Here is a 57,671-nt window from a genome sequence, read left to right as displayed (position 1 = left end):
CCGCAAGAGAACCAGCAACAGATCGCACGCTTTCTTTCTGTGACCCCTGATGCGACGCTTATACCTTTGCATGATGCAGACACACAAACACAACCAGGCTTGCAGCTATTACCCGGATTGAGCGATGGGTTTTACTACGCAAAGTTGACAAAACAATAATAGAAAATCGACCTAACCAATATGAAAATCATCATCTTAGGCGCCGGCCAAGTCGGCGGGACACTGGCAGAAAACCTCGTCGGTGAAGAAAATGAAATTACCGTTGTCGACATCGATGGCGAGCGCTTAAGAGAGCTGCAAGACAAATACGATTTACAGGGAGTCACTGGCCACAGTGCTCACCCTGAGATCTTACGTCAAGCAGGTGCTGAAGACGCCGACATGATAATCGCCGTAACCAGCTCAGATGAAGTCAATATGATTGCGTGTCAGGTTGCCTATAGTATTTTCAATACGCCGACCAAAATTGCGCGGATCCGCTCTGAGCAGTACTTAAAGTACAAAGAGAAGCTGTTTCATAATGACGACCTACCGGTCGACCATTACATCGCACCGGAGCAGCTTGTAACGCAATATATCCGCAGGCTAATAGATTATCCAGGCGCTTTGCAGGTGCTGCAATTTGCCGAGGGTATGCTGTCACTCGTGGCGGTTAAGGCTTATTACGGCGGTTTACTCGTTGGCTATGCACTTTCTGCATTAAAAGAGCATATTCCAAACGTCGATACCCGCGTTGCCGCTATTTATCGTCAAGGCAAAGCCATCAAACCACTCGGCACCACCATAATTGAAGCCGATGATGAAGTTTTCTTTATCGCCGCAACCAAGCATATTCGCGCGGTCATGAACGAGCTACAAAAGCTCGAACGCTCTTACAAGAAAATTATGATTGCAGGTGGCGGTAACATAGGTGCGGGACTGGCCAGCTCATTAGACAAGAACCATAGCGTTAAACTTATTGAACGCAATCAAGCTCGTGCCACACAATTGTCTGAAACGCTCGATAATACGGTGGTTTTTTGTGGCGATGCCTCAGACCAAGAACTGCTATCAGAAGAACATATAGAACAAGTAGACGTGTTCATCGCGGTGACGAACGACGACGAAGCCAACATTATGGCTGCGATGCTTGCAAAACGTATGGGTGTACAAAAGACTATGGCGCTTATTCAACGTGGTGCCTACGTCGATCTCGTGCAAGGTGGCGACATTGATATTGCTATCTCACCACAGCAAGCGACTATCTCAGCACTACTCACCCATGTTCGCCGTGGTGATATCGTTAACGTTTATTCATTGCGTAAAGGTGCAGCAGAGGCCATTGAAGCTGTCGCACATGGTGATGAAAACACTTCTAAAGTTGTCGGTCGTGCAATTCGAGATATTAAATTACCACCGGGCGCGACTATCGGTGCAATTGTCCGTGATGAAGATGTACTGATCGCACATGACGATACCATTATTCTCTCAGGTGACCATGTGATCATGTTCCTGATTGACAAAAAACAAATCGGTGTTGTGGAAAAACTCTTCCAAGTAAGCGCTTTATTCGTTTAAAGCGCCCTAGGTATCTTGTTGATCTTGAAAAATAGACAAATCGATTAGGTAATCTTTTAATACACTACGGATTATGTCCGGAGCTGAGGTTAAGTGAATACCTAAAGAGACGATTTTATCATGGCTCTTTATGCGCCGAATATCGCCCTCTAGCGTGATCTGATTCCCTTCTTTTCCTTCAATGAAAACCTCACATTTCAGCCCCTCTTCCATATGCTCGGCATCAATCGACGTTAAGTCTAGCTGTAAACCAGCAAGTGAAATGTCTTTTATTACCCCAACATCTCTACTGCCATGGCAGTGAAATTTTGCGGGGATTAAGGTTGGCACACGGTTTTGCGAGCGGAGTTTGTAGGTTTGTACTTTTTCGGGTAAATAAAGAAAAATAAGCCGCGCGGGATGGACTGAGACCGCTTTTATTTGCGATTTGAATGCAATGACTTGCCCATCGCCATTCTCGAGCAAAGCTCGGACGATAACCGAAGTCCCTTCCATCACAAAGTCCAGCGCCGCGCCTAATCGCTTAGGGTTGGGATGGTTAAGAATTAAAAACGCCCCTTGGAGCATACCGACGTATTCTGTTTTTACTCTTTTGCTATTTGCCGGTAAACAAATTTCTAAGTCAACAATACTTCCTGCGCTGATAGCGGTGAGCAAAGTATCCTGCCCAACCTCCTGAGTTTTTAACATGGATCCAACCCTTCCTGAGTTCACTCTACTACTTTTTTATTGTAGCAGTTTTAGCGGAAGGCTATTTAAAACTGAATTCAGATTAATTACAACTCTTCGACTACCAACAATACCTAAAAAGGGGTCAATTACTTTACTAAAAAGTGGCTTTTTAGCATTAATGCGCCATCTCTTAGGGTCATCATTCTGCTTTGTACTTCGAGTGAACTTTGTGGCAATGCGAGCTCTTCAGCTTCAATAAACAACATCATAGGTTCGCTATTGCGCTTAGCAACAAATAATATACCCGAGACATCACGCTTGAATAAACAGCCCACTCCCTCAGTCTCAAAATCATCGACAATTGCTGGTATCTGGCGCTTTTGCCAGAGCTCATTTTCTGAGATCACTTGAACAACGAAACGCGCACCGCTCTCACAGCCAACTTGATGAAATAAGTCATAACTCTGGGCACGACCTAATGTAAGCTGATTAAGCTGCAAGTAACCGACTTCATCGATTAAGCTATTCAACTGTATTACGCTTCGTTCTATAAGCTGCATACCTAAACCCTGCTCATGGCTAGCAGCAAATCCCTTTATCACTTTAAATCCTTTATCTGAAAAGCGTGTGGCAAGCAATATCGTCGCCTCCAAGTTAAATCGTTGTAAAAATACTGACACTTGAAAACCCCGAAAATCCGAGTTTTTGAAATTTTTATTAACTTCTTCTTTGCGAAGTTCAAAAATAAGATGACAACTTGTCACTAGAGTGGCAGAAACGAGGTAATGACACTGTCAGTTGTAGGCTCTCAGCAAAAGAGCCCACTACTTAAGCACAGTTACCCACGCCAGAAGGTAGGAGTAAATAAGACTAACAGTGTGAAGATCTCTAAGCGACCAAAGACCATTGCAAGCGTAAGGATCCACTTCGCGGTATCACTAATATCACCATAATGCGCCGCAACGTCTCCCAACCCTGGTCCCAAATTGTTTAGACAAGCCGCAGTTGCTGAAAATGCAGTAATGTTATCGAGTCCCGTCCCCAGCAATGCAATCATAATAATCACAAACACCAGTGCATAAGCCGAGAAGAACCCCCATACAGCCTCAACCACTTTATCTGGTAGTGCCTTTCGACCCAATTTTATCGAGTATATAGCACGCGGATGCACTAAACGATTAAGCTCACGGATCCCCTGTAAATAGAGCAAGAAGACACGTACAACCTTCATACCACCACCCGTAGAGCCAGCACAGCCTCCAATGAAGCTGGAGAAAATCAAGAGAATAGGTAAAAACAGCGGCCAGGTTGAGAAGCTATCGGTCGCAAAGCCCGCGGTAGTACTAATTGACACAGCCTGAAACATCGCTTGATCTAAGGTCTCATCACCCGTTTCATAGACATTGTTTGACGACAATACCGCAAAACAAATCACCACCAACGCTAACTGGATAAACAGAAAGACTTTAAACTCAGGATCTCGCAAATAGGCTTTAATATTGCGACTCGATACCGCAGCATAATGTAGCGAGAAGTTAATGGCAGCAATCAACAAGAAGACGACACAAATAACATTAATAAATGGATTATCGAAGTAACCCATAGAAGCATCATAGGTTGAGAAGCCGCCGATGGCTATCGTGGCAAACGCATGACAGATAGCATCAAACCAATTCATTCCTGCTATCCAGTAAGCCAGCGTACAAGCCGCCGTTAGAGATACATAGATATACCAAAGGTGCTTGGCGGTATCGGCAATACGCGGTGTCATTTTTGAGTCTTTAACTGGACCGGGTGTTTCGGCACGATATAACTGCATGCCACCAACCCCAAGCATAGGAAGAACGGCTACGGCCAATACGATGATCCCCATACCACCAAGCCACTGCAACTGCTGGCGATAGAATAATACCGCTTTGGGTAAATGTTCTATGCCCGTCAAGACCGTAGCCCCTGTAGTTGTCAGCCCAGAAAAAGCTTCAAACACGGCATCTGCTAGAGATAGATTCGGTTTATCTAAGAAAATGAGCGGCAATGACGCAAACGACCCCAGTACCAACCAGAATAAGACAACGATTAAGAAGCCTTCTCTGGCTTTAAGATCGCCGTTTTCCTTGCGGTTTGGGTAGTAGGCAAACAGACCCATTAGCACACTAAAAATGAAAGCTAAAACAAAAGGTACACCACCACCATCTTTGTATATCAAAGATACAATGGCTGGTGGCACCATAGTGATACTAAATAGAGCGACTAACTGCCCGAGTATTTTTATTATGGTACGAAATTGCATTTTGTACGCTGCGCTTTTTGTTATTTAACCAGAGGTTAATTAGTGAATGTAAAGAAGTAGAGCCTACTCCTTGAGTTGCTTAAATAATACAACACCATTGGTTAATTCATAAATAGCATCAATGATTTGTTGTGTTTCACGACTATCTACTGCTATTTTCCAGGTAATATTAGCAGCGTATTCTTTATCTAAATTTAGCACTGTAAACTGACTTTGTAATAGCTGCTCTATCACACCTTGAAGATGGTAATCACTGTGGCCAACAATAATAGAAGCAGGTACCTTTTTAGTCGTGCTTAGCTGTGCTAGCGCGTTATTAAGCGTACCACCATAGGCTCTGACCAATCCCCCAGTGCCGAGCTTAATACCACCGAAATAACGCGTCGTCACCGCAGTGATCTCACCAATCCCTGATCCCATCAGCACATTAAGCATTGGCTTACCAGCGGTCCCGTTAGGCTCACCATCATCAGAAAACCCTAACACATGGCTGCCACCTGGTGCCCCAGCGATGTGTGCCCAACAATTGTGTCTTGCATCGGGATACGTGTCATTAATCTGTTTAATAAACGCTTTAGCATCTTCGATGGTTGGCGTGTGGGCCAAATGCACGATAAACGTGCTTTTCTTAATTTCCTCATGATGACTCAGTGATCCACTCGGAATGAAATATTCAGACATAATGTTCCAAACTAAAAGGGAGCCAATCGGCCCCCAAATATACTTACTTTTAGCGCTAGAAGTCAGCTTACTCGAGGCCGAAATCTCGCGTCATATTTTCTAGTCTATCTTCATGCACAATGATGTTATCTTCAATACGGATACCACCGTAAGGCTTCAGTGCATCAACCTTATCCCAATTGATATACTGTTTGTTTTCTGTTTGCGCCAAGTTTTCCAACAATGAATCGATGAAGTATAACCCAGGCTCAATAGTGAACACCTGATTAGCCTCTATCTTACGAGTACAACGCAAGAACGGGTGACCTTCAGGTGGTGCTTGGTGCGTACCGGCTTCATCAGCCATGAATCCGCCCATATCGTGTACCTGTAAACCAATATGGTGACCGAGACCATGAGGGAAGAAAGTGGAAGAAATCCCCTTCTCGACGATGGCCTGAGCATCAAGCTTAACAATACCAAAGTCACTCAGCACTTGTGCCACGCGATTATGACAATCGATATGCAGCTCACCGTATAGTTTGCCCGGTTGTAATGCTTTACCCAACTCAATTTGGTGATCGTTCATGACTTTCACCAACTCGGCAAACTCACCCTGTTTAGCAAAATCATAAGTGCGGGTAATATCTGACGCATAACCGTTAAAGTTTGCACCGGCATCAATCAAAAATGACAAGTGCTTACTCGGCGCTTTACGCTCAAAATGGGTATAGTGCAAAATCGCACAATTTTCATTCAAGGCGACAATATTGCCATACGGTGTATCGTTTTCCATATGCTGAGTTGCATTAAGATAAGCTTGTTGAATTTCAAACTCGGAGCCACCAGCAAAGAAGGCATCGCGTGCCGCCATATGACCAAGCACACCAAGACGGCTCGCTTCACGTAAACATGCCATTTCATACTGAGTTTTATATGCACGATGATAATGCAAGAAGTTCATCACCGGCTCTGGATTCACTTGAGTAAAGCCAAGCGCTTGTGCAACCTCTAAATATTCACCGATATAGGCATAGTTTGCTTTGTCGTATGGCAGTAGCTGTTCAACCTGATCTGGCTTAACCAGCAGTTGAATATCAAAATACTCTGCCCAAAAATCTCTCGGCTCGTCAGGCACTTTATGCCAAAAATCAACCGGACGATAAAAAATGAGTTTCGGCTTGTCACTGCCATTGACCACAATCCAGCAATGCGGATTATCGATAACAGGCAACCAAGCTTTAAATTGCGGGTTAACTTTAAACGGATAGTACATATCATCAAGGAATTGACGCTTTGCTTGCCCCGAATGGATCACAAGTCCATCCAGTCCTTCTCGTTCTACTATCGTTCTTGTACGCTGTTGCAACGTGGCAATATGCTCTGCGTATAAATTTGCTAACTTATCCATGGTGTACCCATTTTCAAAAATTCACATACTATCGAGTCTATCATAGCTGCTACCTAAAAACGACGAACTGAGTCTAAGCACCAGCCATGTGCGGTTATTTCACAATTTTCATATCCAAGATACTTGCCAATATGTTGCCATCACGACCAAGACGGGTATGGTAAACCTGTCGATATGCCATCACATTTTTCACGTAGTCACGTGTTTCTCGATACGGGATCAGCTCAATCCAAAGTTCAGCAGGCATGGCCTCTGACGGCAGCCAACGCTTAATTCTATGATAACCCGCGTTGTACGATGCTGTCGCCAAAATTTCATTTCCGGCATTTTTACGCTTCAAATACTCTAAATAACTAGTCCCCAAACGAATGTTTGTGGCCGGATGATATAGGCGATTTTTTGCCACGCGCTTGCGGTTATTAACGTATTTGGCGGTGCTTGGCAGCAGCTGCATTAAACCGTGAGCATCCGCACTCGAGCGCGCATCCGGAGCGAAAGAGCTTTCCCGGCGAGCAATCGCAATGCTCCATGCGATATCGACTCGATTACGCTCACTATATTTAGTGAACAGATCTTTAAACGCCATCGGGAAACGTAAATCAACGTAATCCCAAGCTTTGATCTGTGCAAGAGTAAAAATAGTGCTGTCGTACCAATCAAACTCAGCGGCCAATATGGATGCTGCAAGCTTTTCCTCTTTGCTTGAGGTGTTAGTAAGGTAGTTCCACTCTCGGCGTGATTGAGTATACCTTTCCAGCTCGTATAAAGCCTTTGCTCGCTTAAAACCAGGCGCATGAGATACTCTTTCTACAATGCTGGGGTCAACATTTAACGGCTCTTCATTTAGTGAGACTGGTAATCCTAACCGGGCAGCAGCCAAAAAGCCGTAGTAATCACGCTCTTGTGCTAATTGCTGCCAAATCTCGTTAGCCTTCGCCAATTCGCTACGCTTCGCGAGGCTATATGCAAGCCAGTATTGTTGACCATTGCTAAGCTGCTCGTGACCCACGAATAAGGCCGAGATCCCTTCCCAATCTTGTTCTTTCAGCATGTTACTCATCAGCCACTGGAGTAGCTTTTTGTCCTGCAGCGATTTCGGCACTTTATTAAGCCAAAACCGTGCATCTTCATGGCCTTTAGACGCAAGCGCCAGAGCAAAACGATAAGCAACACTATCCTTTTGCTGTTGGGTAAAGGTAAACATATCCTGCATCTTCTGCCATGCACGCAGTGCTAAATCAGGATCACGCCAAACTAGGCGCCTTACACCATATACCGCAATTTCGGCTTCTTTTTCAGTACGTTTACCAAAACGATAAAGCCCCGCTGCGGAACTCGGATCTTGGCGAACCTTTTTATAAAGCTCGGCAAGATACGCCTCATTTTTTGGTAACAGCTTCTCAAGATAATCTAGCAGTGACGTTTGACCTGATTGCGCGGCACTGGAAATACGTTGCCAGACACGTTCAGGCGTTCTATACCCCGCCTTTTGCCATTGGCTAAAAAGGCCATCACAGGCTTTAGGCTGAGACTTTCCCACCGTCCAAATATCGGTTACCTGATCAAGAATGGCTTTTTTTGGAGCGCCTAAATCCAACTGATACGCTAAATACGTACACTTGAGTTCAATATCGCTGGTCTCACGATAAAACTCGATGAATCGTGCTTTCTTTTCATGACGCTTTAAATAATCGAGCCAAGCAGAGCGTACTGGCCATTCTAATGGGGTGTGTTCGTATACCGTTAAAAAGTGCTGAATTTCTTGCTGGTACTTGAGCTTAGGATGACGTTCATAAAACGCCTTTTCAACGTACGGCTTAAGTGGGTGATCGAGCTGCGCTGTTGCAGCTTTAAAATTACTATAATTACCAGACCAAGCGACACGCTCAGCCTCTTTAAATTCGTCGTGAGTGCTATCGGCTGCACAGAGCCAGCTCACCATACATAAGCTGCCTGCAGCTAAGCGGGGTAACCAATATGTCATGCAAACCCTTTTTTATCTGCCAAAAGAATACACACCTAAATTGAAATACAGCCAAATTATGCTTATCTAAAGATGGCGCTGAAGACCAAAATTCGGCTTGTCACTTGCGAGCGAGCTCATAAATGACACTAAATGCGAGGTGCGTAAAGCCACCATAGCAAACCGACTCAGGTATTTCAGTAAATGTGCGGTAAATTTTTCATTGCAATTTGCCGCCAAAGGATCCACACTGATTGAAATTACAACTCATCGTACCAGTGTAAAGCACGGGAGAACATGTATGTTAATCAAACGCGAGTCCTTTGTAGTTGATTTTTGCAAAGGCAATATCGCTGAGTTTAAGTTTTGCCTACCAGGCTCAGTAAACAAACTATCTCAGCAAGTACTAAAGGAAAGCCACGAAGCGCTTATCGAATTGAGCCAACGCGACGACATCGACGGCTTAATTTTTACCAGCGACAAAGACCACTTTATTGTCGGCGCTGATATTTTTGAATTCCTTCCGACTTTCCAACGCCCAGAAGAAGAACTTGTTGGTTGGATTAAAACCGCAACCGATGTCTTCGACGCAATAGAAGATTTACCTTTCCCTACACTATCTGCAGTAAATGGCCTCGCGCTTGGCGGTGGTTGCGAGTGGTTACTTGCCACGGATTACCGTATCGCAACCGACAACGCAAAAATAGGCCTACCAGAAGTTAAGCTTGGCATTATGCCAGGCTTTGGTGGTACCGTAAGACTTCCTCGCTTAATCGGCGCTGACAACGCAATGACGTGGATCACCACAGGTCAAGAAAATCGAGCGAATGACGCACTAAAAGTGGGTGCGGTTGACGGTGTAGTGCCTGCTGACAAACTCATGGCTGCCGCTATTCGTACCTTAGAGCAAGCCATTGCAGGTAAATTGGATTGGCGCGCGAAACGCCAAATCAAGCTTGACCCATTGAAGATGAATCGTGTTGAACAAGGCATGAGCTTTGGTATGGCTGAAGGCTTAGTCATGGCAAAAACCAAAGGTCATTACCCTGCACCAATGATGGCAGTACAAACGCTTAAAGCAGCAGCTAACCTTAGCCGCAGCGAAGCGATGGCACTCGAAAACCAAAACTTTGCTAAGCTTGCCAAAACGGCAGAAGCCGCAGCGCAAACCGGTATTTTCTTAGCGGATCAATACATCAAAACGGTTGCCAAGAAACAAGCGAAACAAAGTAAAACAGAGATCAAACAAGCTGCGGTACTTGGTGCTGGTATTATGGGTGGCGGTATCGCTTACCAATCAGCCTACAAAGGTACGCCAATTGTCATGAAAGACATCCAGCAAAGTGCCCTAGACCTTGGTATGGGTGAGGCTGCAAAGCTACTTGGCAAAAAAGTACAGCGCGGCCACATGTCGATGGACAAGATGATTGCCACTTTGGGTAAAATCAAAGCAACACTCAACGATAACGACCTACAAGGTTCAGACATCATCGTAGAAGCCGTTGTTGAAAACCCTAAAATCAAAAAAACGGTATTAGCGAGTTTAGAGTCGCAACTGCCAGAAGGTACCATCCTAACTTCAAACACGTCGACTATTCGCATTGATGAGTTAGCCACCGCACTTGAGAAGCCAGAAAACTTCTGTGGTATGCACTTCTTTAACCCAGTGCCAAAAATGCCATTGGTAGAAATCATTCGTGGTGAACAAACATCGGATGAAACCGTTGCCGCAGTGGTAGATTATGCCTTAAAGCTTGGCAAGTCTCCTATCGTTGTTAACGATTGCCCAGGTTTCTTCGTCAACCGTGTTCTATTCCCTTACTTTGCAGGCTTCAGCCAACTTGTTGTAGAAGGTGCTGACTTCGCAAAAGTAGATAAGGTTATGGAAAATGTCTTCGGCTGGCCAATGGGCCCTGCGTACCTACTAGACGTAGTGGGTATCGATACAGCAAACCACTGTACTGGCGTAATGGCTGATGGCTTCCCTACTCGCATGGCACGTAAAGACAAAGATCCTGTCGCAGTACTTGCGGGTGCCGAGCGCTTTGGTCAGAAAAACCAAAAAGGCTTCTATCAATACGCTCCAGATCGCAAAGGTCGTCTGAAGAAGAGTAAAGACGACAGCGCGCTTGAGTTGCTGAGCGGTATTTGTGACGCACCAACTGAATTTGATAAACAAACGATTATTGAGCGTTGTATGGTGCCAATGATCAATGAAGTGTTACTGTGTCTGCAAGAAAACATTGTTGCTTCACCGCAAGAAGCAGACATGGCACTGATCTATGGTATCGGCTTCCCTCCATTCAGAGGTGGTGCATTCCGCTATCTAGACCAAATCGGCCTCGCAAACTTTGTAGCAATGGCTGACAAGTACGCTCATCTTGGTGAAATTTATCAGGTTTCTGAGCAAACTAGACAGTGGGCAGATGAAGGTAAAGTGTTCTATCAAGTGGAGGGCCAGTAACATGGAAAACGCGGTAATCGTAGATTGTATTCGTACCCCAATGGGCCGTTCAAAAGGCGGTGTATTTAAGCATAAACGTGCCGAAGACCTCAGCGCGCACTTGATGAAAGGCCTACTTGAGCGTAACCCTCAAGTAGCACCAGACTCAATTGATGACATTTACTGGGGCTGTGTACAGCAAACTTTAGAGCAAGGCTTTAACGTTGGTCGTAACGCTGCACTCTTAGCTGGCATTCCTCACACCGTACCGGCTGTAACCGTAAACCGCCTATGTGGTTCGTCAATGCAAGCATTGCATGACGCAGCTCGCGCCATCATGACTGGTGCTGGTGACACTTACCTTATCGGTGGTGTTGAGCACATGGGTCACGTACCAATGACACATGGTAATGACTTTCACCCAGGCCTTGCGACGTCTGTAGCACAAGCTGCCGGTGTGATGGGGTTAACGGCTGAGTACTTAGCGCTAATGCACGGTATCAGTCGTGAGCAGCAAGATGAATTTGCCGTACGTTCACACCAGCGTGCACATGCCGCAACCCTTGAAGGGCGTTTTGCAAAAGAAATCCTGCCAATGGAAGGCCATGATGCCGATGGTACACCTGTACTTGTCGAGCATGACGAAGTTATCCGTCCAGAGACAAGCTTAGAAGGTCTAGGGCAGCTACGTCCTGTATTTAACCCTGCATCGGGTACGGTAACTGCAGGTACCTCTTCAGCGCTTTCTGACGGAGCTTCAGCTATGTTGGTCATGAGCGAGTCTAAAGCGAGAGAACTCGGTCTTCCAATTCGTGCTCGTGTTAAGTCAATGGCAGTCGCAGGTTGCGATCCTTCCATCATGGGTTATGGTCCAGTTCCAGCATCACAAAAAGCCTTGAAACAGGCGGGCATTACTATCGATGATATTGATGTTGCAGAACTAAACGAAGCCTTTGCAGCGCAATCACTACCAGTGCTAAAAGACCTAGGTCTACTAGACAAGGTAGATGAGAAAGTGAACCTCAACGGTGGTGCAATTGCACTCGGTCACCCACTGGGTTGCTCAGGCTCACGTATTAGCACAACGCTTATCAACCTAATGGAAGAGAAAGACGCGAAGTATGGTCTTGCAACTATGTGTATTGGTTTAGGCCAAGGCATTGCTACCGTATTCGAGCGCGTAGAGAACTAATTCCAACCAGCTGGTACTGGGCTTTTATAAGACAATACCAGCGCACAACTTCAACTTGGTGACCAAGGCAAAACGGCACAGCTGTTTTGCCTTTTTTATTACCTGCATTTACCTCACCTCAGGTTGGCTAATACCAATTATCTTAATTAAGTGGTCTATTTTGAGGCGAGAAAATCTTGTCGATAACACCGCTACCGCGTCCTGCTATCGCTGAGGTACCTACATCCATGTAGGCAAGGAAAATATTTTGCTATTTAGTTGTTCTAAATGAGAAATTTTTAACGCAGTTAGCGTCAGATTTGCTCCTTCAAATTGAGCAAGTATTAAGACTAATTGGTATCAGGCCTGAGTTATCCAAACTTGAGCTTACTTACAACATGCGGTTAAAATAGCAATTTCCGTAATTAGCAACGTAACTAACAATAACTAACAAGGCCACCCACTATGAGTTTTGATAATACCGACCATACCTTAGATGCAGTAGGCTTACGTTGTCCGGAGCCGGTAATGATGATTAGAGGCATGGTGAGACGGATGAACTTAGGTGAGACGTTGTTAGTTATCGCAGATGATCCATCAACGACAAGAGACATTCCGAGCTTCTGTGAATTTATGGATCACACTTTGGTAGCCAAAGCAGTGGCCGAATCTCCCTACAAGTATGTGATTAAGAAAGGTCAGTGATCTCCTCTTTAACACTCTGTTTGAGCTCGTGAGTCATAGACAATAAAAAAGCGGCAGATGCCGCTTTTTTAAGATTTTACAATCACCACCTTTGGTGAACGAGGATTACGATAATCTAAGCGGATTTCGTACCAGCCTTTTTTACTTGGCTTGAAGCTAAAGTAGTTATACACCGTGTTACAATCCGCGACCAGCGGTTGTCCTAGCGTTAACTGCCCTTCACTCTTATAGCCACAGTTGTAGCCTTCACTCCACTGCTCATCAGCAATTTTAAATTCATACACTTTACCCGGGCTCATGAATCTTGCTTTTGTTGCGTAGATCCCCGGTTGTGTTTCTTCTAGGCGATACTGAGGTTCGGCATCCCACAGAGTGAAGTCACCGCGTAGATACATTGTCTTATCCAACTCACCGGCAACAACCGCTGAAGTTGAAGTCGTTGGCAATTGAAAGTTACTACTACAAGCGGTAAGTGCTAATAGCGCAATCGCCATTGCCCCTTGTTTTTTAATCATAGCTAGACTGCCTTTTACTTGCTTTTACCAATCAGCAAAAAGCCAGCAGTTGCTGGCTTTTGTATCAGCAATTAATTTTGTAACACTGAAATATCTGCAGTATTAAGGAATAACTTACTTAATTGACCAAGTAGTGCTAAACGATTGGCCTTAACCGCTTCATCGTCCGCCATTACCATAACATTATCAAAGAAGTTATCTACTGCTTCACGTAAACTTGCTAAACGCGTCAGTGCAGTTTGATAATCACCTTCAGCGTAAACAGGTGCAAGCTCAGCAGTTAACGCAGCAACTTGTGCAGCCAATGTTTGTTCAGCTTTCTCTTGAAGGAGTGAGCTCTCCACCGCAGCTTCTGACGCGACGTTATTCTTCGCTAAAATGTTGTTTACACGCTTATTGGCAGCAGCTAACGCTTCAGCTTCCGCCAACGTTCTAAAGTGACTAACCGCTTTTACTCGGCGATCAAAATCAACTGGGCTCGTTGGACGTCTTGCAAGTACTGCTTGGATCACATCCACGCTGATACCTTCATCTTGGTACCAGGCACGGAAACGACCTAACATAAACTCAACCACTTCATCGGCAACATTTGCATTGCTTAGCTTATCACCGAATAACGTCATTGCTTTGGCAACGATATCCTGAATGTCTAATGGTAGTTCTTTTTCTACCATAATACGCAATGCGCCAATGGCAGCACGACGCAGTGCAAACGGGTCTTTATCGCCTTTTGGTGTTTGGCCGATACCAAAAATGCCAACCAAAGTATCAAACTTATCCGCAAGCGCCACAGCAAAACTGATTGGGTTAGACGGTAGATTATCACCAGCAAAACGCGGCATATATTGCTCATTTTGTGCTAGCGCGACTTCTTCCGCTTCGCCATCAATGCGCGCGTAATGCATACCCATCACGCCCTGAACGTCAGTAAATTCCATGACCATTTCAGTCATTAAATCGGTTTTACTTAGTAAACCCGCACGCTCTGCTAGTGCCTTATCAGCACCAAGCTGCTCCGCAATAAAACCAGCGAGTGCCGAGATACGCTCTGACTTGTCTTTTAGTGTGCCAAGCTGCTTCTGAAATAACACTGAATCAAGTGACTCAAGACGACTTTCCAGCGTTTTCTTCTTATCCGTTTCAAAGAAGAACTGAGCATCTGCCAGACGTGGGCGAACCACTTTCTCGTTACCCGAGATCACCACGCTCGGATCTTTACTTTCAATGTTAGAAACAAACAAGAACTTGTTGATCAAGTTGCCTTGCTTATCTAACAGTGGAAAGTATTTTTGGTCGTCTTTCATGGTGTAGATAAGTGCTTCATCAGGCACTTGCAAGAAAGCTTCTTCAAAAGAAGCAACTAAAGTTACTGGCCACTCGACTAGTGATGTAACCTCTTCAAGAAGATCTTCATCCATCGCTACTTGCGCGCCGAGCTTTTCAGCTTCAGCTTCAATTTGGCCACGAATTAACGCTTTACGTGCTTCGTAATCCGCAATAACGTATGCACCTTTTAGCACTGCATGACTATCATCAGCATGTTCAACACGAACACGCTCAGGGTGATGGAAGCGATGTCCTTGCAACTCATTGCTGATGGCTTTACCTAGCACTTCACCTTCAACTTGTTGACTACCCAGTAGTGCAGCCACAGTATGCACAGGACGGATAAATTGCGTCTTGTTCGCACCCCAGCGCATCGGCTTTGGAATAGGTAACTTAGCCAGTGCTTTGTTGATCACATCGCTTAGTAACGCTAAGGTCTGTTGCCCCTCTACTTTCGCTTTGTGTAGCAGCCAAGTGCCTTTATCAGTTTCTAAACGCTCAGCATCATTAATATCAATACCACAACCACGAGCCCAACCTAGCGCCGCTTTAGTCGCGTTACCATCGGCGTCAAATGCAGCCTGAATAGCTGGACCGCGCTTTTCAACCACTTTGTCGGCCTGTTGCGTTTGTAATGCTTTAACTTGAATACCTAAGCGACGAGGTGATGCATACCAGCTCACGCCTTCATGGCTAAGCTCTAATGCTTCAAGCTCTTGCCTAGTATTTTCTGCGAATGACTCAGCAAGGTTGCGTAACGCCTTTGGTGGTAGCTCTTCGGTACCAATTTCTACGAGTAAGTTTTCAGTCGACATTATTTATCCTTACAAAGCGGGAAGCCAAGTGCTTCACGTGCGTCATAGTAAGCCTGTGCACAGGCTTTTGATAAAGCACGAACTCTTAATATATAGCGCTGACGCTCAGTTACTGAGATAGCATGACGTGCGTCTAACAGGTTAAATGCATGAGATGCCTTCATTACCTGCTCATAAGCTGGTAAAGGAAGCCCTGCTTCGATTAGCTTTTCGCTTTCTTTTTCACACTGGTCAAACTGCTTAAATAATGCCTCTACATCCGCATATTCAAAGTTATATGTCGACTGTTCGATCTCGTTTTGCATGAACACGTCACCGTAAGTTACGCGCCCCATTGGACCATCAGTCCAAACGAGATCATAAATGCTATCTACACCCTGTATATACATCGCAAGGCGCTCTAAACCATAAGTAATTTCACCCGTTACCGGTGAGCATTCAATACCGCCAACTTGCTGGAAGTAAGTAAACTGAGTCACTTCCATGCCATTCAACCATACTTCCCAACCTAATCCCCAAGCACCTAGCGTTGGTGACTCCCAGTTGTCTTCAACAAAGCGCACTTCATGCGTTAATGTATCAATGCCCAACGCTTCTAAAGAGCCTAGGTAGAGCTCCTGAATATTTTCAGGCGATGGCTTCAATACAACTTGGAATTGGTAGTAATGCTGAAGACGGTTAGGGTTTTCACCATAGCGACCATCCGTCGGGCGGCGACAAGGCTGTACGTATGCGCTCGACATTGGCTCAGGACCAATGGACTTAAGGAAGGTCATCGGGTGGAATGTACCCGCACCAACTTCCATATCTAAAGGTTGAGCTACAACACAGCCTTGCTGCGCCCAGTAATCCTGTAAAGCCAGGATCAAACCTTGGAAGGTTTTGATATCGTATTTTTGCATAGTTGGCTTATTTTTATCTGGTACTTATCGTATGTAAACGCCTACAGTAATTTGGCGCTCACGCTAGATTCAATGATTGAAAATTATGCTCAGTATACCGCGAGCGCAGGAGGGTTTTAAGCTTTAAAGCATAAAAAAAGGAGGGAAAATCCCTCCTTTTTACTAGATGTTTGTGAGATCTCACAATTAGTGACAATAACACCCATGTGGATTAAGGTATTAGCAAGGATTGTGAGAAAATCTTCAAGAGGGAGTTTCTCATAATCCTTTGTAGTTTCCGCGAAAAGTCTCACATTTGAAGAGAGCTTAATAGCTAAATTGAAGTTGTTCTTTCAGAAACTCTTTAAAGCGTACTTGAATCATTTTACGCGCGTCCGTCAGGGTAGTTTCTGAAGGTTTAAAGAGTGTAAGTATACGCTCAAGCTCATCTATACATTGCTGATTAGTAAGATCGGGTCGAGCATTACGCATATACAAGATGTAAAATACTTTTTGCTCTATTTTTTGTAAAGTGTCAGTCGCTGAATCATACGATTTCTTGATTTCAAAGTAACTTTCTATAATTGTTGGAGATTCCGAAATATTGAAGTTTCTCTCGGAAAAAATATCATCGTAGTATTTTCCAAAAATATGTTGTTTTTGATTTGAAGATTTTTCAGGGTTACCTTGGATAGCAAACAGGATCTGACCAAACTGTTCCATGCTAATTTTATAACGGTAATCTTTTTGATCATCCATTCCCGTATCACCATTCTTTCGCGAATAAATAATATCGTGCTCATCTAACAATTGCTCTAACTGTATCTGCAAAGTACTTAAAGATTTTAGATCTACATTTGAGATGGAGTTTTGACTATTAGTATATTCAGCAATCTTATTAACAGCATCACTGTTCGATGCGTTAAATACGCGTACCAAAACTTCACTTTTGGATAAGTAATCAGTGATATTATCCTCATCCTGAGCATTGAAGTTATGCAAGGTTCTTAGTGTTTGGCCACCATTGAGTACCTGGAAATCATTTATGGATATTCTGATCTTTTTGTTCCCGTTTACTGGCTCAGCCTTTATATCCTTCGCAACTATCGTCATGCCATTGTTGTACATGAAAAACTTACTAGGTTCTTCTTTTAGCGATTTAGCTATCGCCTCGTTGTATTTAGACTTTTGGACAAATCCGCGAACATTGTCGAACAAAACACCATAGTCAATACGCTCTTTTGCCAAAACTTCTATATGTTCACAATTATAGTTATTACGCAACTCAGGAGTTTTACAAGTGATACGAATAATGTCAGCAGCATTGAGCCTTATAATATACGACTTAGATGTCGAGATAGTGTTTTCTGAATATGACATCAAGGCATCTGTATCAATTATTAGTTCTGCCGCAACTGGCGTGGGCCTAATAGACATCATAGCTTTTATTTGAGGCAAACAGACCGAGAGAACTTCCATATCATAAAAGTCTTTTAATTGCTGGATCGAGGTTTCATCTACGTTGATTGGAACAGGCTCATTACTCATCATGTAAAGCGACGTTTTCCATACATCGTTGGAGTTTAATCTCTCTATAGCCTGATCAACTAGATACTTGAGCTTTCCTTCCAACCCATCTGAATTTCCATTTAAGATACAGTTAACTAATTTAGTCGATACAAACGCATCATTTGAGCTTTGCATTTGACCAGGTTTAAACGTTTCTCTGAACTTAAAGTTGAACAGCATTATCTCTTTAGTATCATCATTAATGTAAAGAGCATCTATACCTTGATCATTGTAACGTTCATTAGTTAGGTGAGCATTGTATTCAGTGTCAGTAATAATATCGCTGATGCGATCAAGGTCTTTTTCATCGCATAAGCTCTCCAGCATGAAAAGGTAAAAACCAAACCGCTCTTTTAACTTATCTTTTTCAGGGTAATTAGTAAAATTCGCACCCTTTGCGTAAAGGTCAAAGTACTTTTTACATTTGATATTTAACAATTTGAAGTCATTTAAACTAGCCACTGCGGTCATGATAATAATCCCTTGTTTTTTTCACTTTACTACTAATAGAAATGGAGAACAATGCACTTAGTACATGTGTAACAGATATATTGGGGTTCTTTAAACTAGCTTATTAACCTGATGTCATGGAAGTAGTTTCCCATTTTTAGTTGGATTTTTTGAGTATTTTCAACTCAACAAAGATATTCCTCATTAATCTTCCATGTTGTTATCAAGGTTCTTCATGTTACTTTCATCTAATGGATGAATTCTAACAACTAAGCGATCACTCTTAATCTACATGAGGACACCACAACACCTACATTTATGAGTCTAAAAATCTTCTGTTTTTTGTTGGATAAGTTGCTCAGATTTTCTGATTAGTTGAGCTGGCAATGAGAACTTTAACGTTAGCCAAGCCTGATATTCGTCACTAGTAACAACTAGGTCGATCTCTCGAGCGTCATCCGGGAGTAAATGAATAAGCTCAACAATATTTTTTGCGTGATTATGATCAGTGTTATTCAGGTCAATAAAGGCATATGTAAGCTGGCCTTGATTTAATGCAACTGATTCGAAGGCATTGATTTTTGCAGTGAGCTCTGCCTCATTAGCCAAAGTCTTTTTAAGCTCTATCAAATCTAGCTGCACACTATTGCTCAGCAAAACTGCCAGTTGAAATTTCTTTACTAATGCAACGAAGGCTTGTTGGTAGAGCAAATTAGAGAATTCTGAAACTAGCGGAACTGACCATAATTGCTTTTCCTGAAAAGCGAGCACAGCAGTAAAATCATTTGATAAAAAGCTTATACCATCTTTGCATAATAATGTTTCACCACTATCTTCACTGCAATCATAGTAAGTACTATCGCTCAAAAAGTCCGCATAGACCATTCCATAGTCATATTGTTTAAATAGCTGTATTTCAGCTCCATGAGCAGAGCCCACAAGTGCACAAAATAAAATGATAAATACTTTGCTCATTTCTCTCTCCTAAAAATATTTCACCATTGGTAAAATTTATGTATGAACACTCAAGCTTATGTATAACAAGTCTCCATAAGCCCAGATCAAGGTACCCAACACTATTAATACACCACCAAAGAGTTGGCCTAACCTAATTAGAGCATCATTTCTTCTTCTAAACGCGGCTGTATTTCTTTCACTTATCCCTTGAATAATTGAACCGATTCCAAATGCAGCAAGTAGTGACTCCCCCATCGCGGCCCATAACGTAACTATTGCACCGCTTCGCCCGAACCAAGCTGCGGGATCATCACCGTAGTAACACCAACCACTATATGCGCTAAAGACTGTAAGTATAGATAATAAAAAATAGATATATGCTCTAATAAGTCGCCAACAATTGTTGTAGCAAATTTTGTTATATGTTTTTAACACACGCTTAAATACTTCCAATGTAAAAACTCCTGTTCAACTTAGATTTATACAAATAGCTAAACTCTTGGGAAGCTCTTTGGAACAGGACCCACTATCGACTCATAGATTTCCGACAATTTCATATGGCTCAAGGCTCCATCCTTCTCATATTGACTTAACCATTGAATGCAAGAGGTAGGAACCTGAATTGGAATTCTGCTCGCTCCATTTGCAAGTAGCCAAATCGTTCTCGTCACACCGTCATCGATAGCCATATAAGGAAATGTTATTTCTTTCACTTCTTTAATTTTCTTAAACATAAGCATCTTGCGCTCATAAGTAATATGATGACTTTTAGTTTGATAACAAACGACATTGGCAACTGGTACAGGGTTTTTGCTTCCAATGCTAAACCCCTGTTGCGCTCGATTAAACTTATAGTCATTACGCCAAATAGTTTCATTACCGTGTGATAGCGCATGCTCTAAGCTGTATGGTTCGTTCCTCCATAACTCAATGAATTTATCAGAGTCGATGAAAACGATGGAATGTTCCTCACCATCCCCTGAGCAATCGCGAAGCGTCATATAGACATCTCCAGCCCTTGCCGTTGCTACTTTGAACAGAGCGTTGATATTCCCGTATGGGTCACGATAACTTGAGATCATATACTTTATTCCTTTACGCTTATTTTTTATCATTCGTTATTCGTCCCCTCCATTTAAGGCGCAAATGAATGTATTTGTCAAAGCTCCACGACTTTCATCTCTTCCCCTCGATATAGCCTCTGACCTGAGGTTATTGGCCAGTTTTTGAATTAATCTCTATAGAAATTTCAAATATATTTATACTTAAAATTTATGAATTCATACATTGGTATTCTTTTCTTGTGTGGTAGTACGCATCCAAATTTCAGGCATAAAAAAGCCATCCTAATTAGGATGGCTTCTTAGTAACTCTCACGAATTATGAGATCCCACAATGTTTGAGTTTACACGTCTAAGTTAACAACTCTCAGTGCATTTGTTTCGATAAACTCTCGACGAGGTTCAACTTGGTCACCCATCAAGGTTGCAAACAATTGGTCTGCAGCAATGGCATCTTCAATGGTCACACGTAGCATACGGCGAGCACCTGGATCCATCGTTGTTTCCCAAAGTTGGTCAGGGTTCATCTCACCCAATCCTTTATAGCGTTGTGTATACAAGCCACGCTTAGACTCTGAGATAAGCCATTCAAGACCAGCCTCAAAATATTCGATTGCTTGAGTCTTCTCACCACGCTGTACATAACCGCCTTCGCTGATCAAACTACCAATCTGACGACCCGTGTTCGCAATGCGGACATAATCTTTAGATGTAATAAAGTCGAAGTTCAAAGTATGCGCTTTATCAACACCGTGCTGACGAATATTGATCACCGGATAATACATGTGGCGCTCTTCATCAAATGCGACTTCTGCGTTGAAGATAGTAGCGTCTTCGTCTTTCTTCACAAGATCAGCAACCAAGTTTTCAGTCCACGCCGTTACTTTTGCTTCATCAGATAAGTCTGACTCGGTTAGCTCTGGGTGATAAAGCAAACGGTTCATGATTGAAGACGGATACTTACGCTTTAAACGCTCAATGATATCTATCGTATTCTGATAATCATGTACTAGGTTTTCTAGTCTGTTACCAGTAATTGGCTCTGCACCTTCCGACGGATATAGTGATGCTTCGTTTAGCGCTAATGTCGTTAAATATGAAGTTAGCGCATTATCATCTTTAATATAACGCTCTTGCTTACCCTTCTTCACTTTATATAGTGGAGGCTGAGCAATATAGACGTAACCGCGTTCGATGATCTCTGGCATTTGACGATAGAAGAAAGTCAGTAGCAGTGTACGGATGTGTGAACCATCCACGTCCGCATCGGTCATGATGATGATGCGGTGATATCTTAGCTTTTCAGGGTTATATTCATCACGGCCAATACCACAGCCTAATGCAGTAATTAGTGTTGCCACTTCCTGAGAAGAAAGCATCTTATCAAAGCGTGCTTTTTCTACGTTCAGGATTTTACCTTTGAGCGGCAGGATTGCTTGGTTCTTACGATTACGACCTTGCTTAGCAGAACCACCCGCCGAGTCACCCTCCACTATATATAGTTCAGAAAGTGCAGGATCTCGTTCTTGGCAGTCAGCGAGTTTACCCGGTAGACCAGCTAAATCCATAACGCCCTTACGACGAGTCATTTCACGAGCCTTACGTGCAGCTTCACGTGCGCGCGCAGCATCAACGATTTTGTTTACAACGGTTTTTGCATCGCCTGGGTTTTCTAGCAAGAATTCAGTTAGCTTTTCAGCCATCATTTGCTCAACAGCCCCTTTCACTTCACTAGAAACGAGCTTATCTTTTGTCTGTGAAGAGAATTTAGGATCAGGAACTTTAACACTAACAACAGCGGTCAAACCTTCACGGGCATCGTCACCCGTAGCACTGGTTTTATACTTTTTATTAAAGCCTTCTTTTTCCATGTAGGTGTTAAGCGTACGCGTAAGTGCTGCACGGAAACCCGCTAAGTGAGTGCCACCATCGCGTTGAGGAATGTTATTGGTAAAACAGTAGATGTTTTCTTGGAAACCATCATTCCATTGCATAGAGACTTCTACGCTAATACCATCATCACGCTCAGTCGAAAAATGGAAAACACTTTGATGAACTGGTGTCTTCTTACGATTTAGATACGCAACGAATGCTTGAATACCGCCTTCGTATTTGAAGTGATCTTGTTTATTCTCTTCGCGCTCATCATTCAAAATGATGCTCACACCAGAGTTAAGGAAAGATAATTCACGTAGGCGCTTAGCTAGAATATCGTAGTGGAAATTTGTATCTGAGAACGTTTCAGCACTTGGCCAGAATCTCAATTCTGTACCAGTAGATTCCGCTTCACCGATAACACCTAACGGCGCATCTGGAACACCCATAGTGTATTTTTGCTGATGCACTTTGCCATCACGGCGGATTGTTAATTGTAGTTTTTCAGAAAGTGCATTTACAACAGAAACACCTACACCGTGCAAACCGCCAGATACTTTATATGAGTTATCATCAAATTTACCACCGGCATGTAGTACAGTCATGATAACTTCTGCCGCAGAAACCCCTTCTTCTTCATGAATTGAAGTTGGGATACCACGACCATTATCTCGAACAGATACAGAGCCATCGGTATGAATTGTTACGAAAATATCGTCACAATATCCTGCTAGTGCTTCGTCGATTGAGTTATCAACGACCTCAAACACCATGTGATGTAAACCAGTACCATCGTCTGTGTCACCGATATACATTCCCGGACGCTTTCTTACAGCATCCAATCCTTTAAGTACTTTAATACTCGACGAATCGTAATTTTCCGACATGGTTTCTTCCAATTATTTTGTTATTAAGCTGCCATGTTCCACGTGGAACATTTTAATTTCACGTTCCATTGGTTCAATAACGGCGGCAATACTTTCTGGAGTAATAGCAGTGATAAACAGCTGTGACTGACATTGCGCCAACAGACGCGATACAGCCACCTTAGTATCTTCACTAAGCTCCGAAGGTAAATCATCAATAAGCAGTATTGACTGCTTATTACTCTCTTGGTCAATCAAACTGTTTTGCATTACTTTAAGTGCATACAGTAATAACTTGAGTTGACCACGAGAAAAAATATGTTCTACGCTGTTTCCTTGAGTATAAAAGTTAAAGTCAGCCTTATGCGGCCCTTTACTTGTATAGCCAAGTTTTACATCTCGCTCTAACTGATTTGTTAATACCTCAGCTAGTTCCCCCTTCCAGCCCGCTTGAAAGCGAATTTCAAGGCCTTTAAATATAGGGCTTATATCCCCTATCTTATCAAAAAAATGCGTCTGAAACCTACCTATATAAGCCTCTCTAAACATATTTATTTGCTCAGCAAGGCGCACAAACTCTTTATCCCAATAACTTAGCTGGGATTGGAGATCTCTCGGTTTAGATTTCAATAAAGCGTTACGTTGCTTGAGCACCTGATTAAACATTTTCCATGTGGAATAAAACTGATGTTCCACGTGGAACACACCTAAATCAAGAAACTTACGACGCTCTTTTGGACCACCAAAAAACAGCTCATAGCTTTCAGGCGTAATAACTTGAACAGGTAGAACCTGCGCTAATTCTGCCACTTTCCGGCTTGCCTGCCCTTGAATTCGAAGCTTAGTTTCACCACTGGTATATTTACTAATGCCAAGCGGTATAGACAAGTTATGTAGTTGTTTTTTTGCATGAACAACGCAATGAGAAGCCTCATGCTTGATCATTAATTTTTGCAGATTGGTACGGAAAGATTTACCACTGGAGAGAAAGTAAATGGCTTCGAGCAGACTGGTTTTACCGCTACCATTTTCACCGAGAATGACATTAACCGCATTGCTAGGTGAAAGCGCCATCGCCTCAATGTTTCGAAACGCATTGAGGCTAAGGTGAGTTAAACTCATAACTCTATAAACGCATCGGCATAACTACATACATTGCATGTTCGTCACCAGCGGCTTCAATAAGCGCACTGCTGTTCGCATCAGAAAGCGTAAATTGTACATCTTCAGACTTTATTGTATTTAACACGTCTAATAAGTAAGAAACGTTAAAACCAACTTCAAGATCATCACCTTGGTAACCTACCTCAACAATTTCTTCAGCTTGCTCCTGCTCTGGGTTATTGGCACTAATTTTTAATTGTCCATTACTCAGATTCAATCGTACGCCACGAAACTTCTCGTTAGAAAGAATAGATACACGCTGAAATGCACTACGTAGCCAGTCGCGATTTGCGGTAACCAACTTGTCCCCGCCTCGAGGTAATACGCGACGATAATCAGGGAATCGCCCATCCACCAGCTTACTCGTGAAAGTAAATTCGCTGTCGATGATACGCACATGATTAGCGCCAAATTGAATGGTGATAGTTTCATCATCCGCAGGCAGTAAGCGCATGATCTCTTGCACGCCCTTACGAGGAATGATCAATTGACGTTGTGTTTGCAATGACTCAGGTAATTTTTGCTGCGCAATTGCCAAACGGTGACCGTCAGTGGCTACCGTTTTAATTTCATTATTATCTACCTCGAACGACATACCATTTAAATAGTAACGTACGTCTTGGTTAGCCATAGAGAAATGCGTTGCTTCTAGCAATTTTCTAAGCTCTAAACGCGTTATGGCAAACTCAACCTCACCGTCCCACTCTTCAAGATTAGGGAAGTCTTCAGCGGCTAAGGTTGTCAATGAAAAGCGACTTTGACCGCTAGTCAGTAGCAATTGATGCTCTTGGCTACTCAGCACTAAATCCGAGTTATCAGGCAAGCTCTTACAAATATCTAGGAGCTTTTTCGCCGGTAAAGTGATCTTGGCGTCTGTCACATTGGTTTCAAGGGCAACAGATGCAACAAGCTCTATCTCTAAATCTGTACCTGTCATATGTAACGCGCCATTTTTCACTTCTAGCAATACATTAGACAAAATAGGCAGTGTATGTTTGCGCTCAATGGCACCCGACACCTGTACCAGTGGCTTTAAAAATAGTTCTCTTGGAATCGTTATTTGCATCATTTAACCCTTAAGAAGACAGCGTTCTAATTAAGTTTTGATAATCTTCTTTTACCTCATGACTTTCATCACGAAGTGCTTTTACTTTTCTACACGCGTGTAACACGGTGGTATGGTCGCGGCCACCAAATGCATCACCTATTTCTGGTAAGCTATGGTTTGTCAGTTCTTTAGACAATGCCATGGCAACTTGTCTTGGTCTTGCAACTGAACGGCTACGACGTTTTGACAATAAGTCAGAAACACGAATTCGATAATATTCCGCCACGGTGCGCTGGATATTATCGATGGTAACGAGTTTGTCTTGTAGCGCTAATAAATCGCGTAGCGCTTCTTTAACAAAATCGATAGAAATTGGACGACCAGTGAAGTTGGCATTAGCTATCACGCGGTTTAACGCACCTTCTAACTCTCGCACATTAGAGCGTAATTTCTTAGCAATAAAAAAGGCAACTTCGTGTGGCAAGTTAATATTACTTTGTTGCGCTTTCTTCATTAAGATAGCAACGCGAGTCTCTAATTCTGGTGGCTCAATAGCAATAGTTAACCCCCAACCAAAACGCGACTTCAGTCGGTCCTCAACCCCTTCTATTTCTTTAGGGTAACGGTCAGAAGTTAGAATAATTTGTTGGTTGCCTTCAAGCAGCGCATTAAAAGTATGGAAGAACTCTTCTTGCGAACGCTCTTTGTTTGCAAAGAATTGAATATCATCAATCATCAATGCATCAACGCTGCGGTAGTAACGCTTGAATTCTTCAATGGCATTATTCTGTAGTGCTTTAACCATGTCCTGAACAAAACGCTCTGAATGCATATAAACAATTTTTGCATCCGGTTTTTGTTCAAGAATACCATTGCCCACGGCATGTAATAAGTGTGTCTTACCTAAACCAGTTCCACCATAGATAAATACGGGATTGAATGCAGAACCTGGGTTATCTGCAACTTGCGTTGCAGCGGCTTTTGCCAGTTGGTTAGATTTACCTTCTACAAAGTTATCAAAGGTGTAATTCTCTTTAATATTAGCCTTGTGCGAAGATTTAGGAGCGGGCTCAACTTTTTCTACCATCTTTGGCTGAGTGCCCTGCAACATCGAGGTGTTATCGGTCGCATGACCTACACTTGTGGCTTTTTCGTTAGATACACTTGGTTGTGCAGCTAACACAGGTTTGCTGCCTACATCAAAGTGCAACTCTGGTGCTTCATCACCACAGATTTCAATCAGCAGTTCATTGATGCGGTGGAGATACTTTTCTCGTACCCAATCCAATACAAAACGATTCGGCGCATAGATAGTTAGCGTATCATCAGTACTTTCTGCCTGTAGTGGTCTTACCCACATGCTAAATTGCTGAGATGGCAATTCATCTTGCAAAACATATAAACAACTTTGCCAAACCGACAGATACACTCTGAACTCCAATAGGTTTTGATTCCCGGGAATAAAAAATAGAGCATTCAGATCTAAAAAATCAGATCTAAATGAAAGGATCGCCGGAAATACTTAGTTTTTATTACAAAATCACTGGTGGAAGCGGGGTATTATGAAGTGATCTTATCCACAAGTTCAATATTGACATTTAGAAAAAGCAAGATCTCACCCTAGCAAAAAAATAAACACATGAAATTTAAAGGTTTTTATTTTTTACCCACAAGTAAGATCATAGCAAAAAACTCTCCCGATCTCACCCCAAAATTAAGATCAAATTTAGTTTTCCAGAGCTTTTCCTATTCTTACTAAATGCTATAATGCCGCCCATCGGATCAGATCTATGCAGATCGATTTCGTATTGATCCTACTTTATGTAGATCGTCTATGTTTGCTCGATAGCTTTGCCAAGTTTTGTCTATATATAAGGATAAAGAAATCCTACTGTGGATTATTTAGCCACAGAGAACAGATTTTGATTGACTTTAGACGCGCTCAGCTTTAATATCTCGCGCTCGCAATGGCACCTGTGCCAGGATCGCGACCTGCATAGGATGTTTTAACTTTTAACCGATCGGATGGAATTGTTATGAAAAGAACTTTTCAACCTAGCGTACTTAAGCGCAAGCGCACTCACGGTTTCCGTGCTCGCATGGCGACTAAGAACGGTCGTAAAGTATTAGCACGTCGTCGTGCTAAAGGCCGTAAAGTACTTTCTGCTTAATATTTAGTGGAAGACTTTAGCTTTAGCAGGGAGTTACGTCTGTTAACTCCCTCGCATTACTCCCGCATATTTCAAGAGCCAGCTCGCGCTGCTACGCCTTATTTTACTCTACTTGCAAAACCAAATGATGTTGGTCATCCAAGGCTCGGTTTAACTGTAGCAAAAAAACGCTGCAAAAAAGCATGTCAACGAAACCGTATCAAACGACTTGCCAGAGAAAGCTTTCGATTAAATCGTCATAAACTTGATAACATCGATATTGTGTTGATGGTCAAAACCGGTGTTGACGAGCAATCTAATGAAGAGCTAACTAAACAGCTCACTAAGATGTGGCGCAAAATAAATGAACGTTGTAAGCCTGGTGCACCTAAACCACCTTTTAAGCCAAAGCCTCAACACAAGCGTTCAAAAAATCCTCAAGCTAACGCGAAAAAGCAATAATCTGCTTTAGCCTTTCCTTTTTACGGCGCATTTACCCTTGCTAGCATAGTAATTTTACGCCAATTAAGGTAAGGTTAGCTCACCTTTTAATCAGCTATATCAATGGAAAAATAGTCTGTTTTTGCCTACTTGGGTTTAAGCAGTAAATTGAGGAAATAGGTATCTACAAAGCCATGAATTCAACTTCAGGGCGTAGCAAGATCAGAGATCAGTTCAAAGCAGTTTGTTCGCTTCCCAAGCGCCTGCTTATATTGCTGATCCGCGGTTATCAACAATGGATTAGCCCCCTACTCGGGCCTCATTGTCGCTTTAACCCGACCTGTTCTAGTTATGCAATTCAAGCAATTAATTTACATGGAATTGCAAAAGGGAGTTGGTTAGCGGTTAAACGCATATTAAAATGTCACCCTTTGAGCGCAGGTGGAGATGATCCTGTACCTGTGAAGTCGACTAAAGTTAAACAACACGAGAAATAAGAGCTGTTATGGAATCGCAACGCACGTTTTTATTTATCGGTTTGTTGCTGGTTTCGTTCCTACTGTTCCAAGAGTGGACACAAGAACAAAACCAACCGCAAGCTGATACCAGTGCCGTCACACAACAAGTGGCGAACTCAACCCCAACAGAAGAGCAAGCTGATGTACCAGCATCAAGCCAATCCGATGTCCCAGTTGTAGCAACTCAGGCAACGCGTTCTGTCATTAGTATCACTACCGATGTACTTTCGGTAAAAATTGATACTAAAGGCGGTGACATCATTGAAGCTAATTTACTACAACACGCAGAAACCCATGGCAGCGACACGCCTTTCATGTTACTTGGTGAATTTGAAGGCAAACAGTATGTTTCACAGAGTGGTTTAATTGGTTTAAACGGCCCTGACGCGAACAAGGCTGGTCGCCCAGTCTATGAGTCTGCACAACAGCAATATGAGCTTAATGGCGATACATTACGTGTACCACTGACTTTTACTGATGAGAAAGGCGTACAGTACACAAAAACTTACGTATTTAAAGCAGGTAAATATGACGTTGACTTAGAATACCAAGTTAACAACACCACCTCATCACCTGTTCAAGTACAACTGTACACACAAATCAAACGTACACGCCAAGATAAAGGCAGCATGGTTGATCAGACCTACTTAGGTGCAGCCTATGGTACCGCTGAAGAACCTTATGAGAAATACAGCTTCTCTGATATGGCGGATGCGAACCTGAATAAAAATACCCAAGGCGGCTATGTTGCTTTCCTACAGCACTACTTCGTCAGTGCATGGGTGCCAGATCAGCAAACCAATAATACGATTTATACCGCGCTTAGAAATGGTAATGGTATTGTTGGTATGAAGAGCGAGCCAACTAATGTTCAAGCAAACAGCACGGCAACCATCCATGCGGTGTACTACATGGGTCCAAAAGACACAGAAGCGCTTGAAGCAATTCAAGAAGACCTAGATCTCACTGTAGACTACGGCTGGTTATGGTTTATTTCACAACCGTTACTGACTCTGCTTAAGTTCCTTTACGGTATTTTAGGTAACTGGGGTCTGGCGATTATTGCTATCACTTTGATTGTGAAAACGGCGCTATACCCACTTACTAAAGCGCAATACACCTCAATGGCTAAAATGCGCATGCTACAGCCTAAGATGCAGGCACTAAAAGAGCGTTATGGTGATGACCGCCAGAAGTTCGGCCAAGCGATGATGGAAATGTACCGTAAGGAAAAAGTGAACCCAATGGGTGGCTGTTTCCCACTACTACTACAAATGCCAATCTTCCTAGCCTTGTTCTACGTATTCCTTGAATCAACGGAACTACGTCATGCTGAGTTTATGTTGTGGCTAACGGATCTATCATCAATGGACCCGTACTACGTACTACCAGTGCTATTTGGCGCAAGTATGTTCCTAACCCAAAAACTACAGCCAATGACAGTTACAGACCCAATGCAACAAAAGATGATGACTTACATGCCAGTCGTGTTCTCAATCTTCTTTATTTGGTTCCCATCAGGTCTGGTACTTTACTGGTTGGTTTCAAACCTTATCTCTATCGCTCAGATGCTTATCATCTACCGTGGCATGGAGAAAAAAGGCATGAAAGTACGCGGTTAACGCTCGTACACCTTGAATAAAAAACGCCAGCTTCACAGCTGGCGTTTTTTATTTGCGTATCATATAAAGTTGTCGTTACTGATCAATCCACTGGAGCTCACCATTTGGACCGCCGTCAACACAGACTTTCCATTTGTTATTTTGCTTTTCTACCGCTCCCTTAGAATATGCCTGATCAGCATAATAACAATACTTTGTAGGGTCGTAGTCTGGTTTTACATTCTCACCGCTTAGTGCAGAACCAGATACCGCAAATGCTGCAGATACAACCGCTAGTGTTAGTCTATTCATAATATCTCCCTTTAACGTATAAATTTACCTAAACTAGGTAACTTACCTTATCTTATGAACACATCAAGCAAAAGCACTTTTTCTTTTAAACTCATAACAATTAAAATATAAAATCAAATACTTGATAAAATTTGATAGCGATTTTATAACGATTTGATAGGTCAAACTTGTGCTACCCGTCATGCTCTTTTGCAGTTAAAAAATGCAAAGAGAAGACGATGCTTGAATCTACATTACTACAGGCACTCTCCAGTGCCGAAACTGATTGGTGGTTAGTGCCTATTGCACTCTTAGTAGGTGTACTCACCAGCTTTACGCCCTGCGTATATCCCATACTTCCCATAACAGTTGCAACCCTTAGCCAACAACGCCATATTCGCCTTGCTCCAATCTGGTATGCACTAGGCTTTGCAGCGGTGTACGCCGCACTTGGATTTATTGCAGCATTAACCGGTAGCTTCTTTGGCCAGGTAGCAACAAACCCTTGGGTGCTGCTTATTTTTGCCAATCTATTACTCTACTTTGCTGCGGTATCAAAAGGCTTAATCTCTCTGCCACGCTTGCCAAATGCTATTTCAACAAGCTCACCAGCACCTCTTCTAATGGGCATGGCCAGCGCTCTTGTTGCGGCTCCTTGTACATCTCCAATACTAGGTGGCTTATTGCTCTTCGTTGCTAATGCCCAGCAACCTCTATTAGGAGGCGCACTGCTGTTTAGTTTTGCGCTCGGTATGAGCACCTTATTACTGCTAGCAGGGCTAAGCACACGCTTTTTGCATACATTACCAAGATCTGGAGCTTGGCTAAATCAAATCACTACAGCAACCGCACTTATCTTAGTCGCAATGGCGCAATATTTTCTTATTCAAGCTGGCAAAAGTTGGCTATAAAACGCAAAGGAACCACCATGAAAAAAATCATTTTTTATTCACTCTTTATGTTACTCAGCACAATGTCTGCAGCAAAGGACTATCCCGTACTTACCGCCAATACGCTTGCAAACAATACCGTAACCAGTCAAGGCAAAGTCACTTACTTGAAGTTTTGGGCAACGTGGTGCACCTACTGTGTGGAAGAAATGCCACTGCTTGAGCAAAGCTTTCAGCAAGCCAATAACCACTATCAGGTTATCGCCATCAATATTGGCTTCAATCAGTCGAAAAAAGGCGTGCAAGCTTACCTTGATAAACATAATTACCAGTTTCCAACGGTATTTGATGGTAATGGCAAGATAACTCAGCAGTTTCAAGTGTTAGGCACGCCACAACATATCCTCATTGATGAAAACGGCAAAGAAATCTATCGCAGCGCATTGTTTACAGATGAGCTGCAACAACATCTGAGCACACTCCAAGGAGCAAACTAATGTCATCAATTAAAGCCCTACTTATGTTCGCCGCTGTGTGTCTCAGCTTGTTTGCGCACGCCAACACGCAAGAGTATGTGTTTATTAATATTTGGGATGAGTATGTACAGCCCACGACTCTACCAACGCCACTAGCACCAAGGAAATTGCTACAGCCCGATATTAATATTGATGAGGCAAGCTTAGCGCAATTTAAAAAGGCCTATCCAAGCTATGCTGAGTTAGCCATTGATAAGCAAAACCAGTTGCTGCAACGCTTTGCAATAAGGCAAACGCCTGTTCGTGTTATCGTTAAAGACGACAAAGTTATCAAACAAGAGTTGTTGACGACTAACAATGCACCAAGCACAGAGAAAGAAACACGGATCCCATTGCAAACACTCACAGGTACGCCATTTTCGATAGCGACTATAAACAGTCAATACAGAGTGTTATTTTTCAGCGATAGCTTGTGTCCGTTTCAACATATTCCTGCCTGTGAAATGAGAATAAAGCAAAACAATCAACTCGCTGCCTCGAGTGCGTATCCGGTCGTTACTGTGATTAAGCCCTTTTATGTGGAAGAACAAAGTGCTCGAGACTACCAACAACGTTTTGAGATCAAACACGATATTGTGTTCGATCACCACAACGAAGTATTTAGCCAGTTTGAGATTAGAGAGCTACCTTACTGGGTGGTACAAGACAAACACGGTGAAATCGTTTATCGCGGTAATCAGCCACCCAACTTAGACTAGGGCCTAATTTATCGTCCATTTACTCTGACAATAGACGCTGTAAGGGGCATCGATAAGCTCAGCAATAAAATGCTTATCGATGCTGCTTTGCTGGCGTATTTGCAGCAACTGTTGCTGTAGTAATTGGCTGTTTTCGAGTCCAGCTAATTTATCTGAAAAGCGTTTTTGCAGCGCTTCTTCTTTTAACATATCAGCCGCAACAACACCGTAAAGCAACAAAAGATGTGAATTGGTATGTTGATGTGCAGTAATGATCTCAAGCGCTTGTTGAGGCTCGTTTCTCAAAAGGTGGATATACATTTGCGTATAGAGCGCATAGGTCTCAACTTCTTGTAGCTGTAACATTTGATAATCGTGCATTGCATCAATCGTCAACTGCTCTGCAAATTCGAGCTTGCCCGCTTTGATCCAGGTCCAACCCAGTAACAATTTAACGTTGGCACGCGTCACCGAAGAAATATAATCGCTTTCTAACAGCATTCGATATTGCATAATTGCACTTTGCATTGCATCCGCATCACCCGTTTGCAATGCGATATCCATATGCGCCATGCCAATCAGTAATTGCTGTTGCTCATAACTTGGAATAAAGCGCGGCTCGCCGTTAATCTCATTTAAATACCGTAGCGCCTTTTCTCCCTGATGTAGCTGAATATAGTAGAATCCTAGGTAAGTGAGTATTTGCTTTTCTAAATAGTGATAACCATTTTTCTGAGCTAAAGCGAGGGCTTTTAATAAACTAGGCTCACTTTCAACCACTGGCACTAAGTAATTTTGACCATAAGCAAACAAAGCTTTTATTAGATTCATGGTCTGCTCTGTTTGCTCATAATAGGCAATGGCTTGCGCGAGCACAGGTTTACTCTTCTCTAAGTTTAGTAACGTTTTCTCAGCGGGACCAGCCGCTGGTGGATTGGCAAGATAGAAACTCCGCTGTGCTTCGCTATAGGCAAACGAGCGACTGCCTATCAAAACATGCGCTGAGCTCATCGCTTGCTGGTATTCATCCCAACGTTGTAACACCCAAAAAGCATCCGCTTTGAGTTGATATGCCATCGCAATCAATTCAACTTGCTGGCTTTGCTCAGCAGCATCGAGGGCAAGCTGAGCTTGCTGCAACGCTTGCTGATGTAAGCCTCGTGCCTTGAAAAACTCTCCGTAATAGAGGTGGTAGCGAGCACGAGTTGCGGTTGAAGCTGAACTTAGTGAAATCTGTTCGAATCGACGTGTGGCAGAATCAATATCACCGAGCTGCCAACAAATTTGCGCAAGCTCCAACTGACTTTCTAGATGTTCTGGCATTTGCGCCACAGCCGCCTCAAAATATGCCTTTGCCAGTTGAGGTCCCTGTTCATTTAATGCTTGTACACCGCGGTAATAGTCATTCATTGCTAGATTTAAGGATGATTTTTTGGCGGTTTTAGTGTCAACACCTAGCGCTAACTGCGCAATAACCTCTGTTGCAATCGCTTCAAAGCTCTCATCTAACTGTTCAACAATTATCTCGCTTTGCGTATCTCCATAAGTAACACTGAGTAAAAAACGCTGTTGTATCGGCTTTAGTGAAAGCGTGAGCTGTTTAATCGCACTATTCTCTGCAAGCTCAGGATATTGGCTTCGCGGTACTAATTGATAATGAGACTGTAAATGTTGTCTCAATGCCGCTTCAAGCGCATAACCCCACCACGCATTGGCTTGCACACCCGTCTCATTCACCATAGGCACAATGATTAACGAGTCTTGTTCAGCTTTAACACGAGTGACAACGGGTGCTGAGCTAGAAACGAGGTAAACACTCGCGGCTACTCCACTTAACGCGACAGCGCCAACGACAAACATCGCTTTCATTGTTGTAGTGAGTTTGAATGTGCTAAATGTGCGGCTCTCAACAGGACAAATCCACTGATAACCTTGCTGCGGTATGGTTTTAATAAATGTGGGTTGCTGGGCGTTATCTTTGAGGGCTTGTCTTAGCTCAGTGATACTTTGTGTTAGTGCAGCTTCTCTAAACTCACCGTGTTGCCACAATGTGCTGAGCAATGTTTCACGTGTAACAATTTGATTTGGATGGACTAAAAAATAAGCCAACAGCTGCGCGACTCTCGGCCTAAGTGGCACTTGCTCAGCATCACGATATAAACACGAGACATTTGGATCGAAGCGGTATTGAAGAAAGTGCAGCACAGCGTTAGTTTCCCTTATACAACCTTTGCTAGTAAGAACAGTAAAAACTGTGACCATAATTATACCTGACAAAAGCGCATAACCGTATCATTAAGGTCATCAACCACCCAAAACGCAATGAGCAGACTTAGATATTACCCACCAGCTATACCTGAGATATATCAATTGCTGTACAATTATGGCTATTAACCAGACAGTCTAAAGAGTCATCATGATCGCACAAGACACCATAGCAGCACAGGCTACCGCACCGGGTCGCGGTGGCGTTGGTATCATTCGAGTTTCAGGCAGTAAAGCCCGAGAGGTCGCAGAGCTAATCTTAGGTAAATGCCCAAAAACTCGCTATGCCGAATACCTGCCATTTAATACCCTAGCAGGTGAACAGCTAGATCAAGGTATCGCATTGTTCTTCCAAGGGCCAAACTCATTCACTGGTGAAGATGTCCTTGAGTTACAAGGCCACGGTGGCCCCGTGGTACTTGATATGCTGTTAAAGGAAATCAGCCAAATTGAACAAGTGCGCTTGGCAAAGCCTGGGGAGTTCTCAGAACGTGCTTTTATGAACGACAAGCTAGACTTAACGCAAGCAGAAGCTATCGCAGACTTGATCAACGCCACCAGCGAGCAAGCTGCAAAAAGTGCGCTACATTCACTACAAGGTGACTTTTCTAAACATATCAATACTTTGGTTGAGAAAGTAATTCATCTGCGCATGTACGTAGAAGCCGCAATAGATTTCCCCGATGAAGAAATCGACTTTCTTTCCGATGGTAAAGTCTCGGGTGACCTAGAAGCCATTATTCAGCAACTCGCAGAAGTGCGTAAACAAGCCAAACAAGGCAGCATCATGCGTGAAGGCATGCGCGTGGTGATTGCTGGCCGCCCTAACGCAGGTAAATCGTCGCTACTTAACGCCTTAGCAGGCCGTGAAGCCGCGATTGTTACAGACATCGCAGGTACGACACGAGACGTACTACGTGAGCATATTCATATTGATGGCATGCCGCTTCATATTATCGACACGGCAGGACTTCGTGATAGTCCAGACAAAGTAGAACAAATAGGTATTGAGCGTGCTTGGGAAGAGATCCGCGGTGCCGATCACGTACTATTTATGGTGGATGGCACCGAAACCAACGAAACCGATCCTGCGAAGATCTGGCCTGATTTTATCGAGCAATTGCCACAAGGCATGGAAATTACCGTGATCCGCAATAAAGTCGATTTAAGCGGTGAAGCCGTTGGCGCAACAACGAGTGATGGCCATACCCTTATCCGTCTAAGTGCTAAAGACATTCAAGGCATTGATTTATTGAGGGAACACCTAAAAGCCTGTATTGGATTTACTGGTGCAACTGAAGGTGGCTTTATGGCTCGCCGTCGTCACTTAGACGCCCTAGAGCACGCTGCTGAGCACCTAGAAATAGGTCAAACTCAGCTAGAAATGCATATTGCCGGTGAAATTTTGGCAGAAGAGCTACGCCTTACCCAGCAATACCTCAATGAGATCACCGGTGAATTCACCTCCGACGACTTGCTGGGCAAAATCTTTAGCTCATTTTGTATTGGTAAATAACCCAAATATCTGAGTAGTCATACGCCCTATTTTCGGGCGTATGACTATACACTAACCAGCGTATTGGTTTACCGCTTCTTTTACCTTGCGAGATTTGTCTTTTCTTAATGGGGCTAGCAACGCTTCAGCGTCTGTTGCTTGGCTTAATATTTCGGGAAGTTCAGCGCGGCGATCAGCATATAAATAGCTCAAACTCTGTTTAAAACTGCAATATTGGCCACGGGCATGTGCCACGATAAATTCACGACATACATCAAAGTGACTGCGCTTAATACAAAACAGCACCAAATGTTCGGGTTTAACGCCGATATCAAATAACCAGGTGAGCAAAAATGCCATCCCGGTTTCGGACGCTTCGCCTTCATATTCCCCACTTTTCGATAGATAAGTTTCAAAGTCTATCTCATTGTGTGCCAGTTGATGTAACAGCCAAGGTTGTTCCATTTGCGCTTCAATTAATTTAAAGCCCCGATAGTCATGATTAAGAAGCAGACGTACCAGTTTGTTGCGACGCTTAGCATCTAACATCCACACAAACAGACGGAGACTATACATTTGATATTCATCGGCATCGATACGCATAAACTCGGTGGAAATTTGCCTTTTAAACAGCGCAGCCATGACATCAAACTCGACTTCGTTATGTAGATAAGCCATCGTTTGCTCAACAATCGCTTTAATGCGATTGGATTGCACTTGCAGTTCAGCCACGCGTTTTATAATAGCCGCACGCTCAAGCTGTTCTGAAAATATCAGTAATGGCCCCGATGGCAGCCTTTCTTCATACCAAGTAAACGACACCTCATGATCGGCCATCACAATAACGTAATTGTCTCCTTGCTGTTGTAATACAGTGCACGCTTCCCAACTTCGACCATCAACATGGCAAGGCTTATCGTGTATTGAGAGGCTATCCGCTACAATGGCTTTATGCAGCTTCTTTGGTAACTTTTCACCTTCACCGAAATATAGACAATCCCTACCTAATTCCTGTGCTAACGCATGCTCCCAAGAGTGCAGGTTCAATTGCATAAAAATATCAATCGCGCGCTGTAAATCATGGCTGAAATCAAGCTCAACTTCCGGGTGTTTAAGCGATACATGATGTAAAAACTCAACTTTCGTGCGCTCATTGATATACGCAAGTCCCTGCTCCATAGCTTTGGCTTTGTTACGTCCCATGCTGCCAAACATGCTGTTATCATCACTAGCTATTTCGCTGTAAATCTCTATCCAATTCAAGTAGCGTTCGGGGTTATAACGTTGGTTGCTCATTTCATAGGCATTTAGTACACCGCCATCTATTCCAGCTTTACTTAACTGTTCGTAGACCTCAATTTCATTGAGTATAGTGTCAAATTCTATGCTCCAATGATCATCCGAATAAGCACGAAGCACGTTGCGTGCAGCCCTAACTGGCGCAAGTGCAATAATAAATTGCCACAAACGATCTGCTTTATTTTGCTGGGGGAAAGGTAGCTGTCGCAACCAAAATGCCGTTAGGGTAAAGCGTTGGAAATCATCATCATGATCTTTAAAAAGCTGATAGCTCGGTTGCTTTTCACTAAACTTGTTTAGGAAAGATCGCCGCGACAACATTCATCTCGATACAACTGCGGCTGCACTAATGCCAATAAACTGCCGAAATCTTCTTGCGGCGTGTCTGCAGTAAAGTAATCACAGATCCGCGCTATTTGTGCCTCAGACAATCCTAAGTTATCAGGGTTATAATGATCGGACTTTTTATGACATTTCTGAATTATGTGCTGGGCAGCGAGTTGCCAAATATGATTGTCGTTAAGATAATTTGCTAGTGCCTCAGTAATATCGTCGCCAATATGCTGATTATAATCACTGTGCAGGTGATAGCTGGCCAGTGCAATTAATCCCATATCCAATTGCGGCCATTGCTTTGGGTGACACAGCACACGCGATGAGCGAAAATGCTCATCAACCAACTTTAGATGCTTGCGACAAAGCAATTCATCTTGGTTGGTGAAGTGACGAAATATCGATTGGATGTTTTTGGCTTTGGCACTTTCTGCTACGCTTTCAATATCAGACAAGGAGAGTTGAGTGTAGCGCTGATAATAGGCTTCTCTAGAAAGTAGCGCCTCATCACCTTCGGTAAGTGATGCCATCATATATTTGCTAAACTCACGCTTGCCTAGAGCATAGTAAAATACGTCAATCACGCGCAAGTATTGCTGAGCGCGAGCTTGTAGTAAGTTATTTTCTGCATCTTTGCGTACCGTAAGCGTCAGCACCATGCCATTTGGTTGTGTATATTCAACTTCTTCACTGAAGTGATCTGTCAGCAGATCGCCCCGTACAAGACTGAGCACCGACTCCAATTCGTCGGCTATGCCTTGGTTATTGCGCTCGAAACTACTCAATTGATCAATAAAATGCTCAGCCATGTCACTGGCATGCAGTTTCGCTAATTCAAGCACATCTACTTCACAGACTGTTTCTAATACGGTTTGTGGTTCCCCAGTTTCAATATAGCGCCATAATAATTGGCCCTGGGGCATAGCCAGCACTAAAGGTTTCAACAAATTAGTACCATAGTTAAGCTCATATTTACGCTCATCTCTAGCAAGATAAGCGCGATAGCTTGCACGAGCAGCAATGGCACTCTGTGCAATTTTAACTAATGGGCCATCAACCTCTGATTGGACTTTTTGCTGTAAATCATATGCTTCATTTTCGAGAGTACTGCCAAAAAATGACATTGCCATAAAGCTGTCTTTGGCCTCTTCATCGTCATAAAAACAGCTATGGGGGAATAGCGATTGATACAGAGAGACCACAGGCTGATGACTACTAAGGTCTTCTTCTTCATCCTCATCACACATAGTGTCGACATCGGCAAGTAATACCGGTTCAACTTGAAAACGTGCAATGACTAATGCTTTAAATTGCTCATAACTCGCAGGATTCTCACGTAAATATTCCCCAAGCGGCTGGTAGTCACATTCTTCACTGTATTGATCATTTTTGAACATGCCTGATCTAAAGTTATCGTTGTCACACCAAATAAACGCTTTGATCATTTCACGATGCCAACCATGCTCGTGTAGCAACGAACTTAAATAGCTTTCATAGCCGCAGGCATGTTCATCATCCCAATAAGGCACAAAGTATTGTGCTAGCAAATAGGCGTACTGTATATCCGTCTTTGCAAGCATATACAAAGCTTCAACGCCAAATACCCGCATATCATCAAGCCACATTTCATCGGTGTCATTTTGGCGTCGGCTATAGGCTACTATTGCCTTGGCGGTTTCTACAACATCCTCTTTAATCTCAGGATATTGCAGAGCTGCTGCAAACAGAATAACTTCAGAAATGTAAGTTTCAGTATCATCGTCTATAGGGTGGTTATAGTGGTGCGATCCGCCTTCTTGGCCTAAATCTAATGCAGATTGAAGCAACTTTAGGTTGTTGCCACTATCTTGCGGTTGCAAACGGCGCATCCCCTCTTCGTCAAGTTGCTTAAACTCAACATCAAACTGACTATTAAAACAGGCCTTATCGCTGTCCAACAAAGCCTTATACTGAGCTAATGCTAATTCTATTTGTTGCGGGTTTTGGATATCCAGCGTGATTATCTGGTTTTTATCGAATTGGTTCATGTCATTATTTCTAATTGAATTTGACGTATAGCCGCACCAATCGGGCTATAGAGAAGAAAAAGATAATGAAGCGCAGCTTTGAGAACTGCGGCAATTTCAAGTAAATGCTAAACACAGCGAGTGGCAGCTACGCGTTAGCATCCTCAGCTTGCAGCTCCTTTAACCTGTCGATATCTATTTGAGAGTCCTGCTTTGCTTTTTTCTGTTGATCGGGTGTCATATCATCCCAATGAATATAACCACCGTGTGCGTATGGCGCATTGTATAAATAGTTGGCGAATTTTTTGTTGGCAGTACCAGAGACTAGCCCTCTTACTGAACCCTGTTTATCAGCAGCCCACAGTGCAACGCGTTTAAATTCCAACTCTCCAGATGCATTAATACGAAATGAGTACCAATTTTCAGCAGCACTAATGTGCAGATCCTTATCCATGTTTTACCTTTTGTAGTTCCTTAATATCGACACTATTATTTCGAATCCATGTAACTAGGTCAATATCAAACTCATCGTTAAGCTTTTGATAAATATTAATAAAAAGTAAATATTAGCAAGCCTACAAGCAGGATCTGAGCGATAACCACAAATCTACCCATTCACGTTAAGTGCTAAATCTGGCCAGTCCAACATCCCTACACTGCGTATCCTAAGCACTTCAACTTAGGAGAAATAAAATGGCTCTATCTACAACTTTCAATGCACTACACCAACAATCAGCCCCGCTTTTTCTAGCTAACTGCTGGGATCCATCATCAGCGCTTATCATCGAACAGGCTGGTGGTCAGGCCGTTGCGACAACAAGCTGGGGTATGTCTAATCATCAGGGCTACAAAGATGGAGAACAACTCACATTTGACCGTGTACTACAAACAGTAAGTGCCATCCTTAAGGTGATCACTATTCCATTAAGTGTTGATATTGAGGCAGGCTACAGCGCGGATCAAAATCAGATCATCAAACATATTATCCAATTGGCCGACCTTGGCGTTGCAGGTATCAATATTGAAGACAAACCCAGTCACCAGAGCAGCTTACGCGATATAAAGGCACACCAAGCATTATTGCAGGCAATCAAACAAGCTTTACGTCATGGCGGTTTCGATCATTTCTTTATTAATGCCCGTTGTGATCTTTGCTTACAACCACAATGGACGGAAGCGGCGCTGCATGAGCGTGCACTCGCCTATCAAGCAGCTGGTTGCGATGGCTTTTTTATTCCTGCTTTAACCGACACCACCATGATAAAACGCCTAACAGCCCTGCTTTCAATTCCAGTCAATGTAATGCTGTTGCCCGGATTTAGTGATAAACAGGCGTTAGCAGAGTTAGGAGTCAAACGTATCTCATCGGGTAACGCTCTCAGCGATCATGTGATAGCACTACAAGAATCAGCCACCAGAAGGCTGCTCGAAGAACATACTGTAGACTTCTTATTTGAGCAATCAGTCCGCACAACTTGGCTGTCAAACTAAATAATTCACAAGATCTGACCGTTTTTTTAGATTCTTTTATTATATGGAACTAACTATATAGATCTAAAAGTCTGGATCGACTTCCAGCTTTTAGATCGTTATCCACAACACCTCATCCACAACCTCAAAATTTGTTCAAAAACAGCGGAGTTCTTACCGTTTCAAGCATGAGCGTTGGCTTATAAAAGTATTTTTAGGCTCAGCTATCCCATAGATTATCCACAAATAAATCACCGAGTTAAGCTTAGGAATATTTTATTTTTCCTTTTTATTTCATGTGGATAAATAAAAAAATTAAAAATCACACACTATTTGTGCAAATATTTTTATCCAATTACTTCAAAGCCCTCTTTACATATTCACGTTAAACGCTAAGATGGCGCGCAATACGACTTAGGTAAGGGTAACAATGCAAACTTTAGATCTTATTGTAGGCAGCCAAATGGGATCAGCAGAATACGTTGCTGAACAGCTAATGGAATCGCTTGAATCTCAAGGTTATACCGTGAATTTGCATGAAAAACCCGAGCTTGAAGCTTGTCAGCAAGCACTTTGGCTGGTGGTGACATCAACCTATGGGGCCGGTGACTATCCAGAAAACTTATTACCTTTTATATCAGCGTTAAAAGCGAGCTCGGATCTAAGCCAGTTACGCTTTGCGGTAGTTGGAATTGGTGATTCAAGTTACGACACCTTTAATCATGCAGCTATTAATCTTGCTGATCTACTTAAAGAAAAAGGTGCTACACAGCTGTTAGACATAGAAAAGATCGATGTTTTACACCCAGATCTACCAGAAGATACCGCTATTGCTTGGTTACCTAAGTTTGTTGAATGTGTCGCTTAACAGTGCGACATTGAAATACACAGAAGTTATTCACAAATTCAGTCTATTTTAGATCGTATTGTGGATAACCTATGATCTAACTGCTGATCTATGCTTACTTATCCATTGGATAAAATAATTCAGATCTAGCCCTGTGAATAAAGTGGCAAGTTGATCAAAGGTTTTAAGCCCGTTGATCCGATCTAATTCACACCAATTGATCTTAGTTAAGCAGTTGGATCTAAACAGGAATACAAAACTATTCACAGATCAAAGGATCAGTAGTAGTAAGATCAATAAAGATCTTTAAAAAGATCCTTATATATTTTAAGTGCTCTCTTTTTTGCGTTGTGCAAAGTTTAACCATTTCACTTCTGGTTAATTCTAGGTAGAATACGCATCCTTTCTAAATTTGCTCGGTTGTTTTAAGTAGGATCCCGTAAATGATTTATCATGAACATTTTGATGTCATCGTTGTTGGTGGTGGACACGCAGGCACTGAAGCTGCACTTGCAGCTGCACGTATGGGTATGAATACCTTATTGTTAACACACAATATGGATACCTTAGGCCAAATGTCGTGTAACCCAGCTATTGGTGGGATTGGTAAAGGTCATTTGGTTAAAGAGATCGATGCGCTTGGTGGTGCAATGGCCAAAGCAATCGACAAAGGTGGGATCCAATTTCGAACGCTTAATTCATCGAAAGGCCCTGCGGTACGAGCGACTCGTGCTCAAGCAGATCGCGCATTGTATAAAGCGGCGATCCAAGACATTTTGCAACATCAAGAAAACTTAAAGATCTTCCAACAATCTTGTGATGATCTGATTGTTGAAGGCGATCAGGTCAAAGGTGTCGTAACTCAAATGGGTTTACGCTTTAGCGCTTCTTCAGTAGTGCTAACGGTTGGTACTTTCTTGGGTGGCCAGATCCATATTGGTTTAGAAAACTTTAAAGGCGGCCGTGCTGGCGATCCTCCTTCTATTGCCTTGGCTGAGCGTTTACGTGAAATGCCTTTTCGAGTTGATCGTCTAAAAACGGGTACGCCACCACGTATCGATGCAAGAACGGTTGATTTTTCAGTGATGCAAGAGCAACCAGGCGATACCCCTACTCCGGTTTTCTCGTTTATGGGCAAAGTGTCTGATCATCCAAAACAGATCCCTTGTTATATCACCTATACCAATGAAAAAACCCATGATGTGATCCGCAATAACTTACATCGTTCGCCGATGTATGCTGGCGTGATTGAGGGGATTGGTCCACGTTACTGCCCTTCTATCGAAGATAAGATTGTGCGTTTTGCTGATAAAGAAAAGCACCAGATTTTCGTAGAGCCTGAAGGCTTAACATCATACGAGCTATATCCAAATGGTATCTCCACCAGCTTACCATTTGATATCCAACTGGAGATTGTGCGTTCTATTAAAGGGTTTGAGAATGCGCATATTTGTCGTCCTGGTTATGCTATTGAGTATGACTTCTTCGATCCCCGTGACCTTAAGCAATCATTAGAAACTAAGTTTATTAATGGCTTATTCTTCGCAGGTCAAATAAACGGCACAACTGGTTATGAAGAAGCTGGTGCACAAGGGTTGATTGCAGGTATGAACGCTGCTCTTCAAGTTCAAGGCCGTGAAGCATGGACACCGCGCCGTGATGAAGCTTATGCAGGTGTGTTGATTGACGACTTAGCAACGCTTGGAACAAAAGAACCTTATCGTATGTTTACCTCTCGTGCTGAATACCGTTTGTTACTGCGTGAAGACAATGCGGATTTACGTCTAACGGAAAAAGGTCGTGAATTAGGTTTAGTTGACGATGAACGCTGGGCTGCATACAACGACAAGCTTGAAGTAATGGAGCAAGAAGCACAGCGTCTACGTAATACTTGGATCCATAAAGATCACCCTGCACTTGAAGCGGTTAATGGATTATTGAAAAAACCACTGGTACGCGAAGCCAGTCTTGAAGATCTGATCCGCCGCCCAGAGGTTAATTATCACGACCTGATGGCAATTGAAGGATTAGGATCTGAGTTTGATAATATTCCAGCCCTTGAACAGGTTGAGATCCAAACTAAGTACGCCGGTTACATTGCGCGTCAACAAGATGAGATTAATAAGCAACTTCGTCATGAAGAGACATTACTGCCTGCTGAGTTTGATTATGGCCAGGTGAGCGGCTTGTCAAATGAGGTTGTGGCAAAGCTAAGTGATGCTCGTCCACAAACGATTGGCCAAGCTTCACGTATTTCTGGTATCACCCCTGCTGCTATTTCGCTATTATTAGTGTATCTGAAAAAGCAAGGGCTATTACGTAAGTCGGCGTAATAGCAGTGGAACACTGTGTTATTAGAACAATTGAATGAATTACTCGCTGATACCTCAATCGAGCTCAGCGAACAACAAAAGCAGCAGTTGGTAGAATATGTCCAGCTGCTGGATAAATGGAACAAAGCCTACAACCTCACTTCCGTTCGTGACCCAAAAGAAATGATGGTTAAACACATCATGGATTCTTTGGTTGTTGCGCCACACCTAACGGGCAGTAACTATATTGATGTTGGTACTGGACCGGGTTTACCGGGTATGGTTTTAGCGATAGCTAGACCGGACATCAATTTTGTTCTTCTTGATAGCCTTGGTAAAAGAGTTCGATTTTTAATGCAGGTAAAACATGGGCTTGGCATTGAGAATGTTACCCCAGTGCAGTCTCGAGTTGAAGAATATCAGCCAAGTGTTAAATTAGACGGTGTACTCAGCCGTGCTTTTGCATCACTACAAGATATGATCCAGTGGTGTTCACATTTAATCGATAACCAAGGTGTATTCTTAGCACTAAAGGGCCAATACCCTGCGGATGAGCTAGAACAACTACCAAACGGCGTGAGTTTATCGCAAGATATTAGTTTAGTGGTGCCCAAGCTTGAAGGTGAGCGCCATTTAATCATTCTTTCTAAAGATTAATTGTCGAGGACAATGTGGCAAGAGTCATTGCAATAGCAAACCAAAAAGGTGGTGTTGGTAAAACAACCACTGCGGTGAATTTAGCCGCGTCCATGGCGGCGACTAAACGTAAAGTTCTGTTGATCGATCTCGATCCCCAAGGCAATGCAACCATGGGCAGTGGCGTTGATAAATACGCCGATGTCGCTACGGTTTATGATCTGTTGATCGAAGAAGCGCCAATGGATCAAGTGATCACCACAGAAACCAGTGGTGAGTATCATTTGATCGCAGCCAATGGAGATGTAACCGCGGCAGAAGTCAAACTGATGGAGTTGTTTGCGCGCGAAGTGAGACTACGCAACGCCCTTGAGACAATAAAAGATAAATATGAGTATATATTCATCGACTGTCCACCTTCATTAAATATGCTAACGGTAAATGCCATGGCTGCCGCCGATGCGGTTTTAGTTCCGATGCAGTGTGAATATTATGCACTGGAGGGATTAACAGCTTTAATGGACACCATTACCCAACTCGGCAAGTTGGTGAATCCAGGATTGCAAATTGAAGGCATTTTGCGCACTATGTACGACCCGCGTAATCGTCTAGCTAACGACGTATCTGAGCAGTTAAAACAACACTTTGGTGATAAAGTGTACCGGACTGTGATCCCTCGTAATGTGCGATTAGCGGAGGCGCCAAGTTTTGGAGCGCCTGCGATGTATTATGATAGAGCATCAAGCGGTGCGAAAGCTTATCTAGCGCTAGCGGGTGAAATGCTAAGACGCAAAGAAAAGCAAGCGGCTGCGGTTGCCTAAGAGGATAAAAAGAACATGTCGGTTAAAAAACGTGGTTTAGGCCGAGGGTTGGATGCCCTACTCAGCTCAGCTAAACCTAATCCAAGTGCTGCGGCACCTGTGCCTAATCAACAAGAAGCGGTTGCGACAGTCAGTGAAGCACCTGCCGAATCGGCGGTTGAACAAGAGTTACAACGATTACCTATTGAGTGGCTAAAGCCGGGTAAATATCAACCGCGTAAAGATATGTCTGAACAGGCACTTGAGGAACTGGCGAGTTCGATCCGTTCACAGGGGATTTTACAGCCTATTGTGGTGCGTAAAGTTACCACGCAAAGCTTTGAAATTATTGCCGGTGAAAGACGTTGGCGTGCGGCACAGCTAGCAAAGCAAGATACCGTTCCTTGTTTAATCAAAGATGTGCCGGATGAAGCGGCTGTTGCGATTGCGCTTATTGAAAACATTCAGCGTGAAGACCTCAATGCGATGGAAGAAGCAATTGCTTTAGATCGATTGCTTAATGAATTTGAACTCACGCATCAGCAAGTTGCCGATGCGGTGGGTAAATCGCGTACGACGGTCACCAATTTACTTCGTCTCAACAATCTCAACGATGATGTAAAAATCTTGTTGGAACATGGCGATATAGAAATGGGCCATGCTCGTTGTTTACTTGCCCTAACTGGTGAAGCGCAATCTGAAGCAGCAAGAACGGCTGTGGCCAAAGGATTAACCGTAAGAGAAACCGAAAAACTGGTTCGCACCATTTTAGAGCCTGTTGAGAAAAAAGAAGCGAAGCAAAAAGATCCTGATGTGAAGCTGCTTGAACAGCAATTACAGGAAAACTTAGGCGCAAAAGTTGAGATCAACTACAACCAAAAAGGTAAAGGTAAACTGGTTATTTCCTATGCTAGTTTGGATGAGCTTGATGGTATTTTGGGGCGTATTAACCCTGAAATGAATGAAGCTGACTAACGGTAAACTTAACCAATTGACTAATCCGTGAATGCGGTGCTTTATTTTGCGCCGCTATTTCCTCACCGATATGTTGCAATATTGCGAGAATACTAAGAACTTTGATGGAAAAATAGCCACTCGTGTACAGGCTTTAATTTAAGCCTTCCTCCCTAACAAATTTTGACCTATTTGGCGTCCAAAAAACGTCACATTTCGCCTCGTCAAGTTGCAAATTAAGCAGAAACAAGTATAATTTCGCCAGTTTTCATACCCTGATAAAATTTAACGTCATTAAGGTTAATATAAAGTGACTCATTCGTTAGCCCGCCCATACAGGCGAGCCGCATTACAAGGTGTTTTGATTCAGGGTATCGTAGCATTAGTCGCTGCAGTAATCGTTTTTATAGGTTGGGGAGTACAAGCCGGAGTTTCAGCATTAGCTGGCGGCGCTGTGTTGGTACTCCCTAATTTTGTATTTGCTGCTTACGCCTTTCGATTTATGGGTGCAAGCAAAGCAAATCAAGTATATTCCTCGATAAAACGAGGAAATGGATTAAAATTTTTGCTAACTGTTGTGCTCTTTGCACTGATTTTTAAGCATTTTTCAGTAATGATGCTGCCTTTCTTTGGCGCGTATATGCTCGTGATGCTGACACAATGGTTGGTCCTGATTTTTTTTAATCATTAACTTTTGGGATAAAACATGGCTGCAGAAGAAGTTACTCTATCAAGCCATATTCAGCACCACTTGACCAATGCCAAGATGTGCTCGACCGATGCCGGTCTTGCCTTCAACAAAGCATGTGCGGATAGTGGTTTCTGGACATGGCATGTAGATACCCTCGCATGGTCAATCGGTTTAGGTCTGATATTTTTATGGATCTTCCGAAGTGCCGCTAAAAAATCCACTATAGGTGTTCCTGGTAAATTCCAGTGCTTTATCGAGATGGTTGTTGAGTTCGTTGGTGCCAACGTACGTGACACTTATCATGGTAACAGCAAGTTAGTTGCACCTTTAGCCCTAACGGTCTTCGTTTGGGTATTCCTAATGAACTTGATGGATTTGATTCCAGTTGACTTCCTACCTGCATTCGCTGGCTTTGTTGGTGAACAAGCATTTGGTATGGATTCACACGATGTGTACATGAAGATTGTACCTACAACAGACTTAAACATGACAGCTGCACTGGCGCTAGGCGTGTTTATTCTGATGATCGGTTATTCAATTAAAATCAAAGGCATCGGTGGCTTTATTGCAGAATTAACATTGCACCCATTTAGCTCTAAAAACAAACTAATGATGGCAGTGTTGATCCCGTTTAACTTACTACTTGAAACAATCGCATTGGTTGCTAAGCCGTTCTCGCTAGCACTACGTTTGTTCGGTAACTTATACGCAGGTGAGATGATCTTCATCCTTATCGGTGCAATTGGTTTGATGCAGTTACCACTGCACTTCGTGTGGGCAGTATTCCACATTATGGTAATCGTACTTCAAGCATTCGTATTTATGATGCTGACTATCGTTTACCTCAGCATGGCTAGTACAGAAAGTCACTAATCAGCTGAATAATAAAGATTTTTACAACTTAAATTTAAACTTAAACTTTAATTTACTATTAAAACTTTGGAGATAAAAATGGAAATCGCAGTTGCTATTAAACTTATCGCTGTTGCACTACTAATCGGTTTTGGTGCTATCGGTACTGCACTAGGCTTCGGTAACATGGGTGGTAAGTTCCTAGAAGCATGTGCTCGTCAACCTGAGCTTGCGCCTTCACTACAAGTTAAAATGTTCATCCTAGCTGGTCTTATCGATGCCGTTGCAATGATCGGTGTAGGTATCGCTATGTACATGTTGTTCGCTCTTTAATATTGCAAAATACCTGAAACGAACAACTGTCAAGTAAGGAGGAGCGGTCGTGAACTTAAACGCCACTCTAATAGGTGAATTAATCGCATTTGTGGTCTTCGTATGGTTCTGTATGAAGTTCGTATGGCCACCACTAAATGGTGCGATTGAAGCTCGCCAGAAGAAAATCGAAGATGGTTTAGCGGCATCTGATGAAGCTGAGAAAGAACTTGAGCGCGTACGTGCACAAGGTGCTGAACAGCTGAAAGAAGCGAAAGCACAAGCGGCTGAAATCATCGAACAAGCTAAGAAGCGTGCTGCGCTGATTGTTGACGAAGAGACTACTCGTGGTCAGCAAGAGCGTGAAAAAATCATTGCTCAGGGACACTCTGAAATTGAGTCTGAGCGCAACCGTGTGAAAGAAGAGCTGCGTTCGCAAGTCGCTGCACTTTCTATCGCAGGCGCTGAGAAGATTTTAGAGCGTGAAATCAATCAAGCCACACACAGTGACATCGTTGAAAAACTTGTCGCTGAGCTTTAAGTAGGAGGGTATGAGCATGTCTGAATTGACTACTATCGCTCGCCCATATGCTAAAGCGGCTTTTGAACTTGCCGTTGAAAAAGGCACAGTTGAAGCTTGGAATGAAATGCTGTTCTTCGCTGGTCAAGTTACCAGCGACGAGCAGGTTCAGGCGCTACTTGGTAGCATCGCTACTGAATCACAGCAGTCTGAAATCATTATCAAGTTATGTGCTGAGCAACTCAATGAACAAGGTCAAAATCTTATCAAGCTGATGGCCGAAAATGAGCGTTTAGCCGCCATCCCAGCTGTTGCAGAATTGTTTGCAGAATTAAAAGCAGACTATGACAAAGAAATCGAAGTAGATGTGGTTTCAGCAACAGTGCTTGCAGATGATACGCAAGCAAAATTGGTCGCGGCACTTGAGAAACGTTTCGCACGCAAAGTTAAGCTGAATTGTAGCATCGACGAAGCCATTGTAAGTGGCCTAGTGATTAAAGCCGGTGACACCGTAATCGACGGTTCTGTTCGCGGCAAGTTAGATCGTCTTGCGACGTCGCTACAATCGTAATTGGGAAAAAGAGCATGCAACTTAATTCCACAGAAATTTCTGCACTGATCAAGCAACGCATTGAGCAGTTTGAAGTTGTAAGTGAAGCGCGTAACGAAGGTACTATCGTATCTGTTACCGACGGTATCATCCGCATCCACGGTCTTGCTGACTGTATGCAGGGTGAGATGATCGAGCTTCCTGGCAACCGTTATGCTATCGCACTAAACCTTGAGCGTGACTCAGTAGGTGCTGTAGTAATGGGTCCATACGCTGACCTTAAAGAAGGCGTAAAAGTTAAATCAACTGGTCGTATCCTTGAAGTACCTGTAGGCCGTGGTCTACTAGGTCGTGTTGTTAACACGCTAGGTGAGCCTATCGACGGTAAAGGCGCTGTTGATAACGATGGTTTTGAACCAGTTGAAAAAATCGCACCGGGCGTAATCGAGCGTCAATCAGTAGATGAGCCAGTACAAACTGGTTATAAGTCTATCGATGCGATGATCCCAGTTGGTCGTGGTCAGCGTGAGCTTGTGATCGGTGACCGTCAGACTGGTAAAACAGCACTAGCAATCGATGCTATCATCAACCAAAAAGACACAGGCGTTAAGTGTGTGTACGTAGCGGTTGGTCAAAAAGCGTCAACAATTGCTAACGTAGTACGTAAACTAGAAGAGCACGGTGCACTTGCAAACACTATCGTAGTAGTTGCTTCTGCATCAGAATCTGCAGCGCTACAATTCCTAGCGCCGTTCTCTGGTTGTACTATGGGTGAATACTTCCGTGACCGCGGTGAAGATGCACTAATCGTATATGATGATTTGTCTAAGCAAGCTGTTGCTTACCGTCAAATCTCACTATTACTTAAGCGTCCACCAGGCCGTGAAGCATACCCAGGTGACGTTTTCTATCTTCACTCACGTCTTCTAGAGCGTGCGTCTCGTGTAAACGCTGACTACGTTGAGAAGTTCACTAATGGTGAAGTGAAAGGTAAAACAGGTTCATTGACGGCATTGCCAATCATTGAAACTCAAGGTGGTGACGTTTCTGCATTCGTACCTACCAACGTTATCTCAATCACTGACGGTCAGATCTTCTTAGAAACTGACTTGTTCAACGCAGGTATCCGTCCAGCGGTTAACGCTGGTATCTCGGTATCTCGTGTAGGTGGTGCAGCTCAAACTAAGATTGTTAAGAAACTAGGTGGTGGTATCCGTCTAGCGCTAGCTCAGTACCGTGAACTAGCGGCGTTCTCTCAGTTCGCTTCTGACCTTGATGATGCAACACGTGCACAGCTTGAACACGGTGAGCGTGTAACAGAGCTAATGAAGCAGAAACAGTACGCACCGATGTCTGTTGCTGATATGTCATTATCGCTATTTGCAGTAGAGAAAGGCTTCCTAAAAGATATCGAAATCAACAAGATCCTTGATTTCGAAGCAAGCCTAATCGCATTTGCTAAGAGCGAGTACGCAGAGCTAATGGCTCAAATCAATGAAACTGGTAACTACAACGCCGAGATCGAAGCGCAGCTTAAAGAACTTCTTGAGAAGTTCAAGTCTACGCAAACTTGGTAATGTGTTATTAAGGTGAGTAGGTAACTACTCACCGAGATTCGGAGAGAGAGTCATGGCCAGCGGAAAAGAGATAAAAAGCAAGATCGGGAGTATCAAGAATACTCAAAAGATCACCAGCGCAATGGAGATGGTTGCCGCTTCTAAAATGAAGAAAGCACAAGAACGCGTAGCGTCTAGTCGTCCATACGCTGAAAACTTACGCAAAGTGATCGGTCGTGTTGCTCAGGCTAATCTTGATTTCCATCACCCTTTCCTAGAAGAACGTGATGTGAAACGAGTTGGTTATATCGTTATCTCTACAGACCGTGGTCTTTGTGGTGGCTTAAACTCAAACGAGTTTAAGCGTGTAGCGAAAGACGTGAAAGCGTGGAAAGAAAAGGGTGTTGAGGCGTCGTTCGCAACACTAGGTAGCAAAGCTGCTGGTTTCTTTAAACGTTTTGGTGGTTCGCTTGAAGCCAAAAAGGCAGGGCTGGGAGATACACCTTCAATACAGGACGTAATTGGTCCTGTAAAAGTAATGCTAGATGCATACGAAGAAGGCAAAATTGACCGCTTATTCGTTGTGTACAACAAGTTTGTCAACACAATGAAACAAGAGCCTGTTATCGATCAGTTATTACCTTTGCCAAAAGCTGAAGAAGAAGTATCAGCTCACGCTTGGGATTACTTATATGAGCCAAGCCCAGAGGCGATTTTAGAGACACTAATTGTGCGCTTTATTGAGTCTCAGGTTTACCAAGGCGTAGTTGAGAATGCTGCCTCTGAGCAAGCTGCCCGTATGGTTGCGATGAAAGCCGCAACTGATAACGCAGGTGGCCTGATTGATGAGCTACAGCTGGTATACAACAAGGCACGTCAAGCCGCAATCACACAAGAAATCAGTGAGATTGTGAGCGGTTCGGCTGCCGTGTAACGCTTCGGCAAAGTTTAATAAGAGGAATAGACATGAGTTTAGGTAAGGTCGTCCAAATTATCGGCGCCGTTGTGGACATCGAGTTTCCACAAGACAACGTGCCAGCCGTATATGACGCACTAAAAGTTACAGAAGGCGACTTAGCTGGTTTGACACTAGAAGTGCAACAGCAGCTAGGTGGCGGTGTGGTACGTGGTATCGCACTAGGTAGTACTGACGGTCTACGTCGTGGTACTCGAGTACAAGGTACAGCTGAGCCAATCAAGGTTCCAGTTGGTACAGCAACACTAGGTCGTATCATGAACGTACTTGGTGACGCGATTGACGAAGCGGGTCCTATCGGTGAAGAAGAGCGTTGGTCTATTCACCGTGCAGCACCATCATACGAAGATCAGAGCAACTCTGTTGAACTTCTAGAGACTGGTATCAAGGTTATCGACCTTGTATGTCCATTCGCTAAAGGTGGTAAAGTTGGTCTATTCGGTGGTGCGGGTGTAGGTAAAACCGTAAACATGATGGAACTTATCCGTAACATCGCAATCGAGCACAGTGGTTACTCAGTATTCGCAGGTGTTGGTGAGCGTACTCGTGAGGGTAATGACTTCTACCATGAGATGAACGACTCAAACGTACTAGACAAAGTATCTCTAGTATATGGTCAGATGAACGAGCCACCGGGTAACCGTCTACGTGTTGCACTAACTGGTCTAACAATGGCTGAGAAGTTCCGTGACGAAGGTCGTGACGTACTATTCTTCGTAGATAACATCTACCGTTATACACTAGCAGGTACTGAAGTATCAGCACTTCTAGGTCGTATGCCTTCAGCAGTAGGTTACCAGCCTACACTAGCTGAAGAAATGGGTGTTCTACAGGAGCGTATCGCATCAACTAAGACAGGTTCAATCACTTCAATCCAAGCGGTATACGTACCTGCGGATGACTTGACTGACCCATCTCCAGCAACAACGTTTGCTCACTTAGATGCGACAGTAGTACTTTCTCGTGATATCGCGTCTCTAGGTATCTACCCTGCGGTAGACCCTCTAGATTCAACTTCACGTCAGCTTGACCCACAAGTTATCGGTCAAGAGCACTACGACACAGCACGTGGCGTTCAGACAGTTCTTCAGCGTTATAAAGAGCTGAAAGACATCATCGCAATTCTAGGTATGGACGAGCTATCTGACGAAGATAAGCAAGTTGTATCTCGTGCACGTAAGATCCAGCGTTTCCTATCTCAGCCATTCTTCGTTGCTGAGGTATTTACAGGTGCACCTGGTAAATACGTATCTCTTAAAGACACAATCTCTGGCTTTAAGGGCATCCTAAACGGTGATTACGATGATATGCCTGAGCAGGCATTCTACATGGTTGGCTCAATCGACGAAGCGATCGATAAAGCTAAAAACATGTAATTAGGAGGTTGTTATGGCAATGACAGTACACCTTGATGTAGTAAGTGCAGAGCAGAGCTTGTTCTCTGGCGCTGTGACTACTATCCAAGTGACAGGTAGTGAAGGTGAGCTTGGTATTCATCCAGGTCACGCGCCACTACTGACTGGCCTAAAACCTGGTATGGTACGTTTGGTTAAAGCAGATAGCTCAGAAGAAGTTATCTACGTTGCAGGCGGTACGCTTGAAGTTCAACCACAAACAGTAACTGTTCTAGCGGACGTTGCTATTCGTGCGGAAGAGCTTGATGAGCAAGCTGCTGAAGAAGCTAAACGTGAAGCGCAAGCGCAAATGGCTTCTGGTACTACTGGTGAGTTGGATTACCAACAAGCTGCAGTACAACTAGAAGAAGCCCTTGCTCAACTACGCGTTATTCGCCAGCTGCGCAAATAAGCAACCACCTATCTGGTTATCAAAAACCCACGCATCGCGTGGGTTTTTTTATACTTCACTATAAACCCATGAAATTAACTTAAATTTAAATTATTGTTTATTTTGTTTACTAATGGTTCTATTTCTAGTTCTTTTTTATTGGTTTTATTTTGTATTTTGGTATTAAAGTGCTTGGTTGTTATTTGTCCAATTTGTAAAGTTGATGTTTTTTTTGTTCTTTTTTTATCTGTTTGTAATAAGTAGTTGTTTTCAATGTGTCATTATATAAAATTAAGGAATTAATAATAATTACATTGCGCTCATCATGAATGAAGTAAATTTTCCCAGAAAGGTAAAAGAAGTGAAGTTTGGCGAGTGGACACTAGATCCGCGACGTCAATGCATATCCGATGGGGAAGTCGAGCGTGAATTAGAACCTCTTTTATTCAATATCCTTTGTTACTTGGCAATTAACTGCGATCAGATCATCACTCGGCAGGATTTAATTGATGATGTTTGGAGACAGAATTACGTTGACGATAATGCTATTAACAGAGCAATGTCTGAGCTTCGTAAAGTACTCAAGTCAGATAGGCAAAAAGGAACTATAGTTAAAACTCACTATCGTAAGGGTTACAGCTTCTTTGTTGAGCCCATTGTTATTTATCATGAAGAAAGTGATGTTTATGAGGCATCAGCTACTAAGACCGAAGTTCCATTAGTTATAGAAACTGATCCGCTTAAGCCTAAAAACTCAAAGTTTGCTTTCGCATCGATTTTTAGTTTTGTCTTGATCTGCCTTGTGGGGTTCGGATATTTTTATTCAGCATCAGAAGAGAATAAGCAACAGGCCATACCTGAGTTTAACAATAAGCACTATGAAGAACAGGCTTTATCCTGGATGGACGGTCAGTACAATATTTTACTTTTATCTCCAGATAAAAATTATGCAGCGTTTTCTTTTATTCCTGAAGGACAAGATAAAAGTTACTTGGTTGTTAAAGATTTAAGAGATGGTAAAGAGCAGCGCGTTGGAGAAGCGAAGTTTCATTACTTTCCAATGGGATGGGCATCAGATAGCTCTTCCTTGTTTTATCGAGTAATCGATGTTGCCAATAAAAGTTGTAAAGTATGGAGAATAAGTCGAGATTTTAGTTCAAGTAATAGTCCGTTATTTGATTGCGAATTGCGTATTACATTCGGTACAGGTGTTGGAGAAAACTCATTTATTTACACAAAAAGCAACTATCGAAATAGGGACGAGCTATCGGCATTGGTAAACCGAAATTTACTCACCGGCGAAGAATTTCAAATAACTTCTCCAAATATCAATTCACATGGTGACCATTTTTTACATTACTCTGAGGCACTCGATAGCGTATTTTTTGAACGTCGTCAATTAGGGTACTCTGAATTGTATATGACAGGCGCCGAAGGTGGAAACCTTGTAAAGCTGTATGAATCAAAGAGCCGAATTTGGTCTGCAAATTATGATAGTTCCAGAAATACATTAATTTGGATGCAGCCTTTTGAAAAGAAGATTTATGAATACTCTTTGACCTCGAAACAGCTGGTTAATACGATCCAAGTTTTAGGGGAAAGTCGCTACTCCAGCTATCAATCTATTGACTGGAAAAATATGCTTGTGGTGGGTTATCCATATTTACACCAATTAAACGAACTTGATATTGAAAGCTTAACTTTTACGGAGCTGAAAAAAGAAATAGCCTACCACAGATCTTCTTCACCGAAAGAAAATGGATATTTCGCTGTTGCTGTGGAGAATGGTAAGTCAACATTGTTTGAGTTGGATCTTGAAGGCGCAGTTGTTGCGAGCCGCCTTTCTGTCGAAGAGCCATTTGATGTGGAAACTCGAAAAGGCTTTGATGAAATATTGTTGAAGTTTCAAGATCGCCTAGAAGTCTATAATACTCAAAGTTGGAAGTTAGAAGAAAGTATTCAAACTTCAGGGAGAGTTATATCGGCGGAATTTTTACATAATGGTGATATTGCGTATGTAACGGAGAATAAGTCAAAAAATAAAGCGTTTATTTACTCAAAGGCAAGCGACCTCGTTTCGACATTGCCCGTTCAAGATGCTTTATGGTTATCATCTATTAGCAAAGATCTATATGTTTCTTTATCAACTAAAGACAAAGTGGAAGTTTTTGATCGTAATCTTGGTGAGTCAATTGCTAAAATCCCGCTATCAAAGGCATTTAGTAAACACAAATTAACCGTTGCTGGGAATATGATATATCACACAGATGGATACAATATTTACCAAATCGATTACCAGTCCAAACAAAGTACCAAATTGATATTTACCTTGCCAAGCCAAGGCACGATTAAAGGAATAGAGTTTCATGAAGGGAAGCTGCTCGTTGACGTAATTAAACCGATCAATAACCACTTATTTCAACTTAAATATGAAGAGCCTGCAGAGCACTAGTGGCAATAATCTTGATTAATTAAGCGGGTATTGGCAATTCAGTAAAATACCTTTATGTGCATAGTATGCGGGATGTTGCCATTAATAAAATTTAGCCCTCTAGAACTTTTATCGGTTGTAGCCTAATAAAGCTGAAGTTTGGATAAGGGGTTAACTAACCCATTGTTTTAAAAACTTCTTTGGATAGCCAGAGAGTGTTGGGGATATATCCACGCTCGAGCTCTGTCACCATTCTACTACCTACTCCCTCATAGATAAGGCGAATCTACGCACCAATCTCTGGCTATTATTGGGAGTGAATTCAACGCAATTAGCACTGAAACTGGTCGCTTGAAAGGTATTAATATCTGAAGCTCAGGTTACCTAATACCATAAGCATAATATATATAGCTTCAGTTAAACCTATACTTTTCTCCGTTAAGCCCATCAGTTGTAAATAACTTCACGCTCTCTTCTACTTTCTCTGAAAGGAAGTATTTACTTCTTGTCGGAATGGCGAATTTTTGTACTTAATGACGAGCGATTAGAAACGGCTTTAACATCGTTAGCATGTGAGGAATCCGTCACCAAAGCTCAGTCTACTTCCACATTTACAATGAGCGGAGCTAATTAATCTGCTGGACTTCAGATCAAATAGCTAAATAGGCAGCAATTTTTATAGGTTTTGGCTCCACTTTTAGGTCATTTTATCAATTAACCGCGGTTTTAAACATTACCAGTATGATATCTGTTCCGAATGTTTTTTAAAACCTTTAAATTCAAAGTATTACAGAGGAATCTTATGTCAAAAATAAGCTTTGATAATTACTAATTTTCATGCCTCTTAGCTATTGTAATTAGGCACCCAGATGATTCAGTCATTACAGGTGTAAACATAAAAACTAAAAAATAAATACAACAAGAAGCTAAGGAAAATGACGATGCTGTTAACACTAAAAAAGAAACAACTTAAAAAGCTTTCAAATACCAAAGGTATTGAACTTCTTCACACTCGTAAGATTGCAGGCGGGGCTGAACTTTATCCACCCCAGGAAAATAACGGTGCTGAAGAAGGCAC

Annotated in this window: 50 protein-coding genes (1 of these 50 running past the window's edge); 29 read left to right on the top strand and 21 right to left on the bottom strand. The window is 42.9% G+C overall.

Going from position 1 to position 57,671, the window contains the following annotated elements; all coding sequences use genetic code 11:
• Together rsmB and trkA are read left to right on the top strand one after the other, a co-directional pair.
• Positions 1–159, top strand: partial view of a 16S rRNA (cytosine(967)-C(5))-methyltransferase RsmB gene (gene rsmB / locus NO992_RS16995; RefSeq protein ID WP_371379182.1) — the final stretch only. Its footprint begins 1,125 nt before the window's first position; only the last 159 of its 1,284 coding nucleotides appear in the window; its start codon lies beyond the left edge, outside the window; it ends in the stop codon at positions 157–159.
• Between the two features lie 6 nt (positions 160–165).
• Positions 166–1,557: a Trk system potassium transporter TrkA gene (trkA, locus tag NO992_RS16990; RefSeq protein WP_276324810.1), complete on the top strand. Its 1,392-nt coding sequence runs from the start codon at positions 166–168 to the stop codon at positions 1,555–1,557.
• Positions 1,558–1,563: 6 nt separating this feature from the next.
• Here the strand turns inward: trkA and NO992_RS16985 are convergent, their stop codons facing one another.
• The 6 genes from NO992_RS16985 to NO992_RS16960 all read right to left on the bottom strand — a co-directional run bounded on the left by NO992_RS16985 (position 1,564) and on the right by NO992_RS16960 (position 8,574).
• Positions 1,564–2,247, bottom strand: a complete 684-nt coding sequence (locus NO992_RS16985) for a flagellar brake domain-containing protein (RefSeq protein WP_371379180.1) — start codon at positions 2,245–2,247, stop codon at positions 1,564–1,566.
• A gap of 128 nt (positions 2,248–2,375) precedes the next feature.
• Positions 2,376–2,909: a hypothetical protein gene (locus NO992_RS16980; protein ID WP_238322942.1), complete on the bottom strand. Its 534-nt coding sequence runs from the start codon at positions 2,907–2,909 to the stop codon at positions 2,376–2,378.
• Positions 2,910–3,067: 158 nt separating this feature from the next.
• Positions 3,068–4,519 (bottom strand): TrkH family potassium uptake protein, encoded by a 1,452-nt coding sequence (locus tag NO992_RS16975; protein WP_010376815.1) that lies wholly within the window; start codon positions 4,517–4,519, stop codon positions 3,068–3,070.
• Positions 4,520–4,582: 63 nt separating this feature from the next.
• A complete protein-coding gene (locus tag NO992_RS16970) occupies positions 4,583–5,200 on the bottom strand; it encodes a YigZ family protein (protein ID WP_371379177.1) in 618 nt (205 codons plus the stop codon).
• A gap of 67 nt (positions 5,201–5,267) precedes the next feature.
• Positions 5,268–6,590, bottom strand: a complete 1,323-nt coding sequence (gene pepQ / locus NO992_RS16965) for a Xaa-Pro dipeptidase (RefSeq protein ID WP_371379174.1) — start codon at positions 6,588–6,590, stop codon at positions 5,268–5,270.
• A gap of 94 nt (positions 6,591–6,684) precedes the next feature.
• Entirely contained in the window at positions 6,685–8,574 is a 1,890-nt protein-coding gene (locus NO992_RS16960) for a transglycosylase SLT domain-containing protein (RefSeq protein ID WP_371379171.1), read from the bottom strand.
• A gap of 280 nt (positions 8,575–8,854) precedes the next feature.
• Here NO992_RS16960 and fadB point away from each other — a divergent pair, with 280 nt between their 5' ends.
• From fadB to tusA, 3 genes are all read left to right on the top strand, one after another.
• The gene (fadB, locus tag NO992_RS16955) at positions 8,855–11,017 is read left to right on the top strand and encodes a fatty acid oxidation complex subunit alpha FadB (protein ID WP_253106279.1); all 2,163 of its coding nucleotides are present in this window, start codon (positions 8,855–8,857) and stop codon (positions 11,015–11,017) included.
• A 1-nt stretch (position 11,018) separates the two neighbouring features.
• Positions 11,019–12,188 (top strand): acetyl-CoA C-acyltransferase FadA, encoded by a 1,170-nt coding sequence (fadA, locus tag NO992_RS16950; RefSeq protein ID WP_211867390.1) that lies wholly within the window; start codon positions 11,019–11,021, stop codon positions 12,186–12,188.
• 444 nt (positions 12,189–12,632) lie between these two features.
• A complete protein-coding gene (gene tusA, locus NO992_RS16945; RefSeq protein WP_010376829.1) occupies positions 12,633–12,872 on the top strand; it encodes a sulfurtransferase TusA in 240 nt (79 codons plus the stop codon).
• Between the two features lie 68 nt (positions 12,873–12,940).
• On the opposite strand, the gene NO992_RS16940 is transcribed toward tusA, so the two are convergent.
• The 10 genes from NO992_RS16940 to dnaA all read right to left on the bottom strand — a co-directional run bounded on the left by NO992_RS16940 (position 12,941) and on the right by dnaA (position 26,828).
• Positions 12,941–13,387, bottom strand: a complete 447-nt coding sequence (locus tag NO992_RS16940; protein ID WP_371379166.1) for a hypothetical protein — start codon at positions 13,385–13,387, stop codon at positions 12,941–12,943.
• A gap of 71 nt (positions 13,388–13,458) precedes the next feature.
• Positions 13,459–15,528 carry a glycine--tRNA ligase subunit beta gene (gene glyS, locus NO992_RS16935; protein WP_371379163.1) on the bottom strand — a complete coding sequence of 690 codons (2,070 nt, stop codon included), beginning with the start codon at positions 15,526–15,528 and terminating at the stop codon, positions 13,459–13,461.
• Positions 15,528–16,430: a glycine--tRNA ligase subunit alpha gene (gene glyQ, locus NO992_RS16930; protein ID WP_010376835.1), complete on the bottom strand. Its 903-nt coding sequence runs from the start codon at positions 16,428–16,430 to the stop codon at positions 15,528–15,530. Before glyQ ends, glyS begins: the two co-directional genes overlap by 1 nt.
• A 306-nt stretch (positions 16,431–16,736) precedes the next feature.
• Complete coding sequence (locus NO992_RS16925; protein ID WP_371379159.1) at positions 16,737–18,449, bottom strand: AIPR family protein; 1,713 nt, start codon at positions 18,447–18,449, stop codon at positions 16,737–16,739.
• Between the two features lie 303 nt (positions 18,450–18,752).
• On the bottom strand, positions 18,753–19,403 hold the full coding sequence (locus tag NO992_RS16920; RefSeq protein WP_371379155.1) for a hypothetical protein: 651 nt from the start codon (positions 19,401–19,403) through the stop codon (positions 18,753–18,755).
• Positions 19,404–19,876: 473 nt separating this feature from the next.
• Complete coding sequence (locus NO992_RS16915; protein WP_371379152.1) at positions 19,877–20,500, bottom strand: hypothetical protein; 624 nt, start codon at positions 20,498–20,500, stop codon at positions 19,877–19,879.
• Between the two features lie 290 nt (positions 20,501–20,790).
• Positions 20,791–23,208 (bottom strand): DNA topoisomerase (ATP-hydrolyzing) subunit B, encoded by a 2,418-nt coding sequence (gene gyrB, locus NO992_RS16910; RefSeq protein WP_010376837.1) that lies wholly within the window; start codon positions 23,206–23,208, stop codon positions 20,791–20,793.
• Positions 23,209–23,220: 12 nt separating this feature from the next.
• On the bottom strand, positions 23,221–24,309 hold the full coding sequence (gene recF / locus NO992_RS16905) for a DNA replication/repair protein RecF (RefSeq protein WP_010604162.1): 1,089 nt from the start codon (positions 24,307–24,309) through the stop codon (positions 23,221–23,223).
• 4 nt (positions 24,310–24,313) lie between these two features.
• The gene (gene dnaN / locus NO992_RS16900) at positions 24,314–25,417 is read right to left on the bottom strand and encodes a DNA polymerase III subunit beta (protein ID WP_371379204.1); all 1,104 of its coding nucleotides are present in this window, start codon (positions 25,415–25,417) and stop codon (positions 24,314–24,316) included.
• Positions 25,418–25,427: 10 nt separating this feature from the next.
• Positions 25,428–26,828, bottom strand: coding sequence for a chromosomal replication initiator protein DnaA (gene dnaA, locus NO992_RS16895; RefSeq protein WP_019647537.1), 1,401 nt, complete (start codon positions 26,826–26,828; stop codon positions 25,428–25,430).
• A 607-nt stretch (positions 26,829–27,435) separates the two neighbouring features.
• Here dnaA and rpmH point away from each other — a divergent pair.
• From rpmH to yidC, 4 genes are all read left to right on the top strand, one after another.
• Positions 27,436–27,570, top strand: coding sequence for a 50S ribosomal protein L34 (rpmH, locus tag NO992_RS16890; RefSeq protein ID WP_010376846.1), 135 nt, complete (start codon positions 27,436–27,438; stop codon positions 27,568–27,570).
• A 6-nt stretch (positions 27,571–27,576) separates the two neighbouring features.
• The gene (gene rnpA, locus NO992_RS16885; RefSeq protein WP_010376847.1) at positions 27,577–28,011 is read left to right on the top strand and encodes a ribonuclease P protein component; all 435 of its coding nucleotides are present in this window, start codon (positions 27,577–27,579) and stop codon (positions 28,009–28,011) included.
• A 173-nt stretch (positions 28,012–28,184) separates the two neighbouring features.
• Positions 28,185–28,487, top strand: coding sequence for a membrane protein insertion efficiency factor YidD (gene yidD / locus NO992_RS16880; RefSeq protein ID WP_253106311.1), 303 nt, complete (start codon positions 28,185–28,187; stop codon positions 28,485–28,487).
• A gap of 8 nt (positions 28,488–28,495) precedes the next feature.
• Entirely contained in the window at positions 28,496–30,130 is a 1,635-nt protein-coding gene (gene yidC, locus NO992_RS16875) for a membrane protein insertase YidC (RefSeq protein WP_010376852.1), read from the top strand.
• A gap of 75 nt (positions 30,131–30,205) precedes the next feature.
• On the opposite strand, the gene NO992_RS16870 is transcribed toward yidC, so the two are convergent.
• Complete coding sequence (locus tag NO992_RS16870) at positions 30,206–30,421, bottom strand: DUF1496 domain-containing protein (RefSeq protein ID WP_010376854.1); 216 nt, start codon at positions 30,419–30,421, stop codon at positions 30,206–30,208.
• A gap of 218 nt (positions 30,422–30,639) precedes the next feature.
• Between NO992_RS16870 and NO992_RS16865 the strand changes: the two genes are divergently transcribed.
• From NO992_RS16865 to NO992_RS16855, 3 genes are read left to right on the top strand one after another with little or no spacing between them, the layout of a single operon-like run.
• A complete protein-coding gene (locus NO992_RS16865; protein WP_010376855.1) occupies positions 30,640–31,311 on the top strand; it encodes a cytochrome c biogenesis protein CcdA in 672 nt (223 codons plus the stop codon).
• Between the two features lie 17 nt (positions 31,312–31,328).
• Positions 31,329–31,787, top strand: coding sequence for a TlpA disulfide reductase family protein (locus tag NO992_RS16860; RefSeq protein ID WP_010376857.1), 459 nt, complete (start codon positions 31,329–31,331; stop codon positions 31,785–31,787).
• Positions 31,787–32,524: a hypothetical protein gene (locus NO992_RS16855; protein WP_253106317.1), complete on the top strand. Its 738-nt coding sequence runs from the start codon at positions 31,787–31,789 to the stop codon at positions 32,522–32,524. The genes NO992_RS16860 and NO992_RS16855 overlap by 1 nt, the downstream gene beginning before the upstream one ends.
• A 3-nt stretch (positions 32,525–32,527) precedes the next feature.
• Here NO992_RS16855 and NO992_RS16850 read toward each other — a convergent pair whose 3' ends face one another.
• The gene (locus NO992_RS16850) at positions 32,528–34,708 is read right to left on the bottom strand and encodes a winged helix-turn-helix domain-containing protein (protein ID WP_371379144.1); all 2,181 of its coding nucleotides are present in this window, start codon (positions 34,706–34,708) and stop codon (positions 32,528–32,530) included.
• Between the two features lie 211 nt (positions 34,709–34,919).
• Between NO992_RS16850 and mnmE the strand changes: the two genes are divergently transcribed.
• On the top strand, positions 34,920–36,284 hold the full coding sequence (gene mnmE, locus NO992_RS16845; RefSeq protein ID WP_253106322.1) for a tRNA uridine-5-carboxymethylaminomethyl(34) synthesis GTPase MnmE: 1,365 nt from the start codon (positions 34,920–34,922) through the stop codon (positions 36,282–36,284).
• Between the two features lie 51 nt (positions 36,285–36,335).
• Here mnmE and NO992_RS16840 read toward each other — a convergent pair whose 3' ends face one another.
• From NO992_RS16840 to NO992_RS16830, 3 genes are all read right to left on the bottom strand, one after another.
• Positions 36,336–37,883 (bottom strand): hypothetical protein, encoded by a 1,548-nt coding sequence (locus NO992_RS16840; RefSeq protein WP_371379140.1) that lies wholly within the window; start codon positions 37,881–37,883, stop codon positions 36,336–36,338.
• Positions 37,859–39,922, bottom strand: a complete 2,064-nt coding sequence (locus NO992_RS16835; protein WP_371379137.1) for a hypothetical protein — start codon at positions 39,920–39,922, stop codon at positions 37,859–37,861. Before NO992_RS16835 ends, NO992_RS16840 begins: the two co-directional genes overlap by 25 nt.
• 127 nt (positions 39,923–40,049) lie before the next feature.
• Positions 40,050–40,355: a hypothetical protein gene (locus tag NO992_RS16830; RefSeq protein ID WP_010376865.1), complete on the bottom strand. Its 306-nt coding sequence runs from the start codon at positions 40,353–40,355 to the stop codon at positions 40,050–40,052.
• Between the two features lie 239 nt (positions 40,356–40,594).
• Between NO992_RS16830 and NO992_RS16825 the strand changes: the two genes are divergently transcribed.
• The 16 genes from NO992_RS16825 to NO992_RS16750 all read left to right on the top strand — a co-directional run bounded on the left by NO992_RS16825 (position 40,595) and on the right by NO992_RS16750 (position 56,614).
• Positions 40,595–41,392, top strand: coding sequence for an isocitrate lyase/phosphoenolpyruvate mutase family protein (locus NO992_RS16825; RefSeq protein ID WP_253106329.1), 798 nt, complete (start codon positions 40,595–40,597; stop codon positions 41,390–41,392).
• A 409-nt stretch (positions 41,393–41,801) separates the two neighbouring features.
• Positions 41,802–42,239, top strand: a complete 438-nt coding sequence (gene mioC, locus NO992_RS16820; protein WP_010604148.1) for an FMN-binding protein MioC — start codon at positions 41,802–41,804, stop codon at positions 42,237–42,239.
• A gap of 422 nt (positions 42,240–42,661) precedes the next feature.
• Positions 42,662–44,551 (top strand): tRNA uridine-5-carboxymethylaminomethyl(34) synthesis enzyme MnmG, encoded by a 1,890-nt coding sequence (mnmG, locus tag NO992_RS16815; protein ID WP_211858924.1) that lies wholly within the window; start codon positions 42,662–42,664, stop codon positions 44,549–44,551.
• A gap of 15 nt (positions 44,552–44,566) precedes the next feature.
• Positions 44,567–45,187: a 16S rRNA (guanine(527)-N(7))-methyltransferase RsmG gene (gene rsmG / locus NO992_RS16810; protein WP_010376874.1), complete on the top strand. Its 621-nt coding sequence runs from the start codon at positions 44,567–44,569 to the stop codon at positions 45,185–45,187.
• A 14-nt stretch (positions 45,188–45,201) separates the two neighbouring features.
• Positions 45,202–45,987: a ParA family protein gene (locus NO992_RS16805; protein ID WP_010376876.1), complete on the top strand. Its 786-nt coding sequence runs from the start codon at positions 45,202–45,204 to the stop codon at positions 45,985–45,987.
• A 15-nt stretch (positions 45,988–46,002) separates the two neighbouring features.
• Positions 46,003–46,941, top strand: a complete 939-nt coding sequence (locus NO992_RS16800; RefSeq protein WP_017218543.1) for a ParB/RepB/Spo0J family partition protein — start codon at positions 46,003–46,005, stop codon at positions 46,939–46,941.
• A gap of 289 nt (positions 46,942–47,230) precedes the next feature.
• The gene (locus NO992_RS16795; protein WP_010604145.1) at positions 47,231–47,611 is read left to right on the top strand and encodes an ATP synthase subunit I; all 381 of its coding nucleotides are present in this window, start codon (positions 47,231–47,233) and stop codon (positions 47,609–47,611) included.
• Between the two features lie 15 nt (positions 47,612–47,626).
• Positions 47,627–48,484: a F0F1 ATP synthase subunit A gene (gene atpB / locus NO992_RS16790; RefSeq protein WP_017218544.1), complete on the top strand. Its 858-nt coding sequence runs from the start codon at positions 47,627–47,629 to the stop codon at positions 48,482–48,484.
• A gap of 78 nt (positions 48,485–48,562) precedes the next feature.
• Complete coding sequence (atpE, locus tag NO992_RS16785; RefSeq protein WP_010376881.1) at positions 48,563–48,796, top strand: F0F1 ATP synthase subunit C; 234 nt, start codon at positions 48,563–48,565, stop codon at positions 48,794–48,796.
• A gap of 49 nt (positions 48,797–48,845) precedes the next feature.
• Complete coding sequence (atpF, locus tag NO992_RS16780) at positions 48,846–49,316, top strand: F0F1 ATP synthase subunit B (RefSeq protein WP_010376882.1); 471 nt, start codon at positions 48,846–48,848, stop codon at positions 49,314–49,316.
• A gap of 16 nt (positions 49,317–49,332) precedes the next feature.
• On the top strand, positions 49,333–49,866 hold the full coding sequence (gene atpH / locus NO992_RS16775; protein ID WP_010604141.1) for a F0F1 ATP synthase subunit delta: 534 nt from the start codon (positions 49,333–49,335) through the stop codon (positions 49,864–49,866).
• Between the two features lie 14 nt (positions 49,867–49,880).
• Positions 49,881–51,422 (top strand): F0F1 ATP synthase subunit alpha, encoded by a 1,542-nt coding sequence (gene atpA, locus NO992_RS16770; RefSeq protein WP_010376884.1) that lies wholly within the window; start codon positions 49,881–49,883, stop codon positions 51,420–51,422.
• 52 nt (positions 51,423–51,474) lie between these two features.
• On the top strand, positions 51,475–52,335 hold the full coding sequence (atpG, locus tag NO992_RS16765; RefSeq protein WP_017218545.1) for a F0F1 ATP synthase subunit gamma: 861 nt from the start codon (positions 51,475–51,477) through the stop codon (positions 52,333–52,335).
• A 32-nt stretch (positions 52,336–52,367) separates the two neighbouring features.
• Positions 52,368–53,753 (top strand): F0F1 ATP synthase subunit beta, encoded by a 1,386-nt coding sequence (gene atpD, locus NO992_RS16760; protein WP_371379128.1) that lies wholly within the window; start codon positions 52,368–52,370, stop codon positions 53,751–53,753.
• A gap of 13 nt (positions 53,754–53,766) precedes the next feature.
• Complete coding sequence (locus NO992_RS16755) at positions 53,767–54,183, top strand: F0F1 ATP synthase subunit epsilon (RefSeq protein WP_010376888.1); 417 nt, start codon at positions 53,767–53,769, stop codon at positions 54,181–54,183.
• 304 nt (positions 54,184–54,487) lie between these two features.
• Positions 54,488–56,614 carry a winged helix-turn-helix domain-containing protein gene (locus tag NO992_RS16750; protein ID WP_253106336.1) on the top strand — a complete coding sequence of 709 codons (2,127 nt, stop codon included), beginning with the start codon at positions 54,488–54,490 and terminating at the stop codon, positions 56,612–56,614.
• Positions 56,615–57,671 lie beyond the last annotated feature (1,057 nt).

The sequence above is a fragment of the Pseudoalteromonas sp. DY56-GL79 genome, from assembly GCF_041414765.1.
Lineage (GTDB): Bacteria > Pseudomonadota > Gammaproteobacteria > Enterobacterales > Alteromonadaceae > Pseudoalteromonas > Pseudoalteromonas piscicida.
This window is presented reverse-complemented; position numbering and strand designations above follow the sequence as displayed.

Bases quoted from the DNA above. Each gene is read 5' to 3' on its own strand.
- pepQ (WP_371379174.1), bottom strand. From the start codon at position 6,590: ATGGATAAGTTAGCAAATTTATACGCAGAGCATATTGCCACGTTGCAA.
- atpH (WP_010604141.1), top strand. From the start codon at position 49,333: ATGTCTGAATTGACTACTATCGCTCGCCCATATGCTAAAGCGGCTTTT.
- atpG (WP_017218545.1), top strand. From the start codon at position 51,475: ATGGCCAGCGGAAAAGAGATAAAAAGCAAGATCGGGAGTATCAAGAAT.
- NO992_RS16855 (WP_253106317.1), top strand. From the start codon at position 31,787: ATGTCATCAATTAAAGCCCTACTTATGTTCGCCGCTGTGTGTCTCAGC.
- NO992_RS16840 (WP_371379140.1), bottom strand. From the start codon at position 37,883: ATGTTGTCGCGGCGATCTTTCCTAAACAAGTTTAGTGAAAAGCAACCG.
- NO992_RS16940 (WP_371379166.1), bottom strand. From the start codon at position 13,387: ATGATTAAAAAACAAGGGGCAATGGCGATTGCGCTATTAGCACTTACC.
- gyrB (WP_010376837.1), bottom strand. From the start codon at position 23,208: ATGTCGGAAAATTACGATTCGTCGAGTATTAAAGTACTTAAAGGATTG.
- NO992_RS16925 (WP_371379159.1), bottom strand. From the start codon at position 18,449: ATGACCGCAGTGGCTAGTTTAAATGACTTCAAATTGTTAAATATCAAA.
- yidD (WP_253106311.1), top strand. From the start codon at position 28,185: ATGAATTCAACTTCAGGGCGTAGCAAGATCAGAGATCAGTTCAAAGCA.
- NO992_RS16830 (WP_010376865.1), bottom strand. From the start codon at position 40,355: ATGGATAAGGATCTGCACATTAGTGCTGCTGAAAATTGGTACTCATTT.
- recF (WP_010604162.1), bottom strand. From the start codon at position 24,309: ATGAGTTTAACTCACCTTAGCCTCAATGCGTTTCGAAACATTGAGGCG.
- NO992_RS16755 (WP_010376888.1), top strand. From the start codon at position 53,767: ATGGCAATGACAGTACACCTTGATGTAGTAAGTGCAGAGCAGAGCTTG.
- atpA (WP_010376884.1), top strand. From the start codon at position 49,881: ATGCAACTTAATTCCACAGAAATTTCTGCACTGATCAAGCAACGCATT.
- NO992_RS16970 (WP_371379177.1), bottom strand. From the start codon at position 5,200: ATGTCTGAATATTTCATTCCGAGTGGATCACTGAGTCATCATGAGGAA.
- NO992_RS16835 (WP_371379137.1), bottom strand. From the start codon at position 39,922: ATGAACCAATTCGATAAAAACCAGATAATCACGCTGGATATCCAAAAC.
- atpB (WP_017218544.1), top strand. From the start codon at position 47,627: ATGGCTGCAGAAGAAGTTACTCTATCAAGCCATATTCAGCACCACTTG.
- fadB (WP_253106279.1), top strand. From the start codon at position 8,855: ATGTTAATCAAACGCGAGTCCTTTGTAGTTGATTTTTGCAAAGGCAAT.
- atpE (WP_010376881.1), top strand. From the start codon at position 48,563: ATGGAAATCGCAGTTGCTATTAAACTTATCGCTGTTGCACTACTAATC.
- NO992_RS16975 (WP_010376815.1), bottom strand. From the start codon at position 4,519: ATGCAATTTCGTACCATAATAAAAATACTCGGGCAGTTAGTCGCTCTA.
- atpD (WP_371379128.1), top strand. From the start codon at position 52,368: ATGAGTTTAGGTAAGGTCGTCCAAATTATCGGCGCCGTTGTGGACATC.
- glyQ (WP_010376835.1), bottom strand. From the start codon at position 16,430: ATGCAAAAATACGATATCAAAACCTTCCAAGGTTTGATCCTGGCTTTA.
- NO992_RS16860 (WP_010376857.1), top strand. From the start codon at position 31,329: ATGAAAAAAATCATTTTTTATTCACTCTTTATGTTACTCAGCACAATG.
- dnaN (WP_371379204.1), bottom strand. From the start codon at position 25,417: ATGCAAATAACGATTCCAAGAGAACTATTTTTAAAGCCACTGGTACAG.
- NO992_RS16870 (WP_010376854.1), bottom strand. From the start codon at position 30,421: ATGAATAGACTAACACTAGCGGTTGTATCTGCAGCATTTGCGGTATCT.
- NO992_RS16800 (WP_017218543.1), top strand. From the start codon at position 46,003: ATGTCGGTTAAAAAACGTGGTTTAGGCCGAGGGTTGGATGCCCTACTC.
- mnmG (WP_211858924.1), top strand. From the start codon at position 42,662: ATGATTTATCATGAACATTTTGATGTCATCGTTGTTGGTGGTGGACAC.
- NO992_RS16750 (WP_253106336.1), top strand. From the start codon at position 54,488: ATGAATGAAGTAAATTTTCCCAGAAAGGTAAAAGAAGTGAAGTTTGGC.
- yidC (WP_010376852.1), top strand. From the start codon at position 28,496: ATGGAATCGCAACGCACGTTTTTATTTATCGGTTTGTTGCTGGTTTCG.
- NO992_RS16865 (WP_010376855.1), top strand. From the start codon at position 30,640: ATGCTTGAATCTACATTACTACAGGCACTCTCCAGTGCCGAAACTGAT.
- NO992_RS16920 (WP_371379155.1), bottom strand. From the start codon at position 19,403: ATGAGCAAAGTATTTATCATTTTATTTTGTGCACTTGTGGGCTCTGCT.
- mioC (WP_010604148.1), top strand. From the start codon at position 41,802: ATGCAAACTTTAGATCTTATTGTAGGCAGCCAAATGGGATCAGCAGAA.
- rpmH (WP_010376846.1), top strand. From the start codon at position 27,436: ATGAAAAGAACTTTTCAACCTAGCGTACTTAAGCGCAAGCGCACTCAC.
- NO992_RS16825 (WP_253106329.1), top strand. From the start codon at position 40,595: ATGGCTCTATCTACAACTTTCAATGCACTACACCAACAATCAGCCCCG.
- NO992_RS16915 (WP_371379152.1), bottom strand. From the start codon at position 20,500: ATGATAAAAAATAAGCGTAAAGGAATAAAGTATATGATCTCAAGTTAT.
- glyS (WP_371379163.1), bottom strand. From the start codon at position 15,528: ATGTCGACTGAAAACTTACTCGTAGAAATTGGTACCGAAGAGCTACCA.
- NO992_RS16960 (WP_371379171.1), bottom strand. From the start codon at position 8,574: ATGACATATTGGTTACCCCGCTTAGCTGCAGGCAGCTTATGTATGGTG.
- mnmE (WP_253106322.1), top strand. From the start codon at position 34,920: ATGATCGCACAAGACACCATAGCAGCACAGGCTACCGCACCGGGTCGC.
- fadA (WP_211867390.1), top strand. From the start codon at position 11,019: ATGGAAAACGCGGTAATCGTAGATTGTATTCGTACCCCAATGGGCCGT.
- NO992_RS16985 (WP_371379180.1), bottom strand. From the start codon at position 2,247: ATGTTAAAAACTCAGGAGGTTGGGCAGGATACTTTGCTCACCGCTATC.
- tusA (WP_010376829.1), top strand. From the start codon at position 12,633: ATGAGTTTTGATAATACCGACCATACCTTAGATGCAGTAGGCTTACGT.